The following is a 56,011-nucleotide window of genomic DNA, read 5'->3' as shown; positions in this document are numbered from 1 at the left end:
GACGAGCGGTGGGGCCGCGGCCCGAAGGCCACGGCCCCACCCGATCCCGTGCTACTGGTCACCGCCCCCGTAGGGGCGCGTGATCACTTCCATGCCGTGGTTCGCGGGGTCCATGAAGTACACGCCACGCCCCCCGTCGTTGTGGTTGATCTCGCCCGGCTGCTTGCGGTGCGGATCGGCGTAGTACGTGAGCCCCGCGTCCTTGATGCGCCCGAAGATCCCGTCGAACTCCTCCTCGGTGACGAGGAAGGCGTAGTGCTGCGTGACGATGGACTCGGCGGGGATCGTCGCGAAGTCCAGGGTCACGCCGTTGCTCAGGTCGAGCGGGATGAACGGGCCCCATGCATCGCCCGCTTCGAGCCCCAGGATGTGCGCGAGGAACTCGGCGGACTCCCGGTTGTCCCGGGAGTGGACGATGGTGTGATTGAGCTGAACTGCCATGGTGGATTGCCTCCAGAAGGCAACTCCGGCACCTCCATGCCTCACCCGGTCGGTGACCGGCACGCGATGCTGTCCGGGATCTTAGACACGGGGCCGGGCCCGGGGCCAGTCCCTTTCCGGCTTCGGCGCCGGCGTCAGTCGAGGACCAGTTCCGGGTCGTACATGTCGAGCCAGAGCGCCAGGTCCAGGGTGCGCTCCAGGCCGCGCCGCGAGGCCTGCGTGATCTGCGGGGTCTCGCGGTGGGCGGCGGCACTGAGCCGGTCCCTGTCGACGATCTCGAAGACCCGGTGCGAGGGCTTCGCGAGCAGGTCCTTGGCGTGCTCCTGCAGCGCGAGCGCGTACTTCGGATCCTGCGTCGACGGGTACGGGCTCTTGACCCGGTCGTACACCGACGTCGGCAGCACGTCCGCCGTCGCCTCGCGCAGCAGGCTCTTCTCACGCCCGTCGAACGACTTCAGCGCCCACGGCGTGTTGTAGACGTACTCGACGAGCCGGTGGTCGCAGAACGGGACCCGCACCTCGAGGCCGACCGCCATGCTCGCCCGGTCCTTGCGGTCGAGCAGGACGCGCACGAAGCGGGTCAGGTGCAGGTAGCAGATGCGGCGCATCCGGTACTCGAAGTCGCTCTCGCCCTCCAGGCGCTCGATGTCGCGTACCGCTTCGGCGTAGCTGTCGGCGGTGTACCCCTCCAGGTCGAGCCGCTTGGTGAGCTCGGGCCTGATCACGTCCGAGTCGTCACCGATGTGCTTGCCCATGCTGACCAGCCACGGGAACGCCTCCGCGCCCCGGGCCTCCTCGTCGAAGAACTGGAGGTAGCCGCCGAAGACCTCGTCCGCGGACTCGCCGGACAGGGCGACCGTCGAGTGCTCGCGGATCGCCTTGAACAGCAGGTACAGGGAGGCGTCCATGTCGCCGAGCCCCGCCGGGATGTCGCGCGCCCGGATGACGCGGGCGCGCACCTCGGGGTCGGCGAGCGCGTTCGAGTCGAGCACGATGTCCTGGTGGTCGGTCCCCGATGCCTGCGCCACGTCGTGCACGAAGGGGGTGTCGGGCGTGCCGCGCAGCTCGTCGGCGACGAAGTTCTCGGCCTGGCCGAGGAAGTCGACGGCGAAGCTGCGCACCGTCTCCTGGCCGGCCAGCTGCTGGGCGGCGATCGCCGTCATCGCGGAGGAGTCGAGACCGCCCGACAGGAGCGTGCAGCGCGGCACGTCGGAGACGAGCTGACGGCGCACGATGTCGTCGAGCAGCTCGCGCACCCTGGCGATGGTCGTTTCCTGGTCGTCGGTGTGCGGCTTCGTCTCCAGCGTCCAGTACGCGCGCTGCCGCAGCCCCCGACGGTCGACGGTGACGACCGTGCCCGGCACCACCTCGTTCATCCCGTCCCACACGGCGTGCCCCGGAGTCTTCACGAACGTGAACAACTCGCGCAGGCCGTCGAGGGTGACACGGCGCGCCGCGAGCGGATTGGCGAGGATCGCCTTGGGCTCGGAGCCGAACAGCACGCCGTCCGGCGTCTCGTAGAAGTAGAAGGGCTTGATGCCCATTCGGTCGCGGATCATGACGAGCTTGTCGGTGCGGCCGTCCCAGATGGCGAACGCGTACATGCCGTTGAGCCGCTCGGGCAGTTCCTCGCCCCACTCGAGGTAGCCGTGCAGCACCACCTCGGTGTCCGAGTCCGTGCGGAACTCGTGGCCGAGGGCCGCCAGTTCGGCGCGGAGCTCGGTGTAGTTGTACGTCTCACCCGAGTACACCATGGCGACGTTTCCGTCCGGTGTCTCGACGGTCATGGGCTGCCGGCCGCCCGGCAGGTCGATGATGGCGAGCCTGCGGTGACCGAGCGCCGCGGGGCCCTCGATCCAGGTGCCGCGGTCGTCGGGACCGCGGCACTCCATGGTCTGGGTCATTGCATTCAATGTCTCGGCCGAGGCCCGCAGGTCACGGTCGAAGGAAACCCAGCCGGTGATGCCACACATAACGCTTCCTCCTGCTCGCCGTACGGCCGTGGCCAACCGGGGCAACAAGTTGTACACGGCATCTATGTTTCGAGCGTGTGACATGGAGGTGGGGTGGGTCAATGCGTCCGTAACGTGCCGGAGGTGTCCGACCGAGCGGTTTCGGCCGCCGGTCGTCACGCCAAGCGGAATGATCCCCTTCGCAAATCCCTTGCGGCGGCGGCTCCTTGCGAAAAGTTGCCCTGGGCTACCAGTGTGATCCGGCCACAGGCAAAGAATTGATCAATACTGCGCCGGGCTCGACGTCGTCTCAGCAAGTGACCCGTCGAACGTCGCCGCCGCGAGCCCGAACGACAGTGTCATGCCGATCCCCGACGTCACCGAGAGCGCCCGGACGCCCGGCGCCACATCGCGTACGAGCAGCGGTCCGCGGGCGCTGCTCGCGTACACGCCCTGCCAGCGTTCGGTGACCCGCACCGAGGGGACGCCCAGGACGCGGGAGGCCTCGCGCAGCAGCAGTTCCGCCGTCGCCTCGTCCTGGAACGGGATCTCCGTCGCGTCGTACGCGTGCGAGTCGCCGACCAGGACCGTGCCGTCGGGCAGCCGTGTGAACATCACGTTGGCGACCACGTCCAGGAGTTCGGGGCTGTGCGCGGTGACCTCGGCGCGCAGCCGGTCGGCGGACGGCATCGCCGTGAAGCCGTCGTAGCGCAGCATCGATGTCGCGGTCAGGACCGCCGAGTCCGTGCGGAAGGCGTCGGGCGCCGCGACCCGGGCCATCGACAGTCGGCAGCGTTCGATGCCGTGCGCCTCGGCCTCCGCCGGGTACAGGCGGTCCAGGTCGTGGCCGACGCAGAGCAGGATCCGGTCCCCGTGCACCGGCCCCCGACTGGTGTGCACCGTGCCGGACTCCACGCCGAGCACGTTCGTGCCCCAGGCGATGGTCACGCCGGGCTGCTCGGCCAGCCAGTCAGCGAGCCGCGGCGCCGCCTCGCGCGGGTTCACCCGCAGGTCCGCGGGCAGTAGCGCGCCGCCGGCCAGGTCCTCGCGCTCCTCCGCTGAGCGGCCGAGTGCCTCGCCCACCTCGTCGCGCGTGCGCAGCCGCACCGCGTCCGTGCCGCGCTCGTCCCGCAGCTCCTCCAGGACCGCCAGCTCGGTCGCCGACCGGGCCACCACGAGCGCGCCCGCCTCCGGTGCCCACAGTCCGGCCGACTTGGCGGCGTCCACCCAGCCGGAGCGTGAGCGCAGCGCGAGGTCGAGGAGTTCGCCGCGCTGCGCCGTGACGCAACAGTGGCCGAAGTTGCGCACGGACGCGCCCACGGGCCGCCGGTCCCGCTCGACCACCGTGACGCTGAGGCCCCGGCGCACCGCCTCGAAGGCGTGGGCGAGGCCGACGATGCCGGCACCGACCACGACGAGGTCGCTGCGGCCGGAGGGGAGTGCGGTGGATGGCGCTGATGCGTTGTTCATGACACCAAGACTGCGGACCGCCCGCCGTCACCCGCAAGCGTTGTCTATACAAGTTTCCTCGTTGTTTACCAGCTGTGCGCCAGGTGCGCTCTTGCCGCGTGTGTATCCGGGCTGCGAAACTCGACTTGTGAAGACAAGTAGCGAGGAGGGGCCGCTGCACCAGCGGCTCGGCACCGAGTTCCGGCGACGTATCGAGTCGGGGGAGTGGCCCGAAGGGGCGCCCGTGCCGAGCGAGGCCCAGCTGTGCGAGGAGTTCGGGACCTCGCGCGGCCCGGTGCGACAGGCGCTCGCGCAGCTGCGGGCAGACGGCCATCTGGTCGGCGGACGCGGCAAACCGCCCGTCGCCCGCAGGGTCACGCCCTCGCAGCCGTTCGCCTCGCTGATGTCGTTCACGCAGTGGGCCGAGTCGATCGGACGGACCCCGGGCCAGCACACCGTGGAGGTGGCCCGGCGCCGCGCGAGCCCCGAGGCCGCCGCGCGCCTGGGCCTCGACGAGGGCGCGCCGGGCGTCGATCTCGTCCGGCTGCGCCACCTCGACGGGGTGCCCGCGATGGTCGAGCGGTCCACGTTCGTCCTCGACGTCGGCCTGCACCTGTTCGTGTTCGACCCGGACGAGGGCTCGGTCTACGACGCCCTGACCTCGTGCGGCGTCGACCTGGACCGCGCCCGGCACACCATCGACGCCGTCGCGGCGGACCCGCAGGACGCCGAGCTACTCGGCGTCGACCCCGGCCAACCCCTGCTGCGCGTACGGAGGTTGGCCTACACCGGCGACGGCAGGCCCGTCGAGTACGCGGACGACCGCTATCTGCCGTCCATGGCCACCTTCACCATCGAGAACACCATGGACGGCCGCACCGTCGCGGCCCGCGGCGGCACCGCAGACACCCGCATCACACGTGAGGAAGCCCAGTGATCGAACTCGCCGTCTTCGACATGGCAGGCACCACCATCGACGAGCACGGGGCCGTGTACGACGCGCTGCGGCACGCCGTCGAGTCCACCGGCGTCCGCGTCGACCCGGTCGACCTGCAGACCTGGATGGGCACCGACAAGCGCGAGGCCATCGCCGCGCTCGTCCGCATCGGCGGCGGCACGCCCGACGCGGAGCTGGTCGAGCGACAGTACGCGGAGTTCCGCGCGTACCTGCGCGAGAGCTACGCCAAGCAGCCTCCGGAGCCGATAGCCCACGCGGACAAGGCACTTGAAGAGCTGCGCGCCCGCGGCATCAAGGTCGCCCTCACCACCGGCTTCAGCGCGGACGTGGCACTGCCGCTGCTCGACTCGCTCGGCTGGTCCACCGAAGAGGGCGGCAACCTCGACGCGGTCGTCACCTCCGACGAGGTGCCCCGCGGCCGACCCGCGCCGTACATGATCCAGCGCGCGATGGAGAAGACGGGCGTCGTCGACGTGCGCAAGGTCCTCGTGGCCGGCGACACGGTCGTCGACATGGAGGCCGGGTTCAACGCGGGCGCGGCTGTCGTGGTGGGCGTGCTCACGGGACAGCTCACCCGTGAGCAGCTCGAACTCCACCCGCACAGCTATGTGTTGGACGGCGTCGCCGGCCTCCCCGGCATTGCCGAGACCCAGAGCACCTGAACGTCAGCTGAGCGCCGCGTCCACGATCGCCTGCGCCTCGCTCTGCACCTGGGCGAGGTGCTCGGCGCCGTGGAACGACTCGGCGTAGATCTTGTAGACGTCCTCCGTGCCGCTGGGCCGGGCCGCGAACCATGCGTTCTCGGTGGTGACCTTGACGCCCCCGATGGCCGCGCCGTTGCCCGGAGCCTCGGACAGCCGGGCCGTGATCGGCTCGCCCGCGAGGGTGTCGGCGGTGATCGCGTCGCCGGTCAGCTTCGCGAGGCGGGCCTTCTGCTCCTTCGTCGCCTTGGCGTCGATGCGGGCGTAGGCGGCGCCCGACGCGCCGTGCTCGGCGGCGAGTTCGGCGTAGTACACGGAAGGCGTCTTACCGGTGACGGCGGTGATCTCGGCGGCCAGCAGGGCGAGCAGGATGCCGTCCTTGTCGGTGGTCCAGACGCTGCCGTCCTTGCGGACGAAGCTCGCCCCGGCGCTCTCCTCGCCGCCGAACGCCACCGAACCGTCGACCAGACCTGGCACGAACCACTTGAATCCGACGGGGACTTCGACGAGTTCGCGGCCGAGGGTGGCGGCGATCCGGTCGATGACGGCGGACGACACGAGCGTCTTGCCGATGGCCGCGGACGCCGACCACCGGTCCCTGTGGCTGAACAAGTAGTGGATGGCGACGGCCAGATAGTGGTTCGGGTTCATCAGGCCCGCGTCCGGGGTGACGATGCCGTGCCGGTCGGCGTCCGCGTCGTTGCCGGTCAGCAGGTCGTACTCGTCGCGGCGTGCGAGCACCGAGGCCATCGCGGGTGCGGACGACGGGTCCATCCGGATCTTGCCGTCCCAGTCGAGCGTCATGAAACGCCACGTCGGATCGGTGTCCGGGTTCACCACGGTCAGGTCGAGCCCGTACATCTCGGCGATGCGCGCCCAGTAGTGCACGCTCGCGCCGCCCAGTGGATCGGCGCCGACCCGCACGCCGGAGGCGCGGATGGCGTCGATGTCGATGATGTCCTTGAGATCCTCGACGTAGCGCTCACGGAAGTCGTACGGCTCCCAGGCCGGCTCTTCGACGGTGCGCGGCGTCCAACTGGCGTCCTCCAGCAGCTCGTTGGCGCGATCGGCGATCCACGAGGTGGTGGTGGAGTCGGCGGGGCCGCCGTGCGGAGGGTTGTACTTGAAGCCGCCGTCGCGGGGCGGGTTGTGGCTCGGCGTGATGACGATGCCGTCGGCGCGGTCGCCGGCGCCGTCGGCCTTGCCGCGGTTCCAGCGCAGGATCGCGTGGCTGAGCGCGGGCGTCGGCACGAAGTCCTCGTGCGCGTCGGCCAGCACCCGTACGCCGTGCGCGGCGAGGACACCGAGGGCGGTCTTCAGGGCGGGCTGCGACAGGGCGTGCGTGTCCGGGCCGATGAAGAGCGGGCCGGTGATGCCCTCCGCGGTGCGGTGCTCGACGATCGCCTGGGTGATCGCGGCGATGTGCTTCTCGTTGAAGGCTCCGTCGAGGCTGGAGCCGCGATGGCCACTCGTGCCGAAGACGACGCGCTGCTCGGGGCGCGTGACGTCGGGCTCGCGCGTGTAGTACGCCTCGATCAGCGCGTCGACGTCGATGAGATCGCCCGGCAGGGCGGGGGTTCCTGAGCGCTCAGCAGTCATGGAAGCAGTCTCCCACCTGCGCCTATGAAGGAAAGTAGGCGGCACAGATGGGAGACAGTTCGGGGTGGAGGACTGACAGGGAACTCTCAGTCCTCCTCGGGCTCCTGGGACTCCTGCTGGTTCTTCACGATCTCCGCGAGGGTCGCGAGGACCTGCGACTCGACCTTGTCCTTGTCGATGCCGAGCCCGGTGAGCAGGCCGGATCCGTTCTCGTGCTCCAGGAGTGCGAGCAGGATGTGCTCGGTGCCGATGTAGTTGTGGCCCAGGCGCAGCGCCTCCCGGAACGTCAGTTCCAGGGCCTTCTTGGCGTCGGCGTCGAACGGCACGAGGGCGGGCATGTCCTCGGACGCGTCCGGGAGGGCCGCCTTCGCGGCCTCGCGCACGGTGTCGAGCGAGACGTCCTGCGCGAGGATCGCCTTCGCGGCGAGGGCCTCCGGCTCCATCAGCAGGCCGAGCACGAGGTGCGCCGGGGTGATGTTCGCGTTGTTCGCGGCGCGGGCCTCGTTCTGGGCGCCCACCACGACGTTGCGGGCGCGCACCGTGTACCGGTTGAAGCCCTCGCTCGGGTCGATGGGCTTCTCGTCGCCCTTGGGCACGAAGCGCTTCTGCGCCGCCTGCCGGGTGACGCCCATGCTCTTGCCGATGTCCGTCCAGGAGGCGCCGGAGCGGCGGGCCTGGTCGACGAAGTGGCCGATCAGGTGGTCGGCCACTTCGCCGAGGTGGTCCGCCGCGATGACGGCGTCCTGGAGTTGGTCGAGTGCGTCGGGGTGGACCTTCTTGATGGCTGCGATCAGGTCGTCGAGGCGGACGTTCGCGTCGGTTGGCTGCGTCATGATGCAACCGTAGGTTGACAGTGCGGGGCTGTCAACTACGAGTTGACACCCCGGTTCGTGTCTCACACGGCCGGCGGATTCAGCTGCCGGAACCCGTCCTGGGTCCGGTACGGGTAGTACGGATAGGGGGCCTTGACCTCACTCGCCGCATCCAGCTTCGCCACCTGCTCCGGGGTGAGCTCCCAGCCGATGGCCCCCAGGTTCTGCATCAGCTGCTCCTCGTTCCGCGCCCCGATCAACACGGTGGAGACGGTGGGCCGGCGCAGCAGCCAGTTGATGGCGATCTGTGGGATCGCCTTCCCGGTCTCCTCCGCGACCTCGTCGAGCGCGTCCATGACGCGATAGAGATGCTCGTCCTCGATGGGTGGCCCGAACTGTGCCGTCTGGTGCAGCCTGCTGTCGGCGGGCAACGGCTGCCCGCGCCGAATCCTGCCGGTGAGTCGCCCCCAGCCGAGCGGACTCCACACCACGGCGCCCACGCCCTCCTCCTCGGCGAGCGGCATCAACTCCCACTCGTAGTCCCGGCCGGCGAGCGAGTAGTACACCTGGTGCGCGGCGAACCGTGGCCGCCCGTGCTTGTCCGCCTCGGCGAGCCCCTTCATCAGCTGCCAGCCCGCGTAGTTGGAGACACCGGTGTAACGGACCTTGCCGGCGCGCACGAGATCCTCGAGCGTGGCGAGAACCTCCTCGACCGGCGTGCTCGCGTCGTACGCGTGCAGCTGGAACAGGTCGATGTGGTCGGTGTCGAGGCGCCGCAGCGCGGCGTCGACGGACGCGACCAGCCGCGACCGTGACACTCCGGCGTCGTACGGTCCCTCGCCGGTCGGCAGTGCGGCCTTGGTCGAGATGAGCGCCCGATCGCGCCGCCCCTTGAGCGCCGCACCGAGTACTTCCTCCGACGCCCCGTCCGAATAGACATCGGCCGTGTCGAACAAGGTCACGCCGTGCTCCAGGCTCAGATCCACCATGCGCCGCGCCTCGTCGATCCCGGCGGTACCCCACGCGGAAAACAGCGGGCCACGCCCACCGAAGGTCCCGGCCCCAAAGCTCAACGCCGGAACCTTGAGTCCGGACGTCCCCAACTGTCGGTACTCCATGGCGATCTCCCTGTTAATGGGTTCGATGTCCCGTTAGTGCGTGCCGCAACAGTAGCAAGGAGTGGCGAGTAATGGAACCAGGGTTCCTTTAGTTCTGGTCAGCTCTGGATCTCCGCGATCCCCTCGGCCGGGTACGGGGTCCGCTTGCTCTCGCCGAGCAGGCGCTCGAGAAACACGTCGAACACCGAGAGCGCGGGCGCGTACGGCGCCAGCAGCTCGACCACCGCGTCGGGGCTACCTGGGGACAGGTGGTGACGTCGCAGGTGGCTAACCCGTCGTGGGCGCCCGACAGCACCCGGTTCGTCGTCATCACATGCAGCGCCGGCGGACGGCGCGCCCTCGATGATGGTGGCTCCTGGGCGGGAAAAGGGTGGCCGGGCACGTATGCCCGGCCACCCATCCTGGTGCGTCGGCCACCGGCTACGGCAGGGAATTGATCTTGAACGTCGACGTCGTGTTGCGGATGTCCACCGCGTTGTCGGTCAACTTCAGGTTGTGGAAGGTGACTTCGCCGACGGCCGGGCCCTGGCCCGCCTCGGGGAGTTCGTTCGCCCACACGCCGAAGCCGGACTTCGCGTCGTGGGCGTCGCCGCTCTTGCGGGCGCCGGAGATGGTCACGTCAGTGAGGACCGTGTCCTTGATGGGGTACTGGGGTTGGCCTCCCACATAGTTGGTCTGGAACATGATGCCGCTGTACGTCGGGTCGACGACGTCGACGTCGTTCACGCGGATCCCCTGGAACACCTTCGATGCCGAGAACATCCAGATGCCGGGGAAGGTCTGCCCGCCCCAGAAGTGGCCGCCGGAGCGGACGATCGAGGTGTTCTCCAGCCTCGTCGGCTCCGTGCCGAAGCCGTTCATCGGGTAGCCGAAGTCGAGGGAGCTGATGGTGACTCCGGAGTAGACGAGGGTGTCCGCGATGAGGATGTTGCGGAACGTGTTGTCGTAGCCGCCGTACACGGCGATGCCTGCCGCCCGCCAGGTGAGCAGAGACGTCAGGTTCTCGTACACGTTGTTCTTCTCGTCCGCGCCGCCCGCGTCGATCGCCGAGAACAGCGCGAAGCTGTCGTCGCCGGTCGCCCGCGACTCGTTGTTCACGACGTGGTTGTCCGTCGACCCGTTGGTCATGTTGACGCCGTCGGCGAACGTGTCCCGGATCCGGGCGTTCTTGATGGTGATCCGGTCCGTGTTGGCGCCCCAGTACAGGCACACCGTGTGCTCGTTCCAGACGTCGTCGATGGTGATGTCGGCGACGTTCGAGAAGTCGAAGACCTTGCCGGGGCCGTCTATCCGCGACGTGTAGTTCCCGAAGAAGGAGAAGTGGGTGAACGTCGAACCGTTCGCGCTTGCCTCCGCGCGGAAGCCGGCGTCCGTGTTCTCCTGCGACGTAGGTGTGTGGAATCGCGTGAACCACGGTCCCGCGCCGACCACCTTCACCGCCTTCCCGTACACCTGGAACTTGTTCGACGTCTCGTAGTCACCGGCCGGCAGATACACCCCGACCAGCTTGCCGCTCGTGTCCATCCGGACCTTGTCGAGCGCGTCCTGCACCGCCTGGTGCGAGAAGCCGGTCGGCACGGCGTACGCCGCCGGGTCCGGGTTGGGGAGTTGCTTCGCCTCTTCCAGGTTGATGAAGTCGATCGCGTACGTGGAGTCGTTCGCGGCGTCCTTCTGGAGCCGGATCTTGCTGCCCTGCGGGACCGTCGTGCCGAGCAGCAGGTTCGCCTCGTCGTAGATGTGGCGGGGTGCGCCGGCGCCGGGGGAGTTGCCGGGGCCGGTCTCCGAGCCGTACAGCCACGCGTACTTCGACGTCAGGTCGACGGCCTTGAGGAGCGTGCCGTCGACGTACACGTTCAGCGTGGAGTTCTTGCCCCCGCCACCCGCCGCGTCCGGCATCGAGAAGCGGGTGACGAGCGTGTTCGTCGGCGCCTTCGTGGTGAACTCGACGTAGCTGCCGGTCGATTCGAGCGTCACGGCCTTGCGGCCCGAGGCCTCGCCGGCCGCATCGCCGACGGTCCGGTTCGGGCCGACCACCTTCGCTCCGCCACCGACCGTGCCGTCCTCCGCCTCGTACATGTCGTACGGCATGCTGGCGCCGCGACCCACGAACAGGGGTTGCGTGGACGTGTTGTTGGCTCGCTTGACCGCGAGCTCGTTGGCGTCGTCGGCGATCACCGTCTTCACCGTGAACTTGCCCTTGCCCGCGGCCCACGTGCCCAGCTTCACGGGCGGCGTCGTGTCACCGGCCGCGATCGTCCCGTCGTAGGACCCGGTGAGTGTCTTCACCGCACTCCCGCCGGAGTCCGTGACCGTGAGGGTGATGGCGTGCCCGCCGCCCGAACTCGCCTGGTTCCCCTGGTTCTTGAGCACGACCGAGAAGGTGACCGTGTCGCCCTCGGCGGGCGCGCTCGGCGACCACGCCACCGGCGATGCCACCAGGTCCGAGCTCGTCACCGGCTTCACGACCAGATTCGTCGGGCTGGTGTAGTCGTTGTTCGCCTCGTCGCGCTCCACGACCAGCTTGCTCGCGTCGACCACCGCGCCGACCTGGTACGAGCCCGCCTCGTGCGCGCCGATGTCCGCGCTCACCGTGGTCGACGCACCGGCCGCGAGCGCGCTCACCGAACCCGTGCCCACCTTCTGTGAGCCGAGCTTGAAGTCGAGGTCGGTGGCGTCGGCCGCCTCGGTGCCCGCGTTGCGCACCGTCGCCGACAGCGTCACCTTGTCGGACTCGACCGGTGTCTCCGGCTTCGACGTGATGCCCGTGACCACGAGATCCGGGTTCGGAGCGGGCTCGCCGAGCACCTGGAACTCCGCCAACTGTCCCGCTGAACCACCGGAGTTGGCGGTGAAGACGAGCCGCACGTCAGCCACGCGCCCGGTCAGCGGCACCGTCACCTTGTTGCCGTCTCCCGGATCGAAGCCGTACTCCTTCGGCTCGGCCAGCCTCGTGAACTCCGACGCCCTCTGCTCCCGCCCGAGCACCTCGATCTTCTGCGTGCGCGCCGCCCACGCCGCGTCCGGGTTCAGCTTCAGGACGAGCGAGGAGACGTCCGCGTTGGCGCCCAGCTTCACGGTCAGGCTGTTCGGGTACGAGCCAGCGGCGCCCTCCCAGTAGGTGCTGGTGTCGTCGTCCACGGCGTTCTCCGCGACGTATGTCTGAGTGGTCGACGACGCGGCCACCGGCTTTCCGGCCGCCAGGTTCGCGGCCTCGGTCGTGGAGCCGTTGCGGGTCACCGTGTTGCTGTTCGCGGACTGGTTGCCCGCCGCGTCCTTCGCCCGCACGTAGTACGTCACCGTCGCCGACGCAGGCTGGGTGTCGGTGTACGAAGTGACGTCACCAGCAACGGACTTGAGGAGCTTGCCGTTCGCGTAGATGTCGTAGGCGGTGACCTTCACGTTGTCGGTCGATGCCCGCCAGTCGAGCTTGACCTGACCCTTCGTCTCCTCCGTGAAGGAGAGGGTGCCGGGTGCGGTGGGTGCCTGGGTGTCACCCGAATCGCCCTTACGCGTCACGGAGTTGCTGTTCGCCGACTGGTTGCCCGCCGCGTCCTTGGCTCGCACGTAGTACGTGAGCGAGGCCGACGCGGGCTGCGTGTCCGTGTACGTGAGGGTGTCGCCGTCGACCGAGGCGCGCAGCCGCCCGTCGGCGTAGATGTCGTAGCCGGTGACCTTCGTGTTGTCCGTGGACGCCTTCCATGTCAGTTTGATCTGACCGGTCGCGGGCTCCGTGTAGGCGAGATCGACGGGCGCCGTCGGTGCCTCGGTGTCGCCGGTCGTCGGCCCGTACACCTCCAGCTCGCCGAGTTGTCCCGCCGGTTGGCGCGTGTTGGCCGTCACGAGCACGCGCACGTAGCGCGTCGTCACCGAGTCGAACGTGATGCTCTGCCGCTGCCCGTCCGCCGCGCTGAACTCGTACGCCTTCGACGCCGCCAGATCGGTGAAGTCCGAACCGTTGGCGCTGCCCTTCACGGCCAGTGTCTGCGTCCGGGTCTCCCAGGTGGGCGGCAACCGCAGCACCACACGGTTCACCCGCACCGACGCGCCGAGATCCACCTGCACCCACTGGGGCAGCGCGTCGTTCTTGCTCTCCCAGTAGCTCGACAGGTCACCGTCACCCGCGTTGGCGGCCGCGTACGTCTGCGTCAGGGAACTGGCCGTGAACGTCTTGCCGCGCGCCAGGTTCACCGATGAGTCGGCGGCCCCGTGCACCTCCAGCTCCGCCAACTGGGCCGCCGTCCAGCCGGAGTTGGCGGTCATGACGATCCGTACGAACTTCGCCTGCGTGGCGGGGAAGGAGACGCTCACCGTGTTCCCCGACCCGGGCGAGAAGGCGTACGGCGCCGAGGACTTGAGCGTGTCGAACGTCGTGCCGTCGGCGCTGCCCTGCACCGAGAGCGTCTGCGTCCGGCTCTCCCACGAGGCCGGCAGGCGCAGCGTCACCTCGTCCACGCGGGCCGTCGACCCCAGATCGACCTGCGCCCACTGCGGCCAGTCGGGCCCCGAACTCTCCCAGTACGTCGAGGCGTTGCCGTCCGAGACGTTCCCCGCCCCGTACCCCGACTTCGCACTGCTCGCCTTGGTCTGCGCCCCCGCCGCGAGATTGGGCCCGCCGGCGGCCTGTGCCGTGACGGCGGGCAGGCCGAGGAGCGCGAGGGTGAGCGCGAGAAGGACCACCGAGAGGCTCCGCCACCTCCGTCTTCCGCCGGATCTGAACACGCACTGTCCGAACATGCTTCTCCTGTCCCTGCACCGTTGTTGTGGGTGAATTAAGGACGTGCATCAGGTTCTTGCGTTCAGTTGTTGGAGAATTGCAGAGCCGTGTTGCTGAGTCCACTGTTTGAACAGAGAGAGTTGCGGTGAGGGAGAATCGAACGGTCACCACCCGCCGTACCACGTCAGGGGAACCAGACCGATGCCCGCAGCCCATGTCACCCTCTCCGACGTCCTGAACACCGCCGCACCGGAGGCCACCGGCGCCCTCTGGCGGCTCGACGGCGCGGCCCGTCAGCTCGACGCCAATGTCGTCCGCCTGCGGCCCGGCGGGGGCGGTGACGCGTACGTGGAGACCGAGCTCGATGTGCTCCTCGTCGTCGTGGAGGGCCACGGCACGCTCCACCGGGCAGGCGTGGACGAGGAGGTGGAGCCCGGCACGCTCCTGTTCGTGCCGCGCGGCGAGCGACGCGCGGTCAGCGCCGGCGAGGACGGACTCGTCTACCTCACGGCGCACCGCAGGCGGCCCGGCATGACCATCCGCCGCGCGGAACCGCAGGTGACGGCCGAGGGCGGCGAAGCACCCTGCCTGCTGCCCCAGGTGTGCGCGTCCTGCGGCCGGGCCGCCGACGACGCCGGTGCCCTGTATTGCGCCCGGTGCGGGACGCGCCTGGAGGGGCGGGGCGAGGCGCAGTGATCCGGCCTTCCTTGAGGCGAAGGGATCACGCCAGACGCTATGGGCCGTGCCTCGACTCCGGCCGTATGTACGGGATGTGGCGCCAGGACCCCGTCACTTCTCGCCACTGATTCAACACGTGAAGTTACCGAAATCCGGGGGTGCGGGATGAAGTCCGCGGCCGTCCCCGGCAGACTCTGCCGCACGGCGGCCGAGTACTCGGGCAGCGGTCGCCAGGGGAGGGAGCACCATCGGGGAGTCCGTGGGCGTGGGGCACGCGGACTCCCCGACCCGCCCCTCCGACACCCCGCGGGCGCTGCGCGGCGCGGAGCCCGCCGCTGGTTACGGTTCCGGCATGGCCGACTACCGCATTGAGACCGTCCGCAACGGCGACCGCGACTGGACCGCCCGCAACGACCGCGGCGCCGAGGTCCGCATCGCCCCCGCCGACAGCGAGGGCGCCCAGCCGTCCTTCACCCCCGTCGAACTCCTCCTGGCCGCGCTCGGCGGCTGCGGCGGCCTCGTCGTCGACCGCACGGCCCGCACCGTGCCGCACGACGAGCTGCGCATCACCGTCGAGTCCGTGTCACGGCCGGAGGACGACGGCCGGGTCGGAGCCGTCCGTGTCTCGTACGAGATCGAACTGCCGGAGGGGGATACGCACGCCGCCGAGGCGCTCGAACGTGGCATCCGACTGACCCACGAGAAGTACTGCACGGTCAGCCGCACCGTCGAACACGGCGCGCGCGTCGAGGCGCTGGGCCCCGACGGCACGGTGCTCTTCATGGGCGGCTGACCCGGCTGAGCCGGTGGCCCACGGCCACCGGCTCAGCTCCCTACGGCAGCGCGTGCACCTTCGGCCCGACCGCGTTCGACCAGGCATTGCCCGCCGTCGCGTCCCAGTTCGTGGACCAGGTCATCGCCCCGCGCAGCCCCGGATAGGTCTTCGCGGGCTTGAACGTCCCGCAGCCGGTGCCGCGCGCCAGGCAGTCGAGCGCGTTGTTCACGATCGACGGGGCCACGTAGCCGCTGCCCGCGCCGCGCGTCGACGCCGGGACGCCGATGCCGACCTGCGAGGCGTCGAGGCCGCCCTCCAGCTGGATACAGGCGAGCGCCGTCAGGAAGTCGACGGAGCCCTGGCTGTAGACCTTGCCGTCGCAGCCCAGCATCGAACCGCTGTTGTAGTACTGCATGTTGACGACCGTGAGGATGTCCTTCACGTTCAGTGCCGTCTTGAAGTACTCGCCGGACGTCGACTGCATGTCGATGGTCTGCGGCGCCATCGTCAGGACCAGCTTGCCACCCGCCTTCGCCGACAGCTGGCGCAGCGCCTTCGTCATGTACGTCGAGTTGAGCCCGTTCTCCAGGTCGATGTCGACGCCGTCGAAGCCGTACTCCTGCATGAGCCGGTACGCGCTGTCCGCGAACGCGGTCGCCGACGCGTCGCTGTTGACCGAGACGCTGCCCTTCTCCCCGCCGACCGACAGGATCACGGACTTGCCCGCCGCGTGCTTGGCGGCGATGTCCGCCTTGAAGTCGGCGGCCGAGGCGTAGCCGACGGCCGGGTCGAGGTTGAAGGTGAGCTGCCCGGGCGTGGTGGTGGCGTCGGCGAAGGAGACGGCGATGATGTCGTACTGCGACTGGACGTCGCGCAGCTTCTGGACGGTCGCGCCGTTGTCGAAGTTCTGCCAGTACCCGGTCAGCGCGTGCTTGGGCACGGTTCCGCCGCCGGGGTTGCCGCCGGACGTGGCGGTCCTCGCGCTCACCGCCGTCGACTTCGCCGATTCGCCCGCCGCGTTCGTCGCGGTGACCTGGAAGCCGTACGAGGTGTCGGCCGCGAGCCCGGTGACGGTCGTCGAGGCGCCCGTCACGGCGGCGACCTTCGTGCCGTCCCGGTAGACGTTGTAGCCGGTGGCGCCCGAGACCGGGGACCAGGAGAGGCCGATGGAGGACGCGGTGGCCGCGCCCGCCGCGAGGCCCGTGGGCGCGGCCGGGACCACGACCGGATCCGTGCCGCCGCCCCCGTCGGGCCCGAAGACGTTCACATCGTCGACGTGGTACGCGCTCTGCCCGTACCAGCCGTGCGTGTAGATCGTCACGGAGCTCGTGTTCGCGCCGGTCTTGAAGCTGGTCGTGAGCTGCTGCCAGGAGGAACTGCCCGGTGTCCACGTGGACACGTCGGTGGTGCCGGTGCCGCTCGCGCCGAGATAGGCGTACCCGCCCTGCACCCAACTGCTCATCGTGTACGTCGAGTTGGGCTTGACGGCGACGGTCTGGCTGCACTTGGCGTTGTCCTGGCCCGACGGCGTCGCCTTGAGGGCCTTCGTGCCGCCGTGCACGGGTGAGGTCACGACGGAACCGCTGCCCGCGGAGCAGGTCCAGTTGCTCAGGTCCGACTCGAAGCCGGCGTTCTTGGCCACGTTGATGTCAGCGGCCTGCGCGGGTGCGGCGAGCGCGGTGACGCCGAGGGACGCGGCCGCCACGACGGCGAGTGCGAGGCCGGGTCTGCGTCTGCGAGGGCGTGCACGGTCCACGGGGGAGCCTCCTGGGAAGAGGGGAGAAGCTGCGGATGTGAACGGTGGCCACCGCTGTGTGCGCCAAAGTTGGTTCAGACCAATCGAGTTGTCAAGACCTGTGGCGCGCACGTCAACGGCGCCGGACGGAAGGTCCGGCGCCGTTGACGAAGGCGGAAGGGCGGTGGGTTCAGCCCAGTCCGCGCAGGTAGGCGGCCTGCCCCACGTGCTGCAGATCGTCCGCGAGCACGCTGATGAGCCGGACCCCCAGCGTCACCGGCGGATCCCAGCCCTCGTCCACGACACGGTCGAGATCGGCGTCCTTCAGGCCGCCGAGGAACCCGAGCGTCTGCTCGTGCACCGCGTCGTAATAGCCCGTGAGGAGCTCGCCCGAGGCGACCCGCACCTGGCCGACCTGCTTCGGAGTGTGCCCGTACCCGGTGTCCGACTCGGCGAGCGGCAGATCGAACCGCTCCGCCCAGCCGCCCGCGAGCCACACCTGCTCGAGTCCCGCGGCATCGGCGATGTGGTCGTCCTGAACCCGGGTGAGATGCCAGATCAGCCAGGCAATGGAATTCGCCGTGTCTTCCGGCCGCTCGTGCAGCGCGTCGACGGAAAGCCCCTCGACGGCCGCGTGCACCTCTTCCTGAATACGGCTGTAACCGTCCATGAGTACGTCATGTGAGCGCATGCGTGCAGTGTCTCCGACGTGAGGGATTTCGGCCAACGGGCGCCGTGAATATGCCCGGAGAGTGGCGTGAAAGCAATGGTGACACCGTCTCCCAGGTGCCGATACTTGACGAGGGAACGGTTGAACGTTGTTCGTGGGCGGCGACCCGCGGGCCAATTGCCCGGGTAATTCTCGCCGTTGCGGTGGATCACTGATCGTTTGGCACAACAGTCAATGCAGCCGGGCGCCAGGCAATGGGGGAGACCGTGCACGACGAATTCCTGTGCCACGTCACCGCGTACGGAATCTGCGGTGGTCGGCGCGTGGGTGTTCCGCTCGGCACATATCGCGCCCCCACTCTCGCGCTGGCCCTGTGGTGGCTGCGCGACCGGGCCATGTGGATGGCCGAGCGCCTCGACCCCCGCCCCGGCCTGAGCCACTTACCCGAGGGTGCGCTGACGCCCATGGCCGATGACGCACCCGACGTGCCGGAACAGCTGCGGGCCTGGTGCGGCGACCCGGACCAACAGGAGAACGTCGCGGAGGAGTTGGCCTCCGGGCGACTCGTCAGGATCGTGACCCGCGACGACACCACCGAGTACGAGCTCCTCGCCGAGTCCGTCGACGCGGTCCGCATGGCCCGCACCCAGCCGCGCCGCCGCGGCCCACGGCGCCGTATGACGGTTACCAATAGTCACTGACAAGAGTGACACGGCGCTTGATCGCGTCGACTCCGGGGCAGTCTGATCACGCTCAGTAAGAACGATCACTCCGGGGTCACCGAAATGAAGCGCTTCATGAAGCACAGATCCGTGCTGCTCGCCCTCGCCCTCCCACTGCTCGGCGGTGCCACGACCGCCCTCGCACCCGCCTCGGCCGCCGCGCCCGGCGCCGTACCGCCCGGCCAGGTCTGCTTCTGGACCGAAATCGGCATGCACGGCCAAGCGTGGTGCTACGGACCGCCCGGCTACGCCGACGCGGAGAACGGGACGGCGCGCCACGCCACCTCCTTCGACTCCCGTGTCTCGGGAACCGTCTACGCCATCAGCTACACCTCGACCGGCTGCCTCTACCGGGAGATCAGGCGCGACGACTACTCCGAGAACTGGGAGTGGGCCGGAAAACTCGACGGTGTCTCGGACACCACCATGGGGTGCGAGCAGGGCTGAGCCCGCCATGAACCGCCGAACCCGCGCCCTCACCACCTTGGCCTGCGCCCTGCTGCTCCCGCTCGCGGGCTGCACCGCAGAGCACACCGACCGGCCCGCCCGCACACCCGACGACACCATCAGGGCCGCGACCCAGACGCTCACCGACCGCTGTCTGACCCGTCAGGGCCTCACACCACCCCGGCCGGGGCAGCGCCCGGCGAACCGGGCGGAGGAACAGCGTGTCGCCGCCGCCCTCTTCGGCCGGCCACCCGCCGAACTCTCCCTGACCCTCGCGAACGGCATCCCCGTACGCGCCCACACCGACGGCTGCCTGGCCGCCGCCCAACGCACCCTCTACGGCGACCAGAAACGCTGGTTCCAGGTGTCGACCGTCCTCAACAACCTCAAGCCCGAGGCCGCCCACCGCGACCTCAGCCTCGCCTCCGTGCGCGCACGGCACCGCGCCGAACTCACCGACTGGCAGCGCCTGCGGGAGCGCGCGCTCGACGCGTCCACCCGCGTGCTGCACACCTCCACCCACTGACCCCGCAAGGAGAACAGACCTCATGAAGCACCCGATCGCCCTGGCCACCGCCGCGGTCCTCGCCCTCGGCGGCGCCGCGCTCCCCGCCACCGCCTTCGCGGCCCAGTGCCCCAGCGGCGAGTTCTGCGCCTGGACCGACGCCAACTACACCGGAATGCGCTGGAACTGGTCCGGCGACGACCACGACTGGGAGGACGGCATCCAGGACGAGGACTCCTCCTGGGCCAACCACGGCATCTCCGGACCAGGCATCAAGGACCACGTCCAGGTCTACGAGAACCCAGGCCTCGTCGGCTTCGGCACCGTCTGTCTCGCGCCCGGCCAGGAGATCGCGTCCAACGGCTGGGCCAACGACAGCGGCGACTCCCACACGTGGACCATGGAGTGCTGAACTCGCGCACCAGTGAAGTGAGTTCAGAACGTGTCGGCGGTGTGCGGCACTAGCTCCGTGCGCAGCGCGGCGTCGAGCATCGACGCCGCGCCCCGCGTGTGCTCCACCACCAGGCCCGCGCGCACCAGCGCCGACACCGGCGTCGCCGCCATGTACGCGGTCGCCAGATCGCGGGCCTCCAGGCTCAAATCGGGCGCGTCGGCCGTGGGCGCGTACGAGAATCCGTCCGGCGAGGCGATCAGACGGAACGTCCCCGCGTTCGCCGGGATCCGCTCGTCACGGACCGCGAGCACCACGTCCACGGGCGCCGCCCAAGTACGGGCCGCGAGCGCCGCGCGCACGTCCACCAGGCGCACCCACAGCGCCGGTTCGACGCTCTTGACGCTCACCTGGTCGCGATCGGTCGCGAACAGCAGCAGGGGATCGTCCAGCGGCCTGCCGTGCGCGCGGACCGTGCCCGTCAGATCGATGTCCGCGAGATACCGCCACAGCGCCGCCGCACCCGCCGACGTATCGGCCTCCAGCTCCTCGACGCTCACCAGGCCCGGCACGCCCCCGGACCAGTCGCCCGACTTCGTGCGGTAGATCGCGTAACCGGCGAGCGGATCGCCGAGCGTCACCACGCGCGGCGGCGACAGGCTTTCGTCCTCCTCGTCCTGCCGCGCCAGCCACTGCTCGCGCCACCACGCGTGCGTACGCGCGTGCCGGCTGGCACGCAGCCCGCGCGTCGACTCGAAGTACGGCGCGAGCACGGCGGGCACCGAGTCGGCGTCGAGCAGGCGCAGCGGACGCTCGTCGGGCGAGATGCGCAGCCCCAGCGCACGCCGCGAGTCGATCTCCACGGTCGCCCCGTACGTGCCGGGACCGAAGCCGAACCGGCCGTAGATCGACGCCTCCGACGCCCACAGAGCGGCCAGCGGCGCGCCCTGTTCGGCGCAGCGGGCGAACAGCTCGGCCATCATCGCCGACAGCACGCCGCGCCTGCGGTGCGTGGGGGCGACGGAGACGTACGACAGGCCGGGGCAGGGGAGGTCGCCCCCGCCCGGCACGGAGACGGTGAAGGGATGGGCCGCGGCGAAGCCCACCAGTTCCTCGCCGTCGTACGCGCCGATCCGCAGGCAGCCGGAAAGCATCTGCTGTTGCTGCTTGCGGCGTTCGTCGTCGGGTGACTCGTGGAAGACGAGATGGGCGAGCGCCAGGGCTCGTTCGATGTCGGACTCGGGTACCTCGCGGAGGCGGACGGAACCAATGATCATGATCATCGACTGTAGTGGCGCTCCGCCGTACCCACCTCAGCGGCGCCGACTCCGCTGAGGTGGGCAGGCGGCGGGGTCCGGGCCGCCCGCCCGAGCGCGTGCGGCCGTCGCCGACGCGCGCACACGGGGACTTCGGTCCGAAGGGGCCGGACGGATGCACCCGGGTCCGAAAAATCTCACCCGCGATCGCCCCGACCGCGCAACCGGTCGCCGAGGCGTCTCATGCCGCGCCGGGCGTGGCTCTTGACCGTGCCCAGCGGCCAGCCCGTGCGCTCGGCGATCTGGGGTTGCGTCAGGTCCTCGTAGAACGTGAGACGCAGCACCGTGCGTTGCGTGCTCGGCAGTCGTGCCAACTCCTGTGACAGCACGAGCCGTTCGACGACCGTGTCCATGCCGGCGTCGGTCGCGGGTTCGCGGCCGACCGAGGCGGCGTGCCGCCCGGCCGCCGCCTCGAACAGCGCCGCGCGACGGCTCCGTGCGGCGAGCGCGTCCGCGACCCGGTGCCGCGCGATGCCCGTCAACCAGGCGGACGGCGGGCCCAGTTCCGGTCGATATCCGGACCGGCCGCGCCAGGCGGCGAGGAAGACCTGCTGCATCACGTCCTCCGCCTCGGAGCGGTCGCCGAGCGCCCGCTGGGCCAGGCCCCGCACCAGCGGCGCCCACCGCCGGTACACCTCGGCGAGGCAGGCTACGTCACCCGAGGCGAGACCGTCCGCCAAGGCGGCCTCCGACACCTCGCGCGGGTCGACGTTCCGCGACAGCATCCCTGGGATCCTCAACGCCCCGTCAACTCCTTGAAGCGATCCTGAACTCGACTCGTAACGGCCAGGACCGGACGCGCGCAGTGCTCGCCGGGTCACGGCCCGGTCATCCTGGAAACGATTCCCGCTGCCCGACAACCCGCATCGGTTGTGCGTCGTATCGTGGGCCGATGGACGAGGGGCAGCAGGTTCGCGAAGCGGCACCATCGGAGGCGGGCGTCACCACCGGCGCCCTCGCCAGGAGGCTCGGGGTCTCGCCGACGACCCTGCGCAGCTGGGACCGGCGCTACGGGCTCGGGCCCGCGCAGCGCTCGACGGGACACCACCGGCGCTGGACCGCGGAGGACATCGCGGTCGTCGAGGAGATGTGCCGGCTGACCACGACGGGCCTGCCGCCCGCCGAGGCCGCGCGCCTCGCGGGCAAACGCCTTGCGACGGAACCCGCCGGGCTGCCGCTCCAGCGCTCGGCGCCGGCCGCGCCCGCCTCGCCTGCCACGCTGGAGCGCCAGTGCCGGGGCATCTCCCGCGCCGCGACCCGCATGGACGCGCCGACCGTGCAGAACCTGCTGACCGAGGCGGTGACGGAGCACGGCCTGGTCACCGCCTGGCAGGACGTCATGGCGCCGGTGCTGCACGCCGTGGGCCGCAAGTGGGAGGAGGCGGGCGACCGGTACGTCGAGGTCGAGCACCTGCTGTCCTGGCACGTCTCGCGCACCCTGCACCGCGCCGCCGCCTCAGCCGAGTCAACCCTGGCGCTGCCGCCGCTGGTCCTCGCCTGCGTCCCCGCCGAACAGCACGTGCTGGCCCTGGAGGCGCTCAGCACCGGGCTGAGTCAACTGGGCGTGCCGCAGCGGATGTTCGGGGCGGCCGTGCCGGTGGAGGCGGTGTCGGCCGCGGTGCGCCGGACCGGGCCGCGCGTCGTCGTGCTGTGGGCGCAGGCCCGCTCCACCGCGAGTCTTCCGCTGGCCCGGCACCTCGCCGAGACCCGCTGGGGGGTGCGTGGCGCCCGTGCCAAACCCGCCGTGATGCTGGCCGGGCCCGGCTGGCTGGGCCGGGGCGTGCGGGGCGCGCTGCACCCGGCGACGCTGCCGCAGGCCCTCGACCAGATCGCGCGCCACTATCCGGAGCTCAGTCGAGCCCCCGGGCCCGCTTGAACCGGGCGAGACCGTCCGGCAGTTCGACGATCGGGTCCGGATAGTCGCCGAGGGCGGCCCGGTCGAGCCCGGTCGCCTTCCACGGCGTGTGCACCGCGGGGCCATCGACGTCCGCCAACTCCGGTACCCAGCGCCGTACGTAGGCGCCGTCCGGGTCGTAGCGCTTGGCCTGGGTCACCGGATTGAGCACCCGGTTCGGGCGACTGTCCGTGCCGGTGCCCGCCATCCACTGCCAGTTCATCTGGTTGTTCGCGACGTCCCCGTCCACCAACAGGCTCAGGAAATGGCGCGCGCCCACCCGCCAGTCCACGTACAGCGTCTTGACGAGGAACGACGCGGTGAGCAGCCGGCCCCGGTTGTGCATCCAGCCCTCGTGGCGCAGCTGCCGCATCGCGGCGTCCACCACCGGATATCCCGTACGCCCTTCCTGCCACGCCTCGACGTCCCGAGGTGCCTTGCGCCAACGGTCGTGATGCGTGCGGTAGTCGGCATGCGCGGCGTCGGGCCGGGCGGCCAGCACCTGGTGGTGGAAGTCCCGCCAGGCCAGTTGCCGCACGAACGCCTCCGCGCCCGGGCCGCCCGCCGCGCGCGCCCGGTGCACGGCCTCGACGGGGCCGATCGTGCCGAAGTGCAGATGCGGGGAGAGCCGCGACGTGGCGTCACCCGCGAGGTCGTCGTGCCGGTCCTCGTACGCGGCGATCCCCGAACGCAGCCAGGAGGTCAGCAGCGCCCGCCCCGCCTGTTCACCGCCCTCGGCGAGCCCGGGCGACACCCCCGACACGTCGGTCCGCTTGGGCAGTACCTCGCCGCCCACGCCGTCGGGCACCCGGACGGCGCGCGGCGCCCGCACGACGGCCCGCGTCCCGTGCTGTGCCCAGTGCCGGTGGTAGGGAGTGAACACCGCGAAGTGGTCCCGGGCGTCGGGCGTGACGGCGCCCGGCGGAACGCAGGTGACGACCCCGTCGTGCGCCACCAGGTCGCAGCCGAGGCGGTGCAGCGTGTCCCGCAGCCGGTCCTCCCTGCGGTGCGCGTACGCGGAGACGCCGCCCGCCACGTGCACGACGCACGCGTCCGTCTCGGTCACCACCTTCGCCACCTCGTCGACCACGTCGCCCGAGCGCACCACGAGCCGCCCGCCCCGGTCCCGCAGCGCCGCGTCCAGGTCCCGCAGGCAGTCGGCGAGAAACGCCTCCCGGTTCGGGACGAGGAACCCGTCGACTCCCGTGTCCCGGACGAACAGCGGCACCACCGCGTCCGCCGCGGTCAACGCCGCCCGCAGCGGCGGGTGGTCGTGCACTCGGAGATCGGAGGTGAACAGGACGACGTGGACACGCACGGAAGGGCTCCTGGTGGGGAGGGAGGCAAGCGGGCTACGTCAGGCCTTCCCGGCCGACGGCGTACACGGATGCACGATCACCCGCATGAGCTGCCCCCGTCGGGGCCCCGCTCGGCCGTGGCGGCGATGTTGCGCGCCATCCCGCCGAACACCACGGAGTGGAACGGCGCCACGCTCCACCAGTACGCCTGGCCCGCCAGGCCGTGCGGATGGAACAGCGCCCGCTGCCGGTAGCGGGAGCGCCCGCCGTCCGCCGCCTCCACGGACAGTTCCAGCCAGGCGAGGCCCGGCAGCCGCATCTCGGCGCGCAGCCGCAGCAGCCGGCCCGGCTCGATCTCCTCCACGCGCCAGAAGTCCAGCGAGTCGCCGACCCGCAGCCGTGCCGCGTCGCGCCGCCCACGCCGCAGCCCGACGCCACCCACCAGCCGGTCGAGCCACCCTCGAACCGCCCACGCGAGCGGCAACGAGTACCAGCCGTGCTCCCCGCCGATCCCCTCCACCACGTCCCACAGCCGCTCCGGCGAGGCCTCGACCAGCCGCTCCCGCTCGTCCTTGTAGAGGCTGCCGCCCGCCCAGTCCGGATCGGTGGGCAGCGGATCGCTGGGGGCGCCCGGCAGCGAGGCGGACGACCAGCGGGTGGCCACCTGCGCCTCCTGGACGCGGCGCAGCGCCAGCCGCACCGCCTCGTCGAACCCGATCGGGGAACCCGGCGGATACGCCACCCACTCCTTGATGTCGTGCTCGTGGCAGACGACTTCGTGGCGCAGCGACTCGGTGAGCGGGCGGGCGATGGAGGCGGGCACGGGCGTCACCAGGCCGACCCAGTGGCTCGACAGGCCGGGGCTGAGCATCGGCACCCCGACCACGACACGCCGCGGCAGCCGCGCCACGGCGGCGTACCGGAGCATCATGTCGCGGTAGGTGAGCACGTCGGGCCCGCCGACATCGAACGCGCGGGACACCTCCGACGGCATCGCCGCACTGTCCACGAGGCAGCGCAGCACGTCGCGGACCGCGATCGGCTGGATCCGGGTGTGCACCCAGCTGGGCGTCACCATCACCGGCAGCCGTTCGGTCAGATAGCGCAGCATCTCGAACGAGGCGGACCCGGACCCGATGATCACGGCCGCGCGCAGCACCGTCGTCGGCACGCCGGAGTCGAGCAGGATGTGCCCGACCTCCGCCCGCGAGCGCAGATGCGGCGACAGCTCCCGCTCGGGCACGCCCGCGGGCGTCAAACCGCCCAGATAGACGATCCGCCGCACACCCGCCCGGCGCGCCTCTTCGGCGAAAGCCGTCGCCATCTCGCGGTCGGTGCGCTCGAAGTCCTTGCCGGTGCCGAGCGCGTGCACCAGGTAGTACGCGACGTCGATGCCGCGCAGCGCGGCGCCGAGCGAGTCGCGATCCGTGAGATCGCCCTGAGCCACCTCGACATCGCCGGACCACGGGTGATCCCGGAGCTTGGCGGGGGAGCGGGCCAGGCAGCGCACCTGATGTCCCGAGGCGAGCAGCTCCGGTACCAGGCGGCCGCCGATGTAGCCGCTCGCCCCGGTGACCAGGCACCGCTGTCCGGCACGTTCCGCGTTCATGGGTCTCCCTCGCTCGCCCCCTGTCCACCACGTTCCGCCCCATGACCGACTTCCGCATCAACAGCGAGGGTGGATGCAGCGGCTCCGAAGGGTCGGGTCCGAAGGTCAGGGCCGCTCGGGTGCCACCTCTTTCAGCCGCTCCCCGGTGTCGAGACGGGCCGCCACCCGGACGGTGCCGTGCTCGGGTGCCCGCACGGCCAGGGTGCGGCCCTCGCGGGACGTGGTCTCCGCACCGCTCGCCTCGATCCGGGTGACCGCGCGGCTTCCCGCCGCCAGGAGGTACCAGTGGCCGTCCGGCGCCTTCCACCGGGTGTGGGCGACCACGTGCTGGCCGAACCGGCTGCACGCCGCCGTGGCCCGGGCCCGGCCGACCAGCTGCGCCGGTTCGGTGGCCGCGCCGGGTGCGCGCAGCAGGAGGGCGACATCGCCCGGGCCCCGCCAGGTGGAGGCGCGTACGCAGGACCAGACCGCCCGGCCCGCGTCCCTCGGCAACCGCTGCTCGGCGAAGTCCCACGCGTTCACGGCGCGCACGGCGCCGCCCCGCCACGGCTGGAGCCGGCAGGCGGTGCGCGCCCATGCGACCAGCGCCTGGCTGCCGGTGGCCTCGCGCGGCTGCCGGGGCGGAGGCGTGCCGTGTCCCGGCAGCGGCGTGTACGTGAGGTGCACGGGCGACAGACCGCCGAGGTCGGCGAGCAGGAACGAGTGGTCCTCCACGATGCGCGACGAGGAGCGCAGTTGGAGCACGGGGCGGCGGGCGCAGCCGTCCGCCAGCGCGACCGGAACGGCGTCGCTCACCCCGTCGTCCGACACGTCCAGGGGCCGTCCCTGAGTGTCGGGCCGCAGGAGATCGCGGGTGGTCGCCTCGGTGATCCACGGCGCCGTCAGATAGCGGGCGGAATCGTGGTCGCGGGTGAGGACGACGGCCGCGGCCGTCGTCACGTCGGCGTCATCGACCCGGGCCAGCGCGAGCCCGGCAGGTCCGTCGCCGTCCGGCGCGGTGTAGCGGGCCAGCCGTTCGCCGTCGCTGAGGAGCACCACGGTCCGGCCGTCGACGTCGCCCGCGAACAGCAGTTGCGGGGCGCGTGGCGGTGGGTCGGCCGCGGTGTCCGGGGTCCGGCTGACGCGTACGGCGTCGGAGGGGTCGGCCCACGCGGCGAGCGCCCGGTCCAGCAGGGCGGTGTCGTCGGTCCGGTCGCCGCGCGCGGGCCAGGCCGTGAAGTCGACTCGTGACGTGTCGGCCCAGGTGTCCCGCCCGGCGCGGGTGAGGTCACCGGAGGTGAGTGCTGCCAGGACCGGGGCGCCCCCGCCCGCCGCTTCCCGGTGCGGGGCGGGATCGGGGGCGAACAGTGCGGCCGCCGCGACGACGGCCACGGCCCCGACCGCGAGGGCGGCGCGGGTCCGCCGCGCGCGGCGCAGCAGATCCGTGGGACGCGTCTGCACGGAGCACGCGTCGAATTCCTGGGAGCGCAGCAACGCCGCGGCGGCGGGCCCGGATTCGGCGTCGAGACCGACGGACTCCCGCACGGCCGCCCCGGCATCCGCCACCCCGGCCGCGGCCAGCAGCGCCGTCGCCCGGTCCGCGTCCATGGAGTCGATGTGCCGGAGTACGAACGCGGCGCGCGCCGGAGCCGAAGCGCCCGAGAGCGCACGGACCAGCGCGAGCTCCTCGGCGCCGCCGGAGCGCGGAAACAGGCGCAGCCCCCAGACCACGGGGAGCCGGGGCAGCAGGATGCGGGGCGGCGGGAGGGCCGCGGGCCAGCCGGTCGGCCGGTGCGCGAAGGACAGAGCGGTCCGCAGAATGCGTACGCGCAGCGCGTCGGTGGCGGTGTCGGTGTCGGGCTCGGAGCCGTCGTCGGGGGCACGGGGCCCGGGTACGGAGGCCGGGCGTCCCGGCAGCGCGCGCTGGACAGCGGTGTGGGCGAGCAGCACCCGGCGGTGGCGGGTGAAGACGGCGGGGAGCGTCAGATAGGCCAGGCGTACGAGGCCGGTGTACTCCTCGAGCAGAGCTGCCTCGGCCTGGTCGGTGGCTATCCGTGAGCGGGGGATAATGCTTTCGCGACGAAGCTGGGGCATGGCAGACCTCTCCCGGAAGTCCGTAGGGACACGGTGTCGTCCTTCAAACGACGAGCCGGGGAGTCGGTCACCCCGTTGAATCCGGCAGGACTGCGCGGCCTCATGCGGGGTATCAGCAGGCTGCGGGTGTCCATCGCGGAGTCCTGCAGGCGTGAAAGAGACACGAATGACCGAGTACATGGACGGGACACTGATCCCCACGGGCTTCGACGAGGCAGTCGGGCCACTGATGCAGGCGACCCACTACGCGGGTGACGAGGGTTGCCTGGCCGACGCGCGCAGGTTCGCCGACATGTTCCTGACGCGGCTGCGCCAGGAGTGGTGCGTCGAGCTCGACTCGCGCACGGCCGGGGACGTCCTGCTCGTCGTCAGCGAGTTGATCACGAACGCGGACCGGCACAGCGCGGGCCCGTACGTCCTGGAACTCGAGGGCACGTCGCGGCACGTCGCCGTCACCGTCTACGACAGCAGCGCCGCCGTGCCGGTGCGCTTCCCGCGGGACCCGGCGCGCGTGGGCGGGCACGGCCTGGAGATCGTCGACGCGCTCGCCGTCGTCTCCGTGGAGCAGGTGCCGGTCGGCAAACGCGTGCGCGCCGTGCTGACCCTCGCCTCCTGAACGGCCCCGGAACCTCCCGAGCGACCCGCGCCGTGGGGGCGCGACGCGGTGTTCCATGATGGTGTCCCTGACCCGTGAACGCGCCGGTCAGGGCCATCTGTTCAGGAGGACGACATCGACACCGCAGACACGAGGGGCACGGTGGGCGAACTCGCCGCCGCGCTCCCGGACAGCACCCTCGTCACCGACCCGGACGTCCTCGCGTCCCTCGGCCACGACGACGCCGAGTGGGCGCCGATGGGCCGGCCGCTCGCCGCGGTGCGCGCCACGTCCGCCGAGGAGGTCGAGTCCGTGGTGCGGGCCTGCGCGGCCCGGCGGATACCGGTCGTCACGCGGGGCGCGGGCACGGGACTCTCCGGCGGGGCCAACGCCGTCGACGGCTGCCTCGTGCTCGACGTGTCGAAGATGAACCGGATCCTCGAGATCGACACCGAGAACCTGATCGCCGTCGTCCAGCCCGGAGTCGTCAACAACGACCTCAAGGCCGCCGTCGCTGAGCACGGCCTGTGGTACCCGCCGGACCCGGCCAGCGCCCCCTGGTCCACGATCGGCGGCAACGTCTCCACGAACGCGGGCGGCCTGTGCTGCCTCAAGTACGGCGTCACCCGCGACTACGTCCTCGGCATGGAAGTCGTCATGGGCGGGCCCGCGGGGGAGTACGGCAGCCGGGTCCGGCTCGGCCGGCGCACCACGAAGGGCGTCGCGGGCTACGACCTGACGAGCCTGTTCGTGGGCTCCGAGGGCACTTTCGGCGTCATCACCGAGATCACGCTGAAGCTGCGGCCCGCGCCGGCCGCCGAACCCCGGACCGTGGTCGGCAACTTCGACAGCCTCGTGGCAGCGGGCGCCGCCGTCGCCCTCGTCACGAGCCGGGGCCTCGCGCCCGCCGCCCTCGAACTCCTCGACCGCGCCTGCATGGAGGCCGTGGAGAACTGGAAGCACCTGGGCATCGAGCCCGGCGCCGAGGCGATGCTGCTCGCCCGCATCGACGCCCCCGGTGACGCGGGCGAGGCCGAGGCGAGCGCGGTGGCCGACGCCTTCCGGGAGGCGGGGGCGCTGTGGGCCGAGCAGTCCACCGACGCCGTCGAGGCCGAGGCCCTGTTCGACGTACGGCGCCTCGCGTATCCCGCGCTCGAGCGGCTCGGCCCGGTGCTCACCGAGGACCTGTGCGTGCCGCGCTCCGCCGTGCCGCAGATGCTCGCCACCATCGAGAAGATCGGTCGCAGGCACGGCGTGCGCATCGCGACCATCGCGCACGCGGGCGACGGCAATCTGCACCCGCTCCTGATCACCGAGCCCGGTGACGAGGCGGAACGCGTCGCCGCGCAGGCCGCCTTCGAGGAACTCCTTCAGGCCGCGATCGCGGCGGGCGGCACGGTCACGGGCGAGCACGGCGTCGGCCTGCTCAAGCGCGGCGGCATGCGCAGCGAACTGGGCCCCGCCGTCTGCGCGTTGCAGCGGGCCGTGAAGGAGACCCTGGACCCGCTTGACCTGTTCAACCCCGGCAAGGTCGTCGGCGAGGACTGAGACTCCGACAACTCCTGGCAGCCCACCGCGTGGCAGCCCGTTCCGCGGCACGCCGTCCCAAATGAGGCAATTGTCCTTTTATCCGCCTTACGGTGCGGGGGTCGGTGTCCGTGTGGGGGGACGTACAACGCCCCCGCCCGGGGCGCGGATTGGGTTGCCCATGGAGTTCGAAGAATCCGGCCTGTCCAGTGGAATCAGCCGCAGACGCATGGCGCGCCTGGGTCTCGGCGTCGGCCTCGGCGCCGCGGCAGGGGCGCTCGCCGGTTGCGGGACGAGCGGCGGCGAGAAGGGGAGCCCGCCCCCGGCAGGCCCCGCGCGCCATCCCGAGCGCCCCGCCAAGAAGAAGGCGCTGCCGCGGCTGATCGGCGACGGCTCGACCTCGTACACGGGCCGGCAGCCGAAGCAGCCCGCCGCGCCCACCGTCCTGGAACCCGGCCAGACGCCGCCGCAGTTCGTCGTCTTCTCCTGGGACGGCGCGGGCGAGGTCGGCAACGGTCTGTTCCCCCGCTTCCTCGAACTGGCCCGCCAGCACGACGCCCGCATGACCTTCTTCCTGTCCGGGCTCTATCTGCTGCCCGAGGCGCAGAAACGCCGCTACCAGCCGCCGGGCAACCCCGTCGGGGCCTCCGACATCGGCTACCTCAGCGACCCGCACGTGAAGGAGACCCTGCGCTCCGTCCACCAGGCGTGGCTCGACGGGCACGAGATCGGCACCCACTTCAATGGGCACTTCTGCGGCGGAGCGGGCTCCGTCGCCAACTGGAGCCCCCAGCAGTGGCGCAGCGAGATCGAACAGGCCCGCACCTTCGTCAAGTCCTGGCGCACCCACACCGGTTGGCACGACGAGCCGGCCCTGCCCTTCGACTACGACAAGGAACTCATCGGCGGCCGTACGCCGTGCCTGCTCGGCCAGGAGAACCTGCTGCCCGTGGCCCGCGAACTCGGCTGGCGTTACGACGCCTCCTCGCCCGGCGGGCTGCAGCGCTGGCCGGAGAAGCGCCACGGCATCTGGGACCTGCCGCTGCAGGGAATCCCGTTCCCGGGCCACAGCTTCGAGGTCCTCTCGATGGACTACAACATCCTCGCCAACCAGTCGAAGAACTCCACCCGTGCCCCGGCGCACAACTATCCGGGCTGGCGCACCCAGGCCACGCAGGCGTATCTCACCGGCTTCCAGCGCGCGTACGAGACCAACCGGGCGCCGTTCTTCATCGGCAACCACTTCGAGGAGTGGAACGGCTGCATCTACATGGACGCCGTCGAGGAGGCGCTCAAGCGGATCGCCGACAAGGCGGGGCGCGGTGACGTCCGGCTCGTGTCCTTCCGGCAGTTCGTCGACTGGCTCGACGCGCAGGACCCGGCCGTCCTCGCGCAACTGCGCGACCTCCAGGTGGGGGAGCGCCCGGCGGGCGGCTGGAACCGGTATCTGCGACCGTCGAAGAGCCCGGCGACGCCCGACACGACAAGCAGGACCGGTACGACGAGTAAAACGGGCGCTCCCGGACAGACAGCTCACTAGACCAGCTCACCAGACGAGACCGGACGGATCAGACCGGACAGACGAGGAGGCGGTGCGATGACCCGGCCCATCACCGCGGGTGTGGACGGATCCCCCGAGAGCACGGCGGCGGCAGCCTGGGCGGCGCGTGAGGCGGTGCGGCGCGGACTTCCGCTGCGCCTGGTGCACGTGGGCGAGCCCGCCCCCGACAGCCTGGTGCTCGCCGCGGACGAGTCCGCGCTCACGCAGTGGGCGGGCGATCTGCTCGCGGACGTCGAGCAGGAGATCGCCGAACGCCACCCCGGGCTCGCGGTCACCACCGACGTGCTCGACGGCGACGGGGCCGCCGAGTCCCTGCTGGCGGCCGCGCGGGACGGCGAGGCCCTGGTGCTCGGCTCGCGAGGGCACGGCGTGATCGTCGGCTTCATCGTCGGCTCGGTCGGCCAGCAGGTGATCGCCAAGGCCGAGCGGCCCGTCGTCCTCGTCCGCGCGGACGACGTGGCGCCGGCCGAGGCGAGCGGGCGCGACGTGATCGTCGGCCAGGAGGGCGAACCGGAGGACAGCGCTGCCGCGATGGAGTTCGCCTTCACGACCGCGCAGGCCCGAGGTGTGGCCGTGCGGGCGGTCCGCGCGTGGAGCCTGCCGCCGGTGTTCTCCTACAGCCCCAGCTCGTTCGCCCTGCTCGACGAGGCGGGCGGCATGGAACCGTACGAGAAGAAGGCCCTCGGCGCAGCGCTCGACCCCTGGCGCGAGCGCTTCCCGGATGTGCCGGTCAAGGAGCACGTCGAGATCGGCAGCGCGGGCCAGGTGCTGCTCTCGGTCGCGCCCGAGGCCCAGCTGCTCGTCGTCGGCCGCCGTGCGCGCCGCACCGCGATCGGCTCCCGCATCGGCTCGGTCGCCCACGCGGTGCTGCACCACGCGCCGTGCCCGGTGGCGGTGATCCCGCACACCGGCTGACCGCGGCACGAATATCCGGATGCATGATCGACGAGCGGCTTTGTAAGGTCCACGATGTGGAACCACTCAGCGACAAACAGATCCGCTCGTCCTTCGTGAACTGCACCAAGGGTGAGGCGAGCCGTATGCGGCTGCCCCTCGACTTCGCCGAGCTGCCCTGGCACGACCTGGACTTCCTCGGCTGGGTGGACCCGGGCGCGCCGCTGCGCGCGCACCTCGTGCGCCCCACGGACGACGGGCCGGTCGGCATCAGCCTGCGCGTGCCGCAGAGCGGGCGCACCAGCGCCATGAAGTCGAGCCTGTGCCAGATCTGCCTGACCGGACACGCCTCGTCGGGCGTGTCCCTGTTCGCCGCGCCGCTCGCCGGGGCCCGCGGCCGCGACGGAAACACGGTCGGCCTGTACGTCTGCGCCGACCTGGCCTGCTCCCTGTACCTGCGCGGCAAGAAGCAGCCGAAGCTGCGCGCGGGCCGCTACGAGGAGTCGCTCACGCTGGACGAGCGCGTGGACCGGGCCCTCGGCAACCTCGACGCGTTCATCGCGCGGATCACCGGCTGACGACTCCCGGGCGCGTTCAGGCCTTGAGCGCGACCACGGCCTCGTCCGTGTACGGCAGGAACGTCAGGGTCTGGTGGAAGTACAGCTCGATGCTGTGCGCGTCGTGCGTGCTGTAGCCGATCGCCAGATCCTGGCCGAGCCGCAGCTCGAAGTCGCCGCCGCGCTTGGACAGGACGAACGCCCCGTTCAGCGCCGGCGCCCAGATCAGCTCGCCGTCCAGGATCCGGCCGAGGTGGTTGGCGATCGGATAGCCGTGGTCGGAGGTCTCGCTGACCGCCGTGTACGCGTCGGCCCCGAGCAGCAGCGCGTACGGACCCGCCACGCCTGCGAGGCGCAGCGCGGTGAGCGCCCGGCTGATCGTGTCCGGGTAGTCGCGGGCCTCGGCCGGCAGGCTCAGGACCGGGTTCGAGGTGCGCTCGCGCAGCCCCTCGATGCCGGCCGCCGTGTACCCGTCGAAGATCGCCTGGTCCTCCGCGTAGGCCATGGCGCGCGCCGCGTCCTTCACGGGCTGCCAGTCGGAGTCCTTGGAGCCGCGCTCCACGTCGTCCACGGCCTGCCGGCTCACCGTGAACGGCACCCGCAGCTCGACCAGCGGCTGCACGCCGCGCAGGCGCGCCGTCACGCCCGGAGCGGGCGGCGCGATCTCGGAGAGGTGCCCGGTGCCGACGGCCGAGAGGTCGGCGCCGTCTGGGCCTGTGACGTCCACGACGCGGCGGCCCGCGACATGGCGCTGGAAGGTGCGCGTCGCCTCCTCCTCGATCTCGGCCCAGGCGGCGGGCGTGATCGGGGCGAGCTCGCGGTGCAGATTGTTGCTCGGGGTGGGGTTCGGGGCGCTACTCATGGTCTTCAGGCTCCTTTGAGGCTGCCGATGCCGAGGGAGCCGAGCGCGGGGTCCGCGGTGGCGGCGCCGGTCGGCGGCTCGGGCAGGTCGTCGAGGAAGTCGGCACTCGGCACGTGGAACAGGCATCCGGTGACCGCGGTCGAGAAGTCGAGGATCCGGTCGTGGGTGCCGGGTGGGTCGCCGAGGAACATGTTGCGCAGCATCCGCTCGGTGACGTCCGGGGTGCGCGCGTAGCCGATGAAGTACGTGCCGAACTCGCCCTGGCCGACGTTGCCGAACGGCATGTTCTCGCGCAGGATCTGCCGTTCCGTGCCGTCCTCGTCGACGATGGTGTTCAGCGCGACGTGCGAGTCGGCGGGCTTCACGTCGTCGTCCAGTTCGATGTTCGCGGTCTTCGTGCGGCCGATGACCTTCTCCTGCTCCGAAGCGGGCAGTGCTTCCCAGGCGGCCATGTCGTGCACGTACTTCTGGACGATGACGTAGGAGCCGGCGCTGAAGTCCGGGTCCTCGTCGCCCACGAAGACGGATTCGGCGGCGGCCCGCCCGGTCGGGTTCTCGCTGCCGTCCACGAAGCCGAGCAGATCGCGGTCGTCGAAGTACTTGAAGCCGTGCACCTCGTCGACGACGGTGACGGCGGAGCCGAGCCGGCCGATGATCACGCGGGCCAGCTCGAAGCAGAGATCCATGCGCCGCGAGCGCAGATGGAAGAGGAGGTCGCCGGGGGTCGCGGGGGCCAGGTGCCGGGGGCCCGCGAGTGCCTGGAACGGGTGCAGTTCGCGCGGCCTGGGGCCGCTGAACAGGCGGTCCCAGGCGGTCGAGCCGATGCCGACGATGCAGCCGAGGGCGGCGTCGCGGTCGCGGAAGCCGACGGAGCGGCTCAGCCCCGACAGCTCCTCGAGCGTGTCGCGGACGGCGGGCTCGCCGCCCGGCGCGATCGTGACGACCAGGAAGACGGCGGCCTTCGCGGGCGGGGTGAGGAGGACGGGCTGGGGGTCGGCCACTAGTGCTCCGATGGCGAGGGAGGGCGTCAGTTGGCTGTTGTCACCATATGGGCTGCGGCGGCTCGTGGCACTCGCGCCCGAAAAGAACCTTATAAAGGCCAGATGAACTGATGTGTCCGACCTCACCTCCGGCCCCCGCCGGACCGGCGTCGGGCACCGGCCGCATGCTGTTAAACTTTGAACCAGGCCCCGACCGTTCTCCCCCGTACGGTCGGGGTCCTTTTTTGTGCCGTGACACATGTCCCACTGGGACATGTGTCCCATTGGGACGTGAGCGAGTTACGGTGGGGAGTGCGGGGGTCGGCGAGAGCGACGAAGGAGTCGAGCCATGAAGGCACTTCAGTACCGGACCATCGGGGCACCGCCCGAGGTCGTCACCGTCCCCGATCCGGAGCCCGGTCCCGGGCAGGTCCTCCTGAAGGTCACCGCCGCCGGTGTGTGCCACTCCGACATCGCCGTGATGAGCTGGCCCGCCGAGGGCTTCCCCTACGAGCTGCCGCTGACCCTCGGGCACGAGGGCGTCGGCACCGTCGCCGCGCTCGGTGCCGGTGTGACCGGGATCGAGGAGGGCGACTCCGTCGCCGTCTACGGGCCGTGGGGCTGCGGCACCTGCGCCAACTGCGCGCAGGGCAAGGAGAACTACTGCCTGCGCGCCGACGAGCTCGGCATCCGCCCGCCCGGACTCGGCGCCCCCGGCTCGATGGCCGAGTACATGATCGTGGACGACCCGCGCCACCTCGCGCCGATCAACGGCCTCGACCCCGTTGCGACCGTGCCGCTCACCGACGCGGGCCTCACGCCGTACCACGCGATCAAGCGCTCCCTGCCCAAGCTGGTGCCCGGCTCCACCGCCGTCGTGATCGGCACCGGCGGCCTCGGTCACGTGGCCATCCAGCTGCTGCGCGCCATGACCGCCGCCCGCGTCGTCGCCCTCGACGTGACCGAGGAAAAGCTCGCGCTGGCCAAGACCGTCGGCGCGCACGAGGCGATCCTGTCCAACGGGGAGGCCGCGGGAAAGGTCAGGGAGCTGACCGGCGGGCGCGGCGCCGAGGCCGTGTTCGACTTCGTCGGCGTCCAGCCCACCGTCGACACCGCGGGCGCCATCGCCGCCATCGAGGGCGACGTCACGATCGTCGGCATCGGCGGCGGCACCCTGCCCGTCGGTTTCGGCCAGACCAACTTCGAGGTCAGCGTCACCGCCCCGTACTGGGGCAGCCGCGGTGAGCTCATCGAGGTCCTCGACCTGGCGCGGGCCGGATCCCTCTCCGTGCACACCGAGACGTTCTCGCTCGACGACGCCCCCAAGGCGTACGAGCTGCTGCACGACGGCAAGATCAACGGGCGTGCGGTGATCCTCCCGAACGGCTGACACGGAGTGGGGGTGTACGGGCTGACGGACGGTCAATAGGCTGACGCGTCCCGCCCGTTGCACCCCCGCAGGGAGCCCCATGTCCACCGCGCAGGTCCCCGACATCCTCTCGCCCGAGTTCGCCGCGAACCCGTATCCCGCCTACCGCGCGATGCGCGAGTCCGCCCCGCTCATCTGGCATGAGGCGACGCAGAGTTGGATCGTGTCGCGGTACGCCGATGTGGAGCGCGTCTTCAAGGACAAAGAGGCGACGTTCACCACCGACAATTACGACTGGCAGCTCGAACCCGTGCACGGCAGGACGATCCTGCAGATGAGCGGGCGGGAGCACGCGGTGCGCCGCGCGCTCGTCGCGCCCGCCTTCCGGGGCAGCGAACTGCAGGACAAGTTCCTGCCCGTCATCGAGCGCAACTCCCGTGAACTCATAGACCAGTTCAGGAACACCGGCTCCGCCGACCTCGTCGCCGACTACGCCACCCGCCTGCCGGTCAACGTCATCGCCGACATGCTCGGCCTCGACAAGGCCGACCACGCCCGCTTCCACGGCTGGTACACCGCCGTCATCAACTTCCTCGGCAACCTGGCGGGCGACCCGGACGTCGCCGCGGCGGGGGAGCGGACCCGCGTCGAGTTCGCCGAGTACATGATCCCGGTCATCCAGGAGCGCCGCGAGAACCCCGGCGACGACCTGCTCTCGGCGCTGTGCGCCGCCGAGGTCGACGGGGTGCGGATGAGCGACGAGGACATCAAGGCGTTCTGCAGCCTGCTGCTCGCCGCGGGCGGCGAGACCACCGACAAGGCGATCGCCAGCATCTTCGCCAACCTGCTCGCGAACCCCGAGCAGCTGGCGGCCGTGCGCGCGGACCGGTCCCTGATCGCGCGGGCCTTCGCCGAGACGCTGCGCGTCACCCCGCCCGTCCATATGATCATGCGTCAGTCCGCCGTCGACGTGGAGCTCACCGGCGGCACCGTCCCGGCCGGGGCCACCGTCACCTGCCTCATCGGCGCCGCCAACCGCGACGAGAACCGGTACAAGGACCCGGACCGCTTCGACCTGTTCCGCGAGGACCTGACCACCACGACCGCGTTCTCGGCCGCCGCCGACCACCTCGCCTTCGCGCTCGGCCGGCACTTCTGCGTCGGCGCGCTGCTCGCGAAGGCGGAGGTGGAGACCGGGGTGAACCAGCTCCTCGACGCCATGCCGGACCTGCGGCTCGCCGACGGCTTCGACCCGGTCGAGCGGGGCGTCTTCACCCGCGGGCCCCAGGCGCTGCCGGTGCGGTTCACGCCCGTGAGCGCCTGACCCGCACGGACCGTCAGGTGTACGATTGCCGCATGCATCGTTCTTCGTGCCTGAACTGGTGGCGCCTCACTTAGAGGCGGCCGCGCAGACAAGCACGTACAAGGGCCGTCCCAGGACGGCCCTTTCTTCATGCCCTCCCACCCGGAGGTCACGCCGTCCCGAGGGCGCCCGTGACCCAGGGGAGAGACCACCATGAGCAGCAGCACCGGCACCCTCGGCACCTCCGCCGCGCAGGAACGCGGCGCCGAGCTGGAACAGCTGATCCGCAAGGATCCCGGACAGTTCCGCATCCTCACCGGGGACCGGCCCACCGGCCGCCTGCACCTCGGGCACTACTTCGGCACCCTGCACAACCGCGTCCGGCTTCAGGACCTCGGCGTAGAGACCTTCGTTCTCATCGCCGACTATCAGGTCCTCACCGACCGCGACATCGCCGAGAACCTCACCGAACACGTCGAGGAGCTGGTCCTCGACCACCTGGCCATCGGCATCGACCCCGAGCGCTCCACGATCTTCACGCACAGCGCCCTGCCGGCCCTGAACCAGCTGCTGCTGCCGTTCCTCAGCCTCGTCTCGGTCGCCGAGCTGAGCCGCAACCCCACCGTCAAGGACGAGATCGCCCACTCCCGGCAGTCCGCGGTGAGCGGCCTGATGTTCACCTATCCCGTGCACCAGGCCGCCGACATCCTCTTCTGCAAGGCGAACCTCGTCCCCGTGGGCCAGGACCAGCTGCCGCACCTGGAGGTCACCCGCACCGTCGCCCGCCGCTTCAACGACCGCTACGGCAACGGCACCCCGGTCTTCCCGCAGCCCGACGCCCTGCTGTCCACGGCGTCGCTGCTGCTCGGCACCGACGGCACCAAGATGAGCAAGTCCCGCGGCAATGCCATCGCCCTGTCCGCGACACCCGACGAGACCGCGCGGCTGATCCGCGGCGCCAAGACCGACGCCGAACGCCACATCACCTACGACCCGGGGGCCCGCCCCGAGGTCTCCTCGCTCGTCCTGCTCGCGGCCCTGTGCGAAGGCGTCGACCCGCACGTGGTGGCGGAAGAGATCGGGGGCGGGGGCGGCGCCGCGCTCAAGAGGCGCGTGACCGAGTCCGTGAACGAGTACCTCGCGCCGATCCGGGCCAGGCGCGCGTGCTACGCGCAGGACCGCGGCCTGGTCAGGGGCGTGCTACGGGCCGGGAACGAGCGGGCGGGCGCGGTCGCCGACGCGACGCTCAGGGAGGTGCGGGCGGCCATGAAAGCCGACTACTGACGAGGGCCTGAAAAGCTGCCGGGACGATTCTTCGAGCGGCGTGCATGCCCAGCCCGATCCCGGGCAGCAGGAGAACAGACGCTCAAGCAGCCCACCCCCCCGGGCGCTCGAGCCCGTGGCCCTGTCGCCCCCTCTCCCCCCTGGGAGGCGGCAGGGCCACCTTTATCGGCATCCGCCCCCCCCCGGCGGGCGAACTAGCCCTGGTGGTGCTGCTGTTGCTGCTGGGGAGCCCCGGCCCCTGGCCCGGCGGCCTGCGCGAGCATCCCGTCCACGTGATCCTTGGGCACCTGGTGCGCGGCGCCGCAGAACGTGCACTGCGCCTGGTACTTCGTCGAGATCGGGAACAGCGGGATGAAGAACAGCGTGAACTTCGTGACGAACTTCCGCAGTGTGTGCGCCGCGGGATTGCCGCAGCTGCCGCAGACGAAGGTGAGGATCGCGAGCTGGTACGCGTAGCCCCGCGTGCCGAAGATGATCATTGGGTCCCTCCCGTTGTGTGTCCGCCGCAGAGCGTTCGGCGTCCGGTCGCCATCGTATGTGGCGCTCCCCTGAGCCTCACAAGCCGTAGCGGCGCGTGGAGTGCTCCTCCTGGGCGAGCCGGCGCAGCGCGAGCAGCAGGGGGTCGTACAGGACCGCCGCCGCGACCGCCAGCTCGACCTTCTCGGAGTCGTCCTCGTAGGTGTCGAGTTGGTCCAGGTCCAGCTGGGCCACGTCCTCCATGAGGTGCGCGTACCGCGCGAGGGTCTCGGGCCCCCGGGAGAAGCCGAGGCGGGTCAGTGTGACGATCGTGGTGACCAGGGCGCGGTAGGTGGGGGAGAGGACGCCGATCTCGCGCGCGTTGTGCCAGCCCATGTCGCCGAGGAACCGGTCGACAGCCTCGGTCACCTCCACCGTCAGCGGGTCGTCCGCGGGCGCCTCGGGCGGCTGCGGCATCGCCCACAGGGCGGCGCCGAGGCGGAAGGTCGTGCCCAGGGACTCGTCGTCGACGTGCCCGAGCACCTCCCGCACGGTGGCCACCGGGATCCGCCCGATCTGGATCATCGCCCTGATCAGGCCGAGCCGCCGCAGATGCGCCTCGCCGTACGCGGCCTGGGTGGCGCTGATCCGCTCGCCCTGCGGCAACAGCCCCTCGCGCAGGTAGTACTTGATCGTGCCGACCGGCACCCCGCTGCGCTCGCTCAGCTCTGCCAGTCGCATCCCTTGTGCCCCTTCTTGGAAAGTGTCACTATCCAAACACGGGTCAGGGGATCGGGGGACCCCTGACCCCCTCTCAATATCCGACGGGAACGGGGGAGTTGTGCTCACGAAACTGGAGAGGGGAAGGGTGACGGCGGCCGCCGACGGCGACGTCGTGCTCTTCGTCGTCGGTATGCGGATCAACCGGTTCTGGGCGGTCCACCGCTGGCTCCCGGTGATGTACGCGATGCCCATGATGCTGCGGGAACTGGGCAAGGATCGCACGGCCGGCCTGCTCCACCATGTGCTGGGCACCTCAGATCCGCGCAACTTCTACGTGATCCAGTACTGGGAGTCGAAGGAGAAGCTGCTCGCCTACGCTGCCGCCTCCGGCAAGCGGCACCAGCCCTGGTGGGCCCGCATCAACCGCTATGCCCGCAAGAGCAAGGGGCACGTCGGCATCTGGCACGAGACCTATCTCGTGCCCGCCGGCGCGTACGAGACGATCTACGGCGACATGCCCGCGCACGGCCTCGGCAAGGCCTACGGCGTGCGGCCGCTCGGTGAGGGCGTGCAGGCGCGGGACCGGCTTGCGGCCTGAACGTATCCGCCCCGCAAGCAGATCGTCACGCAGCGTACGAATGGCGTACGAAAATGGCCATCCCGACGGGCCGAATCGGCAATCCGGGGCTGGTGATGAAAGGATTGGGCCCATGGCAATCAAGACCTACTTCGACATCGAGATCAACGGCGAGCCCGCTGGTCGGATCACGTTCAACCTCTTCGAGGACGTCGTCCCGAAGACCGCGGAGAACTTCCGTGCCCTGTGCACGGGCGAGAAGGGCTTCGGCTACGCCGGCTCGTCCTTCCACCGCGTCATCCCGCAGTTCATGCTGCAGGGCGGCGACTTCACCGCCGGTAACGGCACCGGTGGCAAGTCCATCTACGGCGAGAAGTTCGCCGACGAGAACTTCCAGCTCAAGCACACCAAGCCGGGCCAGCTCTCCATGGCCAACGCGGGCCCGAACACCAACGGCTCGCAGTTCTTCATCACCACCATCGTCACCGACTGGCTGGACGGCAAGCACGTCGTCTTCGGCGAGGTCGAGGACGGCATGGAGCTCGTGAAGAAGATCGAGTCCCTCGGCTCGCGCAGCGGCGGCACCTCCGCCAAGATCACGATCGCCGAGTCCGGCCAGCTCTGATCCAGGCCGATCATCCGGTGAGCGGAGCCGGGACCCCGGCGCGGGGTCCCGGCTCCGCTCATTTCGGTGCGAGCCCAACTCCTGGGCGGGCGTCGCGGGTTAGGGTCTCGGTCGGTGGATCACCGATCCGCCGCACCGTTCCCTCGACCCAGGGAGGCCCTTGTGCGCCTGCGCGCCATACCCACGCTGCTGCTGTCCGCCGCCCTCACGGCGGGCGCCCTCGCCGCCACCGCGGCACCGGCGACCGCCGCGTCCGCCTCGTTTGAGGACCAGTTGCGGGCCCTGCCCGGAGTGAGCGTCACCGGCGTCACCGACAAGGAGGGCTTCCCGCTCTACTCCTTGTCGATCACGCAGCCGGTCGACCACGCGAGACCCGGCCTCGGTACCTTCCAGCAGCGCTTCACGCTCTGGCACAAGTCGACGGCCAAGCCCGTCGTCGTCTACACCGGCGGCTACGAACTGTCCTCCTCGACCCGCGAGCCCACCACCCTCCTCGATGCCAACCAACTCAGCGTCGAGCACCGCTTCTTCGGCCCGTCCGTACCGGCCGGCGGCACCCCCTGGGGCAAGATGACCGTCCAGCAGGAGGCCGCCGACGAACACGGCATCGTGCGGGCCGTGCGGCCGCTGTACGAGAAGACGTCGAAGTGGCTGGCGACCGGCGGCTCCAAGGGCGGCATGACGGCCACGTACCACTACCGCTTCCACCCCAAGGACTACGACGGCGTCGTCGCCTACGTCGCCCCGAACGACGCCAACAACGACGACGACAGCGGCTACGAGGACTTCTTCAAGAGGGTCGGCACCCAGCAGTGCCGCGACGCGCTCGCCGCCGTGCAGCGCGAGATGCTGGCGCGCCGCGACACCCTGCTGCCCAAGTTCGAGAAGACCGCGAAGGACGAGGGCTACACCTTCACCAACACCCTCGGAACGACCGACAGGGCCTACGAGTTCGCGGTCCTCGACCAGGTGTGGAACTTCTGGCAGTCCGGCTCCGTCGACAACTGCCCGACCGTGCCCGACGCCAAGAAGGTCTCCGACGACGACCTCTACAAGTGGTCCCTCGACCACGGTCTGTCCATCTACGAGGACTCCACGCTCGGCGCCAACAGCTCGGGCCCCTACTACCGGCAGGCCGCCGCCCAACTCGGCTGGGCCGACCTGAAGTTCAAGAACCTCAAGGGTGTCCGCCACTACCCGGACATCTACCAGCCGAACTCCGTGCTGCCCGCGGACATGCGCACCACGTATGACGGCACCGTCATCAAGGGCGTCGACAAATGGGTGCGTACGAAGTCCGAGCGGATGCTGTTCGTCTACGGGCAGAACGACCCGTGGAGCGCCGAGCAGTTCACGCCCAGCAAGAACGACTCGTACAAGTACATCGTGCCGAAGTCCAACCATGGCGCCCGGATCTCCGCGCTGCCCGCGAACGAGAAGGACGCGGCCACAGCCACCATCAAGCGCTGGGCCGGCGTGCGGTAGCCGTCAGCCGAAGCGCTCGATGCGGATCCGGTCCACCGGCTGACCGAGGCCGACCAGTAGCTGTGAGGCGTGCTCGGCAAAGGAGTTGGAGCCGCACACGTACGCCTCCCACTGTGGCGCACCCTCGGTGAAGTACGGCGCCAGATGATCCGCGGCCAGACGTCGGTGCTCGCCCTCACGGGTGAGTACCGGCGTCGTCTCCGCCCCGTACTCCTGCGCGTAGATCAGGTCCGCACGCGTGCGTGCCGACACGATCAGCTTCAGCGGGACGGTCAGCCGGCGCTGCCTGTGGTGGCGGATCATCGACATCAGGGGCACGACACCCGAACCCGCGCCGAGCAGCAGTGCGGGCCGGTCGCCCGGCCACGCGAAGAAGCCGCTGAGCGGGCCGCGCATCTCCACCTCGTCGCCGACGCGCGCCTCGGTGTGCAGAAAGCCGGACACCTCGCCGTCCTCGACGTGGTCGAGGGTCAGCTCGATGTGCCCCGAGTCGTCGGGCGCGGACGCGAGCGAGTAGTGGCGCTGCGCCTGATAACCGTCCTCGGCGGTCAGTCGCAGCATCAGGTGCTGGCCCGGCAGATGCCCCTGCCAGCCGGGCACCGCGAAGCGGAACGTCGACGCGTTCGCCGTCTCCCGGCGGATCTCCGTGAGCACGGCACGCTGCCACAGGGCGGCGCCCTGACCGGCGGCGATGCGGCCCGGCACGGCGAACCGGGTCGGCGGCGTGAAGGTGGTGGTCTCCGGCACGGTCTCAGTCACCTGCGTATCGCTGTTCTTCCCAGGGGTTGCCCCGCGCGTGGTACCCGTTCTGCTCCCAGAAACCGGGCTCGTCGTGATCGAGGAGCCTGATGCCCGCGACCCACTTCACGCTCTTCCAGAAGTAGAGGTGCGGCACCAACAGGCGGGCGGGACCGCCGTGTTCGGTCGGCAGCGGCTCGTCCTCGTAGGTGAAGGCGAGCCACGCCTTGCCGCCCGTCACGTCGGCGAGCGGCAGATTCGCGGAGTATCCGGTGTGCGAGTACGCCATGATGTGCGTCGCCCCGGGGGAGGGGCGCACCGCGTCGAGGAACGTGTCGAGCGAGACACCACCGAAGCGCACCCCGAACTTCGACCAGGTCGTCACGCAGTGGATGTCACCGCTGTACGTCGCCGGGGGCAGCGCCCGCGCCTCGTCCCACGTCCAGGTGCGCTCCTCGGCGACCAGGCCGTCGATCGTGAACGTCCAGTCCTCGCGGTCGAGTTGAGGTGTCACCTCGGCCGAGAGCACCGGCCAGTCGTCGCCCGCGTCGTACTGGCCCGGCGGCAGGCCGGGGTTGTGGACGCGGGGGCGACCGACGAAGCCTCGGGTCGCGTGGCCGGTCATGCGAGGGCCTCCAGATCGGCGAGGACCGCGCCCTCGTCGAGAGTCGTGAGCGTACGGTCGCGCATAAGGACCCTGCCATCGACGACGGTGTCCCGCACGTCGGAGGCCTGCGCGGCGTAGGCGAGCATCGCGTACGGGTCGTGGCGCGGTGTGAGGTGCGGCCGGTTCAGGTCGAGGACGGCCAGGTCGGCGCGCTTGCCGACCTCCAGCGAGCCGAGTGTGTCGGCGAGGCCCAGGGCGCGGGCGCCCTCGATGGTCGCCATGCGCACGGCCTGCTCGGCGCCGACCGCCGTCGGATCGCCGTCCGCCTTGTGCACCAGCGCCGCCTGCCGCACCGCGCCCAGCATGTCGAGGGTGTTCGAGCTGACGGCGCCGTCCGTGCCGAGGCCGACGGTGACACCGGCGCTCAGCAGCCGGGGGACCGGCGCGATGCCGCAGCCCAGTTTCAGGTTCGACACCGGGCAGTGGGCGACCGAGGCGCCCGCGCGGGCGATCGCCGCGATCTCGCCGCCGGTCAGGTCGACGGCGTGCGCGAGCACCACGTCGGGGCCCAACAGGCCGAGGGATTCGAGGAGTTCCACCGGCCGCTTGCCGTGCGCCACCTCGACGCCCGCGACCTCGGCGGCGTTCTCCGCCGCGTGCAGGTGGATGAGCGCACCGAACTCGCGGGCCAGCGCGAAGCACTCGGTGAGCTGCTCGGGGGAGAGGGTGTACGTCGAGTGCGCGAACAGGACGGGGCGGGTGCCGGCGGGGCGTGCCGCGAGGTCCCGGCGCGCCCACTCCATGCGCTCCTTGTACGGCCGGCCGTCCGGCGGCTCGGGAACGTCCATGAACAGCGGCCCCGAGTGCAGCCGCCAGCCCGCCGTGCGCGCGGCCTCCTCGGCGGCCTCGTGGAACCAGTACATGTCGAGCGCGGAGGTGACACCTGCGCGCACGCTCTCTGCGACGGCCACGCGGACGGCGGAGGCGACGGTGCCGGGGTCGAGCAGGCGCGCCTCTGCGGGGACGACCCGGCCCAGGAACTCCTGGAGCGTCACGTCGTCGGCGGCGCCGCGCAGCAGCGTCATTGCGAGGTGCGTGTGCGTGTTGATCAGGCCGGGGAGCACCAGGCCGCCGGACGCGTCGATGGTGTCGGTGGCCGTGTGGCGGGCGCGCAGCTCGTCCGCGGGTCCCACCGCCACGATCTCGCCGTCGCGCACGGCGACCGCGCCGTCGGCGAGCACGGTCGACGCGTCGTCGACGGTGAGGACGGTGCCGCCGTGCACCAGCAGATCGACGGACTCGGTCACAGTTGCTCCTCCGTAAGTATGCGCAGCGCCTCCAGGGCCACGACGCTGCCGCGCGCGACGCCCTCCGCGACGACCTCGCGGTGCGGGTCGTAGCCGCCGGTGCTCTCCTCGTCCACCAGGTCGTCCGCGTTCACCCCGTCGACGACGAGCACGGCGCCCGCGACGAGCCCGCGCAGCGACGCCGTGACGAACAGCGCGGACACCTCCATCTCGATCGCCGCGAGGCCCGCGCCGTCGTACTGGTTCAGCGGGATCAACCCTGGTTGGAACGCCGCCCGCGTCCACACGATTCCCCGGTGGTGCGGCGCGCCCGCCTCGCGCGCCGCGCGCGTGAGGGCGAGCACGGCCTCCGGAGCGGACACCGCCGGATACTCGGCGGGCACCAGCTGGCCGGTCACACCGTCGTCGCGCACCGCGGCCTCCGCGACGACCAGGTCGCCGTCGCCGATCCCCGGACGCATCGCACCCGCCGTACCGAACCGCACGAACGTCTTCACGCCCGCGTCGGCCAGCTCCTGGAACAACAGGATCGCGCCGGGCCCGCCGATGCCGTGCGAGGCGACGACCATCGGCACTCCGCGCCACGTCCCGCTGAACGTGCGGTACTCGCGGTTGTACGACACCTCCACGGCGTCGTCGAGCAGCGCGGCGACGGCCGCGGCGCGCTCCGGGTCGCCCACGACGACGGCGCGCGGCGGCAGCCCCGTACGCGGTACTCGGCTCAGCGGGAGCAAGGAGTGGGGATCGGGTGCGGCGGCACTCACGAGGTGGCTCCAGTCATGCGTCGGCGCGACATCGGGTTCGGAGGGGTCCGGGGATCGTATCCCCAGGTCGGAACGGGTTTGAAGGCAGGGCCCGGCTATGTGCGCTGTCCCACGGAGACGCCGAGCGGCCGGGCCAGACCGGAGATCCCCTCGTCGAGCCGCTGAAGGTGACGCAGCACACGGAACGTCACCGTGTTCGCGGCCGGCACCCCCAGGCCGTCCGTCTCCAGCATCGCCGCGATGCTCGCGCCGGACTCGACGGCGCCGGTGGTGTCCTCATCGTTCACCTGCGCCACCAGCACATCGATGTTGTGCGCGATACGCCGCGCCGCCCTGCCGAGCCGCGGATCGGCGGCCACATGCTTGCTGTACGGGACGAGCTCGGCGGTCGCCGCCAGGGAACGCGCGTGGTACGCGGACGTCTCCAGGAGCGCCACCAGATAGCGCACAGTCTGCCGCCGCTCGCGCTGCGGGGCGATCGCGTGGGTCAGCGGCTTGGTGGACGCGCGCAGGTCGTCCAGGGCGGTGTCGAGGTCCCGCGCCCGGTCGAGCAGGTCCGCGGCCGGGCCGCCGCTGAGCTGCTCCACCGCGCCCGCCACGACATCGCCGAGCCGCTCCAGGACGGTGGCGAGCAGTTCGTCGGTGCGGCTGTCGGTGCGCACCGGGAGGACCAGCATCGCCGCGATGATGCCGCACGCCGCACCGAGCGCGGTCTCCTCGATGCGCAGCACCAGCACGTCGAGGCTGTAGGTGTTCAGGAGCGTGTACAGCAGGCCCAGCATCGCCGTCACGAAGAACGACATCAGCGCGTACGACAGTGGAGCGGTGAAGAACGCGGCGAACACGCACAGCAGCACCAGGACGAACGCCAGCCACGTGTGATTGCCGACCGCTCCCGCGAGCAGCACCCCGGCGAGCACACCGAGCACCGTGCCGAGGACACGGCGGTAGCCCTTGATGACGATCTCGCCCGTGGACGCGGTGTTGAGGAAGACGACCCAGCAGGTCAGGACGGCCCAGTACCAGCGCTGGCTGGAGAGGAACTCGCCGCCGACGATCGCGAGGGCGGAGCCGACGGCGACCTGGAAGGCGGCGCGGGTGGTGGGCCGGTCGAGGCCCGAGCGGTCGTCCTCGTCCGCGCCCTCGTCGGACTCCTTCTCCGTGTCGGCCAGGGCGACGGTGCCGGTGATGGACATGTCCTCCGCCTCCAGCTCCTCACGCGAACGCGTCGTGGCGGGGGAGTCGTCCGACTCGTCCTGCGGGCCGTCGAGCGCGATCCGCAGGCCCATCACCGCGCGGGCCGCCTCACCGATACCGCGGAACACGTCCTGCACGGCGAGCGTGGCGCCCGGAGGCATCCGTTCCTCGTCTCGGTAGCCGAGCAGACGGTTGCGGATCTGGGCGACGGCCGTGCCCCGGTTGGCATCGGCGGGGCGGGACACCATCAGGTGCAGGGCGCCCAGATCGCGGCGGAGGGTGGCCGTCGCCTCGTCCTCGTCGTCGCGGAACAGCAGCTTGCCCGCGGCCGGCGCGGGCGCGTGGGGGAGGTGCAGGGTGAGGGTGTCGGCACGTTCGGCGCTGCGCGCGTTCAGCAGCAGCATGCCGAGGCGCTCCGCGGAGATCTCCGCGTCGGCGATACGGCGCTGGATCAGCGAGGCGGTCGCCGCGTCCCCGGCGCCGTCCTCGAGCCGGCCCTGGATCATCAGCGCCGTCTCGTGCAGCCGCGAGGTGTGGTGCCGCAGATCGTTCAGTACGTCGTCCAGATCCTCCGGCGCGGCGTCGAGCAACCTCGTCTGCGCGGTCACCAACTGCGCGAGCCGCGCCCGGAAGGCGCCCCGCAGCCGATCGAGCACGCGCTGCGGCGTCTCCGGCACCAGCGCGAACCGGGCCACCGCGCTACAGGCGAACGCCACGGCCAACGTGCCCGCGAGAACCGGCAGTTGATCGGGAGTCGCGTTCACGAACAGCGACACGAAGTAGACCTGGAAACCCATCAGGCCGAGGGCCGTGCCCCGGTCGCCGAACCGGCGGAAGTAGACCGCGCCGAAGATCAGCGCGATGAAGAAGAGATCACCCGCGATCACCTTGCTGTGCAGCAGCGCGCCGAGGGCCACGGCGGCGAGCGCCACCGGGAATCCCCACGCGAGCGTGATCGCCTGCCCCCGCAGGTTCTTCTCACGGATCGCGAACGTGCTCACCATCGCGGCCATCGCGCCCGCGACCATGTGTGTCACGTCCGTGCCGAGGAGCGCGAGCGCGGCGAGCGTCAGCCCGATGGCCGCGACGATCCGCAGCCCGGCCATCAGGCGCAGCAGCCCCGGATCGGATGCCATGAAGCGGTCCCAGGTGTCCCTCGGCCGTCGCGCCACCAGTACTCACTCCAAGATCGGTCCGTCGGCGTCGCCCCCGAGCATACGAGGAGGTGGGCACGCTCTTGACACGAGTATCGACAGGTGGACGGCGCCCGACCTGGTCACATGGTGACTTCTGGGGGATTGCCCCCCGACGAGATCTCAGGGATCGCCCTGAGGGGAACCGGGGGCCTGCCGGATGGTGTGCCGGGGGCGGGCCCGTGAATCTTGAGCCATGGACGAACTCGGCACGATTGCGATGGGCGGACCGGCCCGGCGGGGTGTACTCGCGGCCGGCGCGGCGCTGTTGACCCTGGGCGCGGCGCCGGCGGTGGCCGCCGCGCCGCAGCGGGTGCGGCTCCGGTTACCTGCTCCGAGCGGCCCGCACCCGGTGGGCAGAGTGGCGCTGCGCCTGGTGGACCGCTCCCGCCCCGACCCGTGGACGGCGGCTCCCGCACGGGAGTTGATGGTGGACGTGCGCTACCCGGCGCGCACGGTGGCCGGGCACGCGCGGGCGCCGCAGCTGACGGCTCGGGAGGCGGCGGGCTTCGACCGGCTCAACAACTTCGGGGGACTGCCGACGGGCCGCGTCGACTGGGCGGCGACGCGGACCTTCGCCCACACCGCGGCGCCGCTCGACCGCAGCGCGGCGCACCCCGTGGTGCTGTACTCGCCGGGTGTCGTGGACCCGCGCTCTTTGGGCGCGACGCTCACGGACGACCTGGCCTCCCGCGGCTATGTGGTGATCGCCATCGACCATCCCTACGACGTGTCGGCCGTGGAGTTCCCCGATGGGCGTGTGGCCGTCTCCCGGCTGCCGGAGGAGTTCGAGAAGGCGCAGCAGTCCGGCCCGGCGGCGGTGACCGCGCTGTTGAAGAAGACGGCGGCCGTACGCGTCGCCGACGCCCGCTTCGTCCTCGATGTGGTGCGGCGGGCCTTCGACACACAGCGGCTGCGCAGAGCGCCGATCGGCATGTTCGGGCAGTCCGCGGGCGGCTTCGCGGCGCTGCAGACCCTGCACGACGACGAGCGGCTCGCCGCGGCCGCGAACCTCGACGGCGTGCTCGCGTACGTCCAGGACGACCACGACGAGGGCGGCCTGTCCACCGTCGCGGCCGAGGGCGTGGACCGGCCCGTGCTCCTGATGGGCAGCGAGGGCAACGACCGGACGACCGTCCCCTCCTGGCGGGAGCTGTGGCGGCACAGCGGCGGTTGGCGACGCGACCTCACCCTGCGCGGCTCCCGGCATGCCACGTACACGGACGCGACGACCCTGCTGCCACAGATAGCGGCCCGCCTCGACCTGCCACGCGAGACGCTGACCGCATGGGTGGGCACGGTGCCCGCCCACCGGGCGGTCGCGGCTCAACGGGCGTATCTCGCGGCCTTCTTCGACCGCTGGCTGCGCGGCGGGGACGGCGCGCTCCTGGACGCGCCGTCGCCGAGGTACCCGGAGATCGACTTCATATGAAGCGGACTCGGATGCATAGGAAGCGGACTCCGGTGAAGCGGACTCCGCGGCCCGGGGATCAGTGCATCCCGAGCGCGCCCATCGTGGCGTCGGCCATCGCGGACTCGCCCAGCGCGTTGGGGTGCACGGGGACGAAGTTGGTGCCGAAGAGGGCCGGCTCGACCCAGCGGGTGCCGATCGGCTGACAGGCGTCGTGGCCCTCGGAGGACTGGGAGAAGTCCACATAGGTCGAGCCGGTCTCGCCGGCCGCGCGCTGCACCGCGCTGTTGAGGTGGGACTGGATGTCGCGCACGTACGGCACGTCGCCGGACGCGATCGGCATCTTCACGAAGCAGCCCTTCTGCGCGGTCGGCGGCATGATCCACGGGTAGCCGAGGACGGCGACCTTCGCGTTCGGCGCCTTGTTCTTGACCGCCTGGAGCGCGGACTTCACCGCCGGGTACGTCTTGGCATCGATGTCGTCGCCGAACTTGTCGCCGTACAGGGACTTGCACGGGTGGCCCTGGCCCGCGGAGGCGAGCCCGGCGGTGGCGCAGGACAGGATCGTGTTGATGAAGGTGCTGTTGTCGTTGCCGCCGATGGTGAGGGTCACCAGGTCGGTGTCCTCGCTCAGCGCGTCGAGCTGCGGCGGCACGCCCGGGTACTGGGATCCGGCGAAGTCCTTCGTCTGCGCGGCGCCGCACGTCACGTCCTTGAGCGCGGAGCCGGTGCGCTTCGCGATGACGTGCGGGTAGTTGGCCGTGGAGCGGGCGCACAGCGGGCTGGCCTGGGGGTCGAGCGGAAGCACGCCGGAAGCGGCGCTGTAGCTGTCGCCCAGGGCGACGTAGGAGAGGGGCTCGGGGGCCGCGTGGGCGGGCGCGGCGAGGGTGACGAGGGTGGCGCCGGTCGTGGCCGCGAGGGCCGTGAGTCTGCCGCTGAACGCGCGGATCGCCATCTGATGCTCCTTCGAAGCACTCGAAACCTGCGGAACCGGGCCGAGGAATGGTCAAGTTCCGTTTGAGGCAAGGGGGTTCAGCGCGCCGGTAGTTGAAGCTACCGACGAGTTTGAATTTGAGTCAATAGGTGTGCACAGGGTCGTGACCAGGGGAGAGTCGTGCAACACGGGGTTGTCAGTGGTGCTCGATAGCCTCACAGACGGATGGCGGAGCCGTCGGCAGGCCACCCCGGCGTGTTCACCGATTGCGGTGGCGGGGGCCGTGCGGACGGCGACAATCGAACACACCGAGTTGAGACAGGCGACGCCGAGCACTCCCGATGGCGGCCCCGGACGATGGAGACATGATGAGCAAGGTCGCGAGGACGGGCACCCCGTCGTCAACGTCGCACCCCGCGGACAGCCACGACCTGATCCGCGTGCACGGCGCGCGGGAGAACAATCTCAAGGACGTCAGCATCGAGCTGCCCAAGCGGCGCCTGACGGTGTTCACCGGGGTCTCGGGGTCGGGCAAGAGCTCGCTGGTGTTCGACACGATCGCCGCCGAGTCGCAGCGGATGATCAATGAGACGTACAGCGCGTTCGTCCAGGGCTTCATGCCGACGCTCGCGCGGCCCGAGGTCGACGTGCTGGACGGCCTGACCACCGCGATCACCGTCGACCAGCAGCGGATGGGATCCGACCCGCGCTCCACGGTCGGCACCGCCACCGACGCCAGCGCGATGCTGCGCATCCTGTACAGCCGGCTGGCGAAGCCACAGATCGGTGGGCCCGGCGCCTACTCCTTCAACGTCGCGTCGGTCTCGGCGCAGGGCGGGATCACGGTCGACCGGGGCTCGGACAAGACCAGGACGGAGAAGGTGTCCTTCAGCCGCACCGGCGGCATGTGCACCCACTGCGAGGGCCGGGGCACGGTCTCGGACATCGACCTGGCCCAGCTCTTCGACGACTCCAAGTCGCTCAACGAGGAGCCGTTCAGCATCCCCACGTACACCGGGGACGGCTGGGTGGTGCGGGTCATCAGGGAGTCGGGCTTCTTCGACCCGGACAAGCCGATCCGCAAGTACACCAAGAAGGAGCGGCACGACTTCCTCCACCGCGAGCCCACCAAGGTCAAGATCAACGGTGTCAACCTCACCTACGAGGGCCTGATCCCGAAGATCCAGAAGACCTTCCTGTCCAAGGACCGGGAGTCGATGCAGCCGCACATCCGGGCCTTCGTGGACCGGGCGGTCACCTTCCAGACCTGTCCCGACTGCGGGGGCTCGCGGCTCAGCGAGCTGGCCCGCTCCTCGAAGATCAAGCGCAAGAGCATCGCCGACCTGTGCGCGATGGAGATCAGGGACCTGGCGGAGTGGGTGCGCGCCCTCAAGGAGCCGTCCGTCGCCCCGCTGCTCGCCAAGCTGCGGCACACCCTGGAGTCGTTCGAGGAGATCGGCCTCGGCTATCTCTCCCTCGACCGGGCGGCGGGCACGCTGTCCGGCGGTGAGGCGCAGCGCGTCAAGATGATCCGCCACCTCGGCTCCTCGCTCACCGATGTCACCTACGTCTTCGACGAGCCCACCATCGGCCTGCACCCGCACGACATCCAGCGGATGAACAATCTGCTGCTCCGGCTGCGGGACAAGGGCAACACCGTGCTGGTCGTGGAGCACAAGCCGGAGGCCATCGCCATCGCCGACCACGTCGTGGACCTCGGCCCCGGCGCCGGTACGGGCGGCGGCAGCGTCTGCTTCGAGGGCACCGTCGAGGAGCTGCGCGCCAGTGACACCATCACCGGCCGGCACCTCGACGACCGGGCCGCGGTCAAGGACATCGTGCGCGAGCCCACCGGCAAGCTCGCGATCCGCGGGGCGAACGCGCACAACCTGAGGGACGTCGACGTCGACATCCCGCTCGGCGTGCTCACGGTGGTGACCGGCGTCGCGGGGTCGGGCAAGAGCTCGCTCGTGCACGGCTCCATCCCCGCCGACGACGGGGTGGTGGCGGTCGACCAGACCCCGATCCGCGGCTCACGGCGCAGCAACCCGGCCACCTACACCGGGCTCCTCGAGCCCATCCGCAAGGCGTTCGCGAAGGCCAACGGCGTGAAGCCCGCGCTGTTCAGCGCCAACTCGGAGGGCGCCTGCCCGACGTGCAACGGCGCGGGAGTCGTCTACACCGACCTCGGGATCATGGCGACCGCGGCCGCGACCTGCGAGGAGTGCGACGGCAAGCGGTTCGAGGCCTCGGTGCTCGACTACCACTTCGGCGGCAAGGACATCAGTGAGGTGCTCGCGATGCCGGTGGCCGAGGCGGTGGAGTTCTTCGGAGCGGGGGAGGCGCGCACTCCGGCCGCGCACAAGATCCTCGAGCGGCTCGAGGAGGTCGGGCTCGGCTACCTCACCCTCGGGCAGCCGTTGACGACGCTCTCCGGCGGCGAGCGGCAGCGGCTCAAGCTCGCCGTGCACATGGCCGACAAGGGGGGTGTCTACGTCCTGGACGAGCCGACCACGGGTCTGCACCTGGCGGACGTCGAGCAGCTGCTCGGGCTGCTCGACCGGCTCGTGGACTCCGGCAAGTCGGTCATCGTCATCGAGCACCACCAGGCCGTGATGGCGCACGCCGACTGGATCATCGACCTGGGCCCGGGGGCGGGACACGAAGGCGGCAAGGTCGTCTTCGAGGGAACCCCCGCCGACCTCGTCGCCGACCGCTCCACGCTCACCGGCGAGCACCTGGCGCAGTACGTGGGGGCCTGACCGGGCGCCGCCGACCGACCGGGAGGGTCCTGGCCGGCCGCGGTCGCGGTCAGCCCTCCTGCGTCGGGGCGGGCGGCTGCTGGGCCTGCGGGGCCTGGGGGAAGTGCGGGGCCTGCGGAGCCTGTCGGCTCTGCGGTGCGTGCTGCTCCTGCGGCGAGTGCTGGCCGTGGCCCTGGGGGGCCTGCGGGTTCTGCTGACCCTGCGGGCTCTGCTGGCCGTGCGAAGCCTGCTGGGCCTGCGGCGCCTGCGCCTGCTCGGGGGCGGCGGCCTGGGGAGCCTGCTGGTCCTGAAGGGCCTGCTGCTCCTGGAAGGACTGCGGCGCCTGCGAGGCCTGGGGCGCCTGCTGGGTCTGGGGGGCCTCTCCGTGCCCGAAGTCGAGCACGCCTTCCGCGGTGCGCTCGGCCTTGTGCGCGGCCTCACGCGCGTCGGCGAGCACATCACCGTGCTCGTCGACGAGTCGGTCGTAGATGGGCGCCGGGGCAGTGGACGGTGCGGGCACGGGAAGAGCTCCTGGTCGTCGAGGTCCTGATGTCACCCTGCGGGTGAACAAAAGGGGACCCTACGTCGATCAGGTGACGTGGGTACATCCGGGGTGGGGTTGTAAAGCCGGAGACTTTCGCCACTCTCATGTGCCGTACCGGCGGATCGGCGCCGGCCGGGGTGGACGGCCGGCAGGGATCCGCCGGTATTCGCCGCGGGGAAGCCGTCAGTACTGCTCGGACTGGCCGCCGTCGATCGGGACGACCGTGGCGTTGATGAAGGACGCCTCGTCGGAGAGGAGGAAGGCCACCAGGTTCGCGACCTCCTCGGGGCGACCGAAGCGCTTCATCGGGTTGGTGCTGACGAACTGGCGGCCGGCCTCCTCCCAGTTCACCGGGTCGAGCTGCTTGAGGGAGCCCTCGACCATGGGCGTCATGATCGCGCCGGGCGCGATGGCCTTCACCGTGATGCCGAAGCGGCCGTACTCCACGCCCGAATTGCGGGTCAGGCCCACGACGCCGTGCTTGGCGGCCGCGTAACCGGACTGGTTGCCCACACCGCGGATGCCGCCCACGGAGGCGGTGTTCACGACGGTGCCGCTGCCCTGCTCGCGCATGACGGCGAGGACGTGCTTGAGGCCGAGGAAGACGCCCCGCAGGTTGATGTCGACGACGCGTTGGAACTCGTCGCTGCCGAACTCCTCGGTGAGGTTCTGCTTGCCCTCGATGCCCGCGTTGTTGAAGAAGGCGTCGATCCGGCCGTAGGCCCGCGTGGTCTCGGCCACGTAGCGCGTGACCTCCGCCTCGTCGCTGACATCGGCGGTGAGCGTCAGGACCTCGGCGCCCGGCGTGGCCTTCTCGATCTCGGCCGCGCTCTGCGCGAGCCCTTCCGCGTTCACGTCGACGAGCGCCAGCTTCGCGCCCTCGGCCGCGACCCGCAGCGCGGCGGACCTGCCGAGGCCAGAGCCGCCACCGGTGATGAGGACGACCTTGCCGTCGAACCTGTTGTTCATTGCGGACCTCCTGAGGGAACGGTGTTGCGGTCCGCCGTCGTCCGACGGGCCTGTCACTATTCTTAGACGATACGTACTGTCTAGAAATTCCCGTACGCGGGGATCGGAGCGAGGCATGGACGACTCGACGGCTCCCCGGCCCAGGCGTGGGCGCTACCGGGACCCGCAGGCGCACGCGGCGGTGCTGCGTGCCGCGCGGGAACTCGTCGCCGAGCTCGGGTATCACAAAGTCACGATGGAGCGGATCGCCGCCCGCGCAGGCGTCGCCAAGATGACGCTCTACCGGTGGTGGCCGAACAAGGCGGCGGTGATCACCGAGGCCGTCACCGATCAGCTGGCGCCGGGCCCGCAGCCGGACACCGGCTCCGTGCGCGAGGACGCGCGGGCCCACGTCACCGACCTCGTCCGCACGCTGACGCTGCTCGGTGACCCGAGCATCGTGGCCGGCGCGCTCGTCGAGCGCGGCGAGGCGGGCCGCGCGGAGCTGCGGGACCTCCTGAAGGCATGGAACGAACCGGGGGTCGCGCTGCTGCGGCGCGGAATCGAACGGGGCGAGCTGCCCGCAGGCCTCGACACCGGAGCGGTGATCGACAGCTGGCTCGGCTACGCGCTGTACCGCGTGGTCTTCCTCGAGAGCGCGCCGACCGAGGCCGATCTGGCCGGCCTCGTGGACGCGCTGCCGGACATGACGCGAGAGGCGTGATCGAACTCAACTGCCGCTCAAGATCGGATAGTTGGGTGAACACGGGACACGCTCATTGGCGTATGGACCGGGCGTATACACCCGGCGTATACACCAAGACATGACCGTTCCTCTGGCGCTCCTCGGGCTCCTCGAACGTGAGTCGAGCCACGGCTATGACCTCAAGCGGAACTACGACACCTACTTCGGCCGCGGCAAGCCACTGCCCTACGGCCAGGTCTACTCGACGCTGCGCCGCCTCGCCCGGG

At 70.9% G+C, this 56,011-nt stretch carries 51 protein-coding genes (1 of these 51 only partly in view); 24 read left to right on the top strand and 27 right to left on the bottom strand.

Translation table 11 applies throughout. The features are described from left to right. Positions 1–51: 51 nt before the first annotated feature. The 3 genes from ACYSUO_RS20440 to ACYSUO_RS20430 form a co-directional block, all read right to left on the bottom strand. Positions 52–441: a VOC family protein gene (locus tag ACYSUO_RS20440; protein WP_461777610.1), complete on the bottom strand. Its 390-nt coding sequence runs from the start codon at positions 439–441 to the stop codon at positions 52–54. A gap of 134 nt (positions 442–575) precedes the next feature. Then, the gene (gene asnB / locus ACYSUO_RS20435; RefSeq protein ID WP_461777609.1) at positions 576–2,414 is read right to left on the bottom strand and encodes an asparagine synthase (glutamine-hydrolyzing); all 1,839 of its coding nucleotides are present in this window, start codon (positions 2,412–2,414) and stop codon (positions 576–578) included. Between the two features lie 261 nt (positions 2,415–2,675). Continuing rightward, positions 2,676–3,863: a TIGR03364 family FAD-dependent oxidoreductase gene (locus ACYSUO_RS20430; RefSeq protein WP_461777608.1), complete on the bottom strand. Its 1,188-nt coding sequence runs from the start codon at positions 3,861–3,863 to the stop codon at positions 2,676–2,678. Between the two features lie 127 nt (positions 3,864–3,990). On the opposite strand from ACYSUO_RS20430, the gene ACYSUO_RS20425 reads away from it, so the two are divergent. Beyond that, positions 3,991–4,779 (top strand): GntR family transcriptional regulator, encoded by a 789-nt coding sequence (locus ACYSUO_RS20425; RefSeq protein WP_461777607.1) that lies wholly within the window; start codon positions 3,991–3,993, stop codon positions 4,777–4,779. Beyond that, complete coding sequence (locus tag ACYSUO_RS20420; protein ID WP_461777606.1) at positions 4,776–5,462, top strand: phosphonatase-like hydrolase; 687 nt, start codon at positions 4,776–4,778, stop codon at positions 5,460–5,462. Before ACYSUO_RS20425 ends, ACYSUO_RS20420 begins: the two co-directional genes overlap by 4 nt. Positions 5,463–5,465: 3 nt before the next feature. Here ACYSUO_RS20420 and pgm read toward each other — a convergent pair whose 3' ends face one another. From pgm to ACYSUO_RS20395, 5 genes are all read right to left on the bottom strand, one after another. Beyond that, positions 5,466–7,100, bottom strand: coding sequence for a phosphoglucomutase (alpha-D-glucose-1,6-bisphosphate-dependent) (pgm, locus tag ACYSUO_RS20415; protein ID WP_461777605.1), 1,635 nt, complete (start codon positions 7,098–7,100; stop codon positions 5,466–5,468). Positions 7,101–7,186: 86 nt separating this feature from the next. Beyond that, positions 7,187–7,933, bottom strand: a complete 747-nt coding sequence (locus ACYSUO_RS20410; RefSeq protein WP_461777604.1) for a Clp protease N-terminal domain-containing protein — start codon at positions 7,931–7,933, stop codon at positions 7,187–7,189. A gap of 62 nt (positions 7,934–7,995) precedes the next feature. Beyond that, entirely contained in the window at positions 7,996–9,030 is a 1,035-nt protein-coding gene (locus tag ACYSUO_RS20405) for an aldo/keto reductase (RefSeq protein WP_461777603.1), read from the bottom strand. 98 nt (positions 9,031–9,128) lie between these two features. Continuing rightward, entirely contained in the window at positions 9,129–9,254 is a 126-nt protein-coding gene (locus ACYSUO_RS20400) for a hypothetical protein (protein ID WP_461777602.1), read from the bottom strand. A gap of 196 nt (positions 9,255–9,450) precedes the next feature. After that, on the bottom strand, positions 9,451–13,764 hold the full coding sequence (locus tag ACYSUO_RS20395; RefSeq protein WP_461777601.1) for a discoidin domain-containing protein: 4,314 nt from the start codon (positions 13,762–13,764) through the stop codon (positions 9,451–9,453). Positions 13,765–13,945: 181 nt separating this feature from the next. On the opposite strand from ACYSUO_RS20395, the gene ACYSUO_RS20390 reads away from it, so the two are divergent. Both ACYSUO_RS20390 and ACYSUO_RS20385 read left to right on the top strand, forming a co-directional pair. Next, the gene (locus tag ACYSUO_RS20390) at positions 13,946–14,440 is read left to right on the top strand and encodes a cupin domain-containing protein (protein ID WP_461777600.1); all 495 of its coding nucleotides are present in this window, start codon (positions 13,946–13,948) and stop codon (positions 14,438–14,440) included. Between the two features lie 247 nt (positions 14,441–14,687). Continuing rightward, on the top strand, positions 14,688–15,215 hold the full coding sequence (locus ACYSUO_RS20385) for an OsmC family protein (protein WP_461777599.1): 528 nt from the start codon (positions 14,688–14,690) through the stop codon (positions 15,213–15,215). Positions 15,216–15,255: 40 nt separating this feature from the next. On the opposite strand, the gene ACYSUO_RS20380 is transcribed toward ACYSUO_RS20385, so the two are convergent. Further along, positions 15,256–16,953 carry a chitinase gene (locus ACYSUO_RS20380; protein ID WP_461777598.1) on the bottom strand — a complete coding sequence of 566 codons (1,698 nt, stop codon included), beginning with the start codon at positions 16,951–16,953 and terminating at the stop codon, positions 15,256–15,258. A 169-nt stretch (positions 16,954–17,122) separates the two neighbouring features. Continuing rightward, positions 17,123–17,623, bottom strand: coding sequence for a mycothiol transferase (locus ACYSUO_RS20375; RefSeq protein WP_461777597.1), 501 nt, complete (start codon positions 17,621–17,623; stop codon positions 17,123–17,125). 245 nt (positions 17,624–17,868) lie between these two features. Between ACYSUO_RS20375 and ACYSUO_RS20370 the strand changes: the two genes are divergently transcribed. From ACYSUO_RS20370 to ACYSUO_RS20355, 4 genes are all read left to right on the top strand, one after another. Continuing rightward, complete coding sequence (locus ACYSUO_RS20370) at positions 17,869–18,303, top strand: hypothetical protein (protein WP_461777596.1); 435 nt, start codon at positions 17,869–17,871, stop codon at positions 18,301–18,303. A gap of 96 nt (positions 18,304–18,399) precedes the next feature. Continuing rightward, the gene (locus ACYSUO_RS20365; protein ID WP_461777595.1) at positions 18,400–18,771 is read left to right on the top strand and encodes a hypothetical protein; all 372 of its coding nucleotides are present in this window, start codon (positions 18,400–18,402) and stop codon (positions 18,769–18,771) included. Between the two features lie 7 nt (positions 18,772–18,778). After that, complete coding sequence (locus ACYSUO_RS20360) at positions 18,779–19,297, top strand: hypothetical protein (RefSeq protein ID WP_461777594.1); 519 nt, start codon at positions 18,779–18,781, stop codon at positions 19,295–19,297. A gap of 22 nt (positions 19,298–19,319) precedes the next feature. Further along, entirely contained in the window at positions 19,320–19,688 is a 369-nt protein-coding gene (locus ACYSUO_RS20355) for a peptidase inhibitor family I36 protein (RefSeq protein ID WP_461777593.1), read from the top strand. A gap of 23 nt (positions 19,689–19,711) precedes the next feature. Here ACYSUO_RS20355 and ACYSUO_RS20350 read toward each other — a convergent pair whose 3' ends face one another. Together ACYSUO_RS20350 and ACYSUO_RS20345 are read right to left on the bottom strand one after the other, a co-directional pair. Then, positions 19,712–20,944 (bottom strand): GNAT family N-acetyltransferase, encoded by a 1,233-nt coding sequence (locus tag ACYSUO_RS20350; protein ID WP_461777592.1) that lies wholly within the window; start codon positions 20,942–20,944, stop codon positions 19,712–19,714. Between the two features lie 176 nt (positions 20,945–21,120). After that, entirely contained in the window at positions 21,121–21,708 is a 588-nt protein-coding gene (locus tag ACYSUO_RS20345; protein ID WP_461777591.1) for an RNA polymerase sigma factor, read from the bottom strand. 167 nt (positions 21,709–21,875) lie between these two features. On the opposite strand from ACYSUO_RS20345, the gene ACYSUO_RS20340 reads away from it, so the two are divergent. Then, positions 21,876–22,859 carry a MerR family transcriptional regulator gene (locus ACYSUO_RS20340; RefSeq protein ID WP_461777590.1) on the top strand — a complete coding sequence of 328 codons (984 nt, stop codon included), beginning with the start codon at positions 21,876–21,878 and terminating at the stop codon, positions 22,857–22,859. Here ACYSUO_RS20340 and ACYSUO_RS20335 read toward each other — a convergent pair. The 3 genes from ACYSUO_RS20335 to ACYSUO_RS20325 all read right to left on the bottom strand — a co-directional run bounded on the left by ACYSUO_RS20335 (position 22,834) and on the right by ACYSUO_RS20325 (position 27,857). Continuing rightward, a complete protein-coding gene (locus ACYSUO_RS20335; RefSeq protein ID WP_461777589.1) occupies positions 22,834–24,195 on the bottom strand; it encodes a cryptochrome/photolyase family protein in 1,362 nt (453 codons plus the stop codon). The genes ACYSUO_RS20340 and ACYSUO_RS20335 overlap by 26 nt on opposite strands. 77 nt (positions 24,196–24,272) lie before the next feature. Further along, entirely contained in the window at positions 24,273–25,784 is a 1,512-nt protein-coding gene (locus ACYSUO_RS20330; RefSeq protein WP_461777588.1) for an SDR family oxidoreductase, read from the bottom strand. Between the two features lie 105 nt (positions 25,785–25,889). Then, on the bottom strand, positions 25,890–27,857 hold the full coding sequence (locus ACYSUO_RS20325; protein WP_461777587.1) for a hypothetical protein: 1,968 nt from the start codon (positions 27,855–27,857) through the stop codon (positions 25,890–25,892). Positions 27,858–28,023: 166 nt separating this feature from the next. Between ACYSUO_RS20325 and ACYSUO_RS20320 the strand changes: the two genes are divergently transcribed. From ACYSUO_RS20320 to ACYSUO_RS20300, 5 genes are all read left to right on the top strand, one after another. Further along, positions 28,024–28,473: an ATP-binding protein gene (locus ACYSUO_RS20320; RefSeq protein ID WP_461777586.1), complete on the top strand. Its 450-nt coding sequence runs from the start codon at positions 28,024–28,026 to the stop codon at positions 28,471–28,473. Between the two features lie 141 nt (positions 28,474–28,614). Beyond that, positions 28,615–30,000: an FAD-binding oxidoreductase gene (locus ACYSUO_RS20315; RefSeq protein WP_461777585.1), complete on the top strand. Its 1,386-nt coding sequence runs from the start codon at positions 28,615–28,617 to the stop codon at positions 29,998–30,000. A 160-nt stretch (positions 30,001–30,160) separates the two neighbouring features. Then, entirely contained in the window at positions 30,161–31,519 is a 1,359-nt protein-coding gene (locus tag ACYSUO_RS20310; RefSeq protein ID WP_461777584.1) for a polysaccharide deacetylase family protein, read from the top strand. Between the two features lie 57 nt (positions 31,520–31,576). Then, on the top strand, positions 31,577–32,455 hold the full coding sequence (locus ACYSUO_RS20305) for a universal stress protein (RefSeq protein WP_461777583.1): 879 nt from the start codon (positions 31,577–31,579) through the stop codon (positions 32,453–32,455). A gap of 56 nt (positions 32,456–32,511) precedes the next feature. After that, positions 32,512–33,012: an FBP domain-containing protein gene (locus ACYSUO_RS20300; RefSeq protein ID WP_461777582.1), complete on the top strand. Its 501-nt coding sequence runs from the start codon at positions 32,512–32,514 to the stop codon at positions 33,010–33,012. 16 nt (positions 33,013–33,028) lie between these two features. Here the strand turns inward: ACYSUO_RS20300 and ACYSUO_RS20295 are convergent, their stop codons facing one another. After that, entirely contained in the window at positions 33,029–33,853 is an 825-nt protein-coding gene (locus ACYSUO_RS20295; protein WP_461777581.1) for a family 1 encapsulin nanocompartment shell protein, read from the bottom strand. Between the two features lie 5 nt (positions 33,854–33,858). Then, positions 33,859–34,854: a Dyp-type peroxidase gene (locus ACYSUO_RS20290; RefSeq protein WP_461777580.1), complete on the bottom strand. Its 996-nt coding sequence runs from the start codon at positions 34,852–34,854 to the stop codon at positions 33,859–33,861. Positions 34,855–35,182: 328 nt separating this feature from the next. Here ACYSUO_RS20290 and ACYSUO_RS20285 point away from each other — a divergent pair, with 328 nt between their 5' ends. The 3 genes from ACYSUO_RS20285 to trpS all read left to right on the top strand — a co-directional run bounded on the left by ACYSUO_RS20285 (position 35,183) and on the right by trpS (position 38,789). Beyond that, positions 35,183–36,223, top strand: coding sequence for an NAD(P)-dependent alcohol dehydrogenase (locus ACYSUO_RS20285; RefSeq protein WP_461777579.1), 1,041 nt, complete (start codon positions 35,183–35,185; stop codon positions 36,221–36,223). Positions 36,224–36,302: 79 nt separating this feature from the next. Beyond that, the gene (locus ACYSUO_RS20280; protein ID WP_461777578.1) at positions 36,303–37,526 is read left to right on the top strand and encodes a cytochrome P450; all 1,224 of its coding nucleotides are present in this window, start codon (positions 36,303–36,305) and stop codon (positions 37,524–37,526) included. A gap of 192 nt (positions 37,527–37,718) precedes the next feature. Continuing rightward, positions 37,719–38,789, top strand: a complete 1,071-nt coding sequence (trpS, locus tag ACYSUO_RS20275; protein WP_461777576.1) for a tryptophan--tRNA ligase — start codon at positions 37,719–37,721, stop codon at positions 38,787–38,789. Positions 38,790–38,983: 194 nt separating this feature from the next. On the opposite strand, the gene ACYSUO_RS20270 is transcribed toward trpS, so the two are convergent. Further along, positions 38,984–39,268, bottom strand: coding sequence for a zinc-ribbon domain-containing protein (locus ACYSUO_RS20270; protein WP_266718334.1), 285 nt, complete (start codon positions 39,266–39,268; stop codon positions 38,984–38,986). Between the two features lie 76 nt (positions 39,269–39,344). Beyond that, complete coding sequence (locus ACYSUO_RS20265; RefSeq protein WP_461777575.1) at positions 39,345–39,986, bottom strand: MerR family transcriptional regulator; 642 nt, start codon at positions 39,984–39,986, stop codon at positions 39,345–39,347. A gap of 100 nt (positions 39,987–40,086) precedes the next feature. On the opposite strand from ACYSUO_RS20265, the gene ACYSUO_RS20260 reads away from it, so the two are divergent. From ACYSUO_RS20260 to ACYSUO_RS20250, 3 genes are all read left to right on the top strand, one after another. After that, complete coding sequence (locus ACYSUO_RS20260) at positions 40,087–40,566, top strand: DUF4188 domain-containing protein (RefSeq protein ID WP_461777574.1); 480 nt, start codon at positions 40,087–40,089, stop codon at positions 40,564–40,566. Positions 40,567–40,678: 112 nt separating this feature from the next. Further along, positions 40,679–41,170 (top strand): peptidylprolyl isomerase, encoded by a 492-nt coding sequence (locus ACYSUO_RS20255; protein ID WP_267072566.1) that lies wholly within the window; start codon positions 40,679–40,681, stop codon positions 41,168–41,170. A gap of 162 nt (positions 41,171–41,332) precedes the next feature. After that, complete coding sequence (locus ACYSUO_RS20250; RefSeq protein ID WP_461777573.1) at positions 41,333–42,655, top strand: S28 family serine protease; 1,323 nt, start codon at positions 41,333–41,335, stop codon at positions 42,653–42,655. A gap of 3 nt (positions 42,656–42,658) precedes the next feature. Here the strand turns inward: ACYSUO_RS20250 and ACYSUO_RS20245 are convergent, their stop codons facing one another. The 5 genes from ACYSUO_RS20245 to ACYSUO_RS20225 all read right to left on the bottom strand — a co-directional run bounded on the left by ACYSUO_RS20245 (position 42,659) and on the right by ACYSUO_RS20225 (position 48,404). Then, on the bottom strand, positions 42,659–43,414 hold the full coding sequence (locus ACYSUO_RS20245) for a ferredoxin reductase (protein ID WP_461777572.1): 756 nt from the start codon (positions 43,412–43,414) through the stop codon (positions 42,659–42,661). After that, positions 43,407–44,018, bottom strand: coding sequence for a sulfite oxidase-like oxidoreductase (locus ACYSUO_RS20240; RefSeq protein WP_461777571.1), 612 nt, complete (start codon positions 44,016–44,018; stop codon positions 43,407–43,409). The genes ACYSUO_RS20245 and ACYSUO_RS20240 overlap by 8 nt, the downstream gene beginning before the upstream one ends. Further along, a complete protein-coding gene (locus ACYSUO_RS20235; protein WP_461777570.1) occupies positions 44,015–45,307 on the bottom strand; it encodes an amidohydrolase in 1,293 nt (430 codons plus the stop codon). The genes ACYSUO_RS20240 and ACYSUO_RS20235 overlap by 4 nt, the downstream gene beginning before the upstream one ends. Next, positions 45,304–46,071: a nucleoside phosphorylase gene (locus ACYSUO_RS20230; RefSeq protein WP_461777569.1), complete on the bottom strand. Its 768-nt coding sequence runs from the start codon at positions 46,069–46,071 to the stop codon at positions 45,304–45,306. Before ACYSUO_RS20230 ends, ACYSUO_RS20235 begins: the two co-directional genes overlap by 4 nt. A 95-nt stretch (positions 46,072–46,166) precedes the next feature. Continuing rightward, entirely contained in the window at positions 46,167–48,404 is a 2,238-nt protein-coding gene (locus ACYSUO_RS20225) for an FUSC family protein (RefSeq protein WP_461777568.1), read from the bottom strand. 253 nt (positions 48,405–48,657) lie between these two features. Between ACYSUO_RS20225 and ACYSUO_RS20220 the strand changes: the two genes are divergently transcribed. Beyond that, positions 48,658–49,893 (top strand): alpha/beta hydrolase, encoded by a 1,236-nt coding sequence (locus tag ACYSUO_RS20220; protein ID WP_461777567.1) that lies wholly within the window; start codon positions 48,658–48,660, stop codon positions 49,891–49,893. Between the two features lie 58 nt (positions 49,894–49,951). Here the strand turns inward: ACYSUO_RS20220 and ACYSUO_RS20215 are convergent, their stop codons facing one another. Continuing rightward, the gene (locus ACYSUO_RS20215; RefSeq protein ID WP_461777566.1) at positions 49,952–50,827 is read right to left on the bottom strand and encodes an SGNH/GDSL hydrolase family protein; all 876 of its coding nucleotides are present in this window, start codon (positions 50,825–50,827) and stop codon (positions 49,952–49,954) included. A 347-nt stretch (positions 50,828–51,174) separates the two neighbouring features. On the opposite strand from ACYSUO_RS20215, the gene ACYSUO_RS20210 reads away from it, so the two are divergent. Beyond that, positions 51,175–53,568: an ATP-binding cassette domain-containing protein gene (locus tag ACYSUO_RS20210; protein WP_461777565.1), complete on the top strand. Its 2,394-nt coding sequence runs from the start codon at positions 51,175–51,177 to the stop codon at positions 53,566–53,568. Between the two features lie 49 nt (positions 53,569–53,617). On the opposite strand, the gene ACYSUO_RS20205 is transcribed toward ACYSUO_RS20210, so the two are convergent. Then, the gene (locus tag ACYSUO_RS20205) at positions 53,618–54,067 is read right to left on the bottom strand and encodes a hypothetical protein (protein WP_461777564.1); all 450 of its coding nucleotides are present in this window, start codon (positions 54,065–54,067) and stop codon (positions 53,618–53,620) included. 207 nt (positions 54,068–54,274) lie between these two features. Beyond that, on the bottom strand, positions 54,275–55,060 hold the full coding sequence (locus ACYSUO_RS20200) for a glucose 1-dehydrogenase (protein ID WP_461777563.1): 786 nt from the start codon (positions 55,058–55,060) through the stop codon (positions 54,275–54,277). 115 nt (positions 55,061–55,175) lie between these two features. Between ACYSUO_RS20200 and ACYSUO_RS20195 the strand changes: the two genes are divergently transcribed. Both ACYSUO_RS20195 and ACYSUO_RS20190 read left to right on the top strand, forming a co-directional pair. Then, positions 55,176–55,763 (top strand): TetR/AcrR family transcriptional regulator, encoded by a 588-nt coding sequence (locus ACYSUO_RS20195; RefSeq protein WP_461777562.1) that lies wholly within the window; start codon positions 55,176–55,178, stop codon positions 55,761–55,763. A gap of 100 nt (positions 55,764–55,863) precedes the next feature. Then, positions 55,864–56,011 carry the start of a PadR family transcriptional regulator gene (locus tag ACYSUO_RS20190; RefSeq protein WP_461777561.1) on the top strand. The gene runs 377 nt beyond the window's last position, so 148 of the gene's 525 nt are visible here — the first part of the coding sequence; the start codon lies at positions 55,864–55,866; the stop codon falls past the right edge of the window.

It is taken from the genome of Streptomyces sp. UC4497, assembly GCF_054871485.1.
This window is presented reverse-complemented; position numbering and strand designations above follow the sequence as displayed.

Bases quoted from the DNA above. Each gene is read 5' to 3' on its own strand.
- ACYSUO_RS20405 (WP_461777603.1), bottom strand. From the start codon at position 9,030: ATGGAGTACCGACAGTTGGGGACGTCCGGACTCAAGGTTCCGGCGTTG.
- ACYSUO_RS20310 (WP_461777584.1), top strand. From the start codon at position 30,161: ATGGAGTTCGAAGAATCCGGCCTGTCCAGTGGAATCAGCCGCAGACGC.
- ACYSUO_RS20220 (WP_461777567.1), top strand. From the start codon at position 48,658: ATGGACGAACTCGGCACGATTGCGATGGGCGGACCGGCCCGGCGGGGT.
- ACYSUO_RS20305 (WP_461777583.1), top strand. From the start codon at position 31,577: ATGACCCGGCCCATCACCGCGGGTGTGGACGGATCCCCCGAGAGCACG.
- asnB (WP_461777609.1), bottom strand. From the start codon at position 2,414: ATGTGTGGCATCACCGGCTGGGTTTCCTTCGACCGTGACCTGCGGGCC.
- ACYSUO_RS20360 (WP_461777594.1), top strand. From the start codon at position 18,779: ATGAACCGCCGAACCCGCGCCCTCACCACCTTGGCCTGCGCCCTGCTG.
- ACYSUO_RS20285 (WP_461777579.1), top strand. From the start codon at position 35,183: ATGAAGGCACTTCAGTACCGGACCATCGGGGCACCGCCCGAGGTCGTC.
- ACYSUO_RS20395 (WP_461777601.1), bottom strand. From the start codon at position 13,764: ATGTTCGGACAGTGCGTGTTCAGATCCGGCGGAAGACGGAGGTGGCGG.
- ACYSUO_RS20440 (WP_461777610.1), bottom strand. From the start codon at position 441: ATGGCAGTTCAGCTCAATCACACCATCGTCCACTCCCGGGACAACCGG.
- ACYSUO_RS20410 (WP_461777604.1), bottom strand. From the start codon at position 7,933: ATGACGCAGCCAACCGACGCGAACGTCCGCCTCGACGACCTGATCGCA.
- ACYSUO_RS20215 (WP_461777566.1), bottom strand. From the start codon at position 50,827: ATGGCGATCCGCGCGTTCAGCGGCAGACTCACGGCCCTCGCGGCCACG.
- ACYSUO_RS20280 (WP_461777578.1), top strand. From the start codon at position 36,303: ATGTCCACCGCGCAGGTCCCCGACATCCTCTCGCCCGAGTTCGCCGCG.
- ACYSUO_RS20365 (WP_461777595.1), top strand. From the start codon at position 18,400: ATGAAGCACAGATCCGTGCTGCTCGCCCTCGCCCTCCCACTGCTCGGC.
- ACYSUO_RS20195 (WP_461777562.1), top strand. From the start codon at position 55,176: ATGGACGACTCGACGGCTCCCCGGCCCAGGCGTGGGCGCTACCGGGAC.
- ACYSUO_RS20240 (WP_461777571.1), bottom strand. From the start codon at position 44,018: ATGACCGGCCACGCGACCCGAGGCTTCGTCGGTCGCCCCCGCGTCCAC.
- ACYSUO_RS20355 (WP_461777593.1), top strand. From the start codon at position 19,320: ATGAAGCACCCGATCGCCCTGGCCACCGCCGCGGTCCTCGCCCTCGGC.
- ACYSUO_RS20375 (WP_461777597.1), bottom strand. From the start codon at position 17,623: ATGCGCTCACATGACGTACTCATGGACGGTTACAGCCGTATTCAGGAA.
- ACYSUO_RS20340 (WP_461777590.1), top strand. From the start codon at position 21,876: ATGGACGAGGGGCAGCAGGTTCGCGAAGCGGCACCATCGGAGGCGGGC.
- ACYSUO_RS20200 (WP_461777563.1), bottom strand. From the start codon at position 55,060: ATGAACAACAGGTTCGACGGCAAGGTCGTCCTCATCACCGGTGGCGGC.
- ACYSUO_RS20330 (WP_461777588.1), bottom strand. From the start codon at position 25,784: ATGAACGCGGAACGTGCCGGACAGCGGTGCCTGGTCACCGGGGCGAGC.
- ACYSUO_RS20225 (WP_461777568.1), bottom strand. From the start codon at position 48,404: ATGGCATCCGATCCGGGGCTGCTGCGCCTGATGGCCGGGCTGCGGATC.
- trpS (WP_461777576.1), top strand. From the start codon at position 37,719: ATGAGCAGCAGCACCGGCACCCTCGGCACCTCCGCCGCGCAGGAACGC.
- pgm (WP_461777605.1), bottom strand. From the start codon at position 7,100: ATGACTGCTGAGCGCTCAGGAACCCCCGCCCTGCCGGGCGATCTCATC.
- ACYSUO_RS20345 (WP_461777591.1), bottom strand. From the start codon at position 21,708: ATGCTGTCGCGGAACGTCGACCCGCGCGAGGTGTCGGAGGCCGCCTTG.
- ACYSUO_RS20295 (WP_461777581.1), bottom strand. From the start codon at position 33,853: ATGAGTAGCGCCCCGAACCCCACCCCGAGCAACAATCTGCACCGCGAG.
- ACYSUO_RS20320 (WP_461777586.1), top strand. From the start codon at position 28,024: ATGACCGAGTACATGGACGGGACACTGATCCCCACGGGCTTCGACGAG.
- ACYSUO_RS20265 (WP_461777575.1), bottom strand. From the start codon at position 39,986: ATGCGACTGGCAGAGCTGAGCGAGCGCAGCGGGGTGCCGGTCGGCACG.
- ACYSUO_RS20255 (WP_267072566.1), top strand. From the start codon at position 40,679: ATGGCAATCAAGACCTACTTCGACATCGAGATCAACGGCGAGCCCGCT.
- ACYSUO_RS20270 (WP_266718334.1), bottom strand. From the start codon at position 39,268: ATGATCATCTTCGGCACGCGGGGCTACGCGTACCAGCTCGCGATCCTC.
- ACYSUO_RS20390 (WP_461777600.1), top strand. From the start codon at position 13,946: ATGCCCGCAGCCCATGTCACCCTCTCCGACGTCCTGAACACCGCCGCA.
- ACYSUO_RS20325 (WP_461777587.1), bottom strand. From the start codon at position 27,857: ATGCCCCAGCTTCGTCGCGAAAGCATTATCCCCCGCTCACGGATAGCC.
- ACYSUO_RS20350 (WP_461777592.1), bottom strand. From the start codon at position 20,944: ATGATCATTGGTTCCGTCCGCCTCCGCGAGGTACCCGAGTCCGACATC.
- ACYSUO_RS20210 (WP_461777565.1), top strand. From the start codon at position 51,175: ATGAGCAAGGTCGCGAGGACGGGCACCCCGTCGTCAACGTCGCACCCC.
- ACYSUO_RS20430 (WP_461777608.1), bottom strand. From the start codon at position 3,863: ATGAACAACGCATCAGCGCCATCCACCGCACTCCCCTCCGGCCGCAGC.